The organism is Streptomyces sp. T028, from assembly GCF_048159505.1.
GTDB lineage: Bacteria > Actinomycetota > Actinomycetes > Streptomycetales > Streptomycetaceae > Streptomyces.
Genome location: NZ_JBLRVZ010000018.1, coordinates 1 through 56541, shown reverse-complemented (window position 1 = coordinate 56541; position 56541 = coordinate 1). Strand labels below are relative to the sequence as shown.

The 56541-nt window shown below is 70.8% G+C and carries 55 protein-coding genes, 2 pseudogenes and 1 riboswitch (1 of these 58 only partly in view); of the genes and pseudogenes, 46 read left to right on the top strand and 11 right to left on the bottom strand.

Annotated features, from left to right (window positions below; translation table 11 throughout):
* The 8 genes from recG to mutM form a co-directional block, all read left to right on the top strand.
* On the top strand, positions 1 to 206 hold the final stretch of the coding sequence (gene recG, locus ACLZN2_RS17865; protein ID WP_416979470.1) for an ATP-dependent DNA helicase RecG. Its footprint begins 2005 nt before the window's first position; only the last 206 of its 2211 coding nucleotides appear in the window; its start codon lies beyond the left edge, outside the window; its stop codon occupies positions 204 to 206.
* 97 nt (positions 207 to 303) lie between these two features.
* Positions 304 to 888: a 16S rRNA (guanine(966)-N(2))-methyltransferase RsmD gene (rsmD, locus tag ACLZN2_RS17860; protein ID WP_416979469.1), complete on the top strand. Its 585-nt coding sequence runs from the start codon at positions 304 to 306 to the stop codon at positions 886 to 888.
* 26 nt (positions 889 to 914) lie between these two features.
* Positions 915 to 1394 (top strand): pantetheine-phosphate adenylyltransferase, encoded by a 480-nt coding sequence (gene coaD / locus ACLZN2_RS17855; RefSeq protein ID WP_416979563.1) that lies wholly within the window; start codon positions 915 to 917, stop codon positions 1392 to 1394.
* Between the two features lie 58 nt (positions 1395 to 1452).
* Entirely contained in the window at positions 1453 to 2529 is a 1077-nt protein-coding gene (locus ACLZN2_RS17850; RefSeq protein WP_416979468.1) for an ATP synthase F0 subunit B, read from the top strand.
* Positions 2530 to 2660: 131 nt separating this feature from the next.
* The gene (locus ACLZN2_RS17845) at positions 2661 to 3311 is read left to right on the top strand and encodes a YceD family protein (RefSeq protein WP_416979467.1); all 651 of its coding nucleotides are present in this window, start codon (positions 2661 to 2663) and stop codon (positions 3309 to 3311) included.
* Between the two features lie 2 nt (positions 3312 to 3313).
* Complete coding sequence (rpmF, locus tag ACLZN2_RS17840; protein ID WP_003951102.1) at positions 3314 to 3487, top strand: 50S ribosomal protein L32; 174 nt, start codon at positions 3314 to 3316, stop codon at positions 3485 to 3487.
* Between the two features lie 19 nt (positions 3488 to 3506).
* Positions 3507 to 4337 carry a ribonuclease III gene (gene rnc / locus ACLZN2_RS17835; protein WP_416979466.1) on the top strand — a complete coding sequence of 277 codons (831 nt, stop codon included), beginning with the start codon at positions 3507 to 3509 and terminating at the stop codon, positions 4335 to 4337.
* Between the two features lie 70 nt (positions 4338 to 4407).
* On the top strand, positions 4408 to 5268 hold the full coding sequence (gene mutM, locus ACLZN2_RS17830) for a bifunctional DNA-formamidopyrimidine glycosylase/DNA-(apurinic or apyrimidinic site) lyase (protein WP_416979465.1): 861 nt from the start codon (positions 4408 to 4410) through the stop codon (positions 5266 to 5268).
* Here the strand turns inward: mutM and ACLZN2_RS17825 are convergent.
* Both ACLZN2_RS17825 and ACLZN2_RS17820 read right to left on the bottom strand, forming a co-directional pair.
* Positions 5241 to 5642, bottom strand: a complete 402-nt coding sequence (locus ACLZN2_RS17825) for a winged helix-turn-helix transcriptional regulator (RefSeq protein ID WP_416979464.1) — start codon at positions 5640 to 5642, stop codon at positions 5241 to 5243. The two genes, mutM and ACLZN2_RS17825, sit on opposite strands and share 28 nt — an antisense overlap.
* A gap of 142 nt (positions 5643 to 5784) precedes the next feature.
* On the bottom strand, positions 5785 to 7002 hold the full coding sequence (locus ACLZN2_RS17820; RefSeq protein ID WP_416979463.1) for a CAP domain-containing protein: 1218 nt from the start codon (positions 7000 to 7002) through the stop codon (positions 5785 to 5787).
* 178 nt (positions 7003 to 7180) lie between these two features.
* On the opposite strand from ACLZN2_RS17820, the gene ACLZN2_RS17815 reads away from it, so the two are divergent.
* The 3 genes from ACLZN2_RS17815 (at position 7181) to smc (ending at position 11907) form a co-directional block, all read left to right on the top strand.
* A complete protein-coding gene (locus ACLZN2_RS17815; RefSeq protein ID WP_416979462.1) occupies positions 7181 to 7462 on the top strand; it encodes an acylphosphatase in 282 nt (93 codons plus the stop codon).
* 378 nt (positions 7463 to 7840) lie between these two features.
* Positions 7841 to 8044, top strand: a complete 204-nt coding sequence (locus tag ACLZN2_RS17810) for a hypothetical protein (protein ID WP_030793895.1) — start codon at positions 7841 to 7843, stop codon at positions 8042 to 8044.
* A gap of 266 nt (positions 8045 to 8310) precedes the next feature.
* The gene (gene smc / locus ACLZN2_RS17805) at positions 8311 to 11907 is read left to right on the top strand and encodes a chromosome segregation protein SMC (protein WP_416979461.1); all 3597 of its coding nucleotides are present in this window, start codon (positions 8311 to 8313) and stop codon (positions 11905 to 11907) included.
* Positions 11908 to 11917: 10 nt separating this feature from the next.
* On the opposite strand, the gene ACLZN2_RS17800 is transcribed toward smc, so the two are convergent.
* Positions 11918 to 12889 carry an LLM class flavin-dependent oxidoreductase gene (locus ACLZN2_RS17800; protein ID WP_416979460.1) on the bottom strand — a complete coding sequence of 324 codons (972 nt, stop codon included), beginning with the start codon at positions 12887 to 12889 and terminating at the stop codon, positions 11918 to 11920.
* 232 nt (positions 12890 to 13121) lie between these two features.
* Here ACLZN2_RS17800 and ftsY point away from each other — a divergent pair, with 232 nt between their 5' ends.
* On the top strand, positions 13122 to 14333 hold the full coding sequence (ftsY, locus tag ACLZN2_RS17795) for a signal recognition particle-docking protein FtsY (protein ID WP_416979459.1): 1212 nt from the start codon (positions 13122 to 13124) through the stop codon (positions 14331 to 14333).
* 167 nt (positions 14334 to 14500) lie between these two features.
* On the opposite strand, the gene ACLZN2_RS17790 is transcribed toward ftsY, so the two are convergent.
* Positions 14501 to 15157, bottom strand: a complete 657-nt coding sequence (locus ACLZN2_RS17790; RefSeq protein ID WP_416979458.1) for a bifunctional DNA primase/polymerase — start codon at positions 15155 to 15157, stop codon at positions 14501 to 14503.
* Positions 15158 to 15602: 445 nt separating this feature from the next.
* Here ACLZN2_RS17790 and ACLZN2_RS17785 point away from each other — a divergent pair, with 445 nt between their 5' ends.
* From ACLZN2_RS17785 to ftsH, 6 genes are all read left to right on the top strand, one after another.
* On the top strand, positions 15603 to 17087 hold the full coding sequence (locus ACLZN2_RS17785; RefSeq protein ID WP_416979457.1) for a hypothetical protein: 1485 nt from the start codon (positions 15603 to 15605) through the stop codon (positions 17085 to 17087).
* A 333-nt stretch (positions 17088 to 17420) separates the two neighbouring features.
* Positions 17421 to 18752 carry an ammonium transporter gene (locus tag ACLZN2_RS17780; RefSeq protein WP_416979456.1) on the top strand — a complete coding sequence of 444 codons (1332 nt, stop codon included), beginning with the start codon at positions 17421 to 17423 and terminating at the stop codon, positions 18750 to 18752.
* The gene (locus ACLZN2_RS17775; protein WP_003997576.1) at positions 18749 to 19087 is read left to right on the top strand and encodes a P-II family nitrogen regulator; all 339 of its coding nucleotides are present in this window, start codon (positions 18749 to 18751) and stop codon (positions 19085 to 19087) included. The genes ACLZN2_RS17780 and ACLZN2_RS17775 overlap by 4 nt, the downstream gene beginning before the upstream one ends.
* Before the next feature lie 26 nt (positions 19088 to 19113).
* Positions 19114 to 21630 (top strand): [protein-PII] uridylyltransferase, encoded by a 2517-nt coding sequence (locus ACLZN2_RS17770; protein ID WP_416979455.1) that lies wholly within the window; start codon positions 19114 to 19116, stop codon positions 21628 to 21630.
* A 223-nt stretch (positions 21631 to 21853) separates the two neighbouring features.
* Positions 21854 to 23404, top strand: a complete 1551-nt coding sequence (ffh, locus tag ACLZN2_RS17765; RefSeq protein ID WP_416979454.1) for a signal recognition particle protein — start codon at positions 21854 to 21856, stop codon at positions 23402 to 23404.
* A gap of 101 nt (positions 23405 to 23505) precedes the next feature.
* Entirely contained in the window at positions 23506 to 25461 is a 1956-nt protein-coding gene (gene ftsH, locus ACLZN2_RS17760) for an ATP-dependent zinc metalloprotease FtsH (RefSeq protein WP_416979453.1), read from the top strand.
* 25 nt (positions 25462 to 25486) lie between these two features.
* On the opposite strand, the gene ACLZN2_RS17755 is transcribed toward ftsH, so the two are convergent.
* Positions 25487 to 26434 carry an SAM-dependent methyltransferase gene (locus tag ACLZN2_RS17755; protein ID WP_416979452.1) on the bottom strand — a complete coding sequence of 316 codons (948 nt, stop codon included), beginning with the start codon at positions 26432 to 26434 and terminating at the stop codon, positions 25487 to 25489.
* Positions 26435 to 26634: 200 nt separating this feature from the next.
* Here ACLZN2_RS17755 and ACLZN2_RS17750 point away from each other — a divergent pair.
* The 18 genes and pseudogenes from ACLZN2_RS17750 (at position 26635) to ACLZN2_RS17665 (ending at position 40671) form a co-directional block, all read left to right on the top strand.
* Positions 26635 to 27169: pseudogene (locus ACLZN2_RS17750) on the top strand (hypothetical protein).
* 260 nt (positions 27170 to 27429) lie between these two features.
* On the top strand, positions 27430 to 28029 hold the full coding sequence (locus tag ACLZN2_RS17745) for a hypothetical protein (RefSeq protein ID WP_189713787.1): 600 nt from the start codon (positions 27430 to 27432) through the stop codon (positions 28027 to 28029).
* 393 nt (positions 28030 to 28422) lie between these two features.
* Positions 28423 to 28842 (top strand): 30S ribosomal protein S16, encoded by a 420-nt coding sequence (rpsP, locus tag ACLZN2_RS17740; protein ID WP_416979451.1) that lies wholly within the window; start codon positions 28423 to 28425, stop codon positions 28840 to 28842.
* A gap of 2 nt (positions 28843 to 28844) precedes the next feature.
* Positions 28845 to 29084 carry an RNA-binding protein gene (locus ACLZN2_RS17735; protein WP_003973401.1) on the top strand — a complete coding sequence of 80 codons (240 nt, stop codon included), beginning with the start codon at positions 28845 to 28847 and terminating at the stop codon, positions 29082 to 29084.
* Positions 29085 to 29175: 91 nt separating this feature from the next.
* Complete coding sequence (gene rimM / locus ACLZN2_RS17730) at positions 29176 to 29754, top strand: ribosome maturation factor RimM (RefSeq protein WP_416979450.1); 579 nt, start codon at positions 29176 to 29178, stop codon at positions 29752 to 29754.
* Positions 29754 to 30587, top strand: coding sequence for a tRNA (guanosine(37)-N1)-methyltransferase TrmD (trmD, locus tag ACLZN2_RS17725; RefSeq protein ID WP_416979449.1), 834 nt, complete (start codon positions 29754 to 29756; stop codon positions 30585 to 30587). Before rimM ends, trmD begins: the two co-directional genes overlap by 1 nt.
* Positions 30588 to 30722: 135 nt before the next feature.
* Positions 30723 to 31073 (top strand): 50S ribosomal protein L19, encoded by a 351-nt coding sequence (gene rplS / locus ACLZN2_RS17720; protein WP_020128707.1) that lies wholly within the window; start codon positions 30723 to 30725, stop codon positions 31071 to 31073.
* A 79-nt stretch (positions 31074 to 31152) separates the two neighbouring features.
* Positions 31153 to 31884, top strand: a complete 732-nt coding sequence (gene lepB, locus ACLZN2_RS17715; protein WP_416979448.1) for a signal peptidase I — start codon at positions 31153 to 31155, stop codon at positions 31882 to 31884.
* Complete coding sequence (gene lepB, locus ACLZN2_RS17710) at positions 31877 to 32974, top strand: signal peptidase I (protein ID WP_416979447.1); 1098 nt, start codon at positions 31877 to 31879, stop codon at positions 32972 to 32974. Before lepB (ACLZN2_RS17715) ends, lepB (ACLZN2_RS17710) begins: the two co-directional genes overlap by 8 nt.
* A complete protein-coding gene (lepB, locus tag ACLZN2_RS17705) occupies positions 32862 to 33845 on the top strand; it encodes a signal peptidase I (RefSeq protein WP_416979446.1) in 984 nt (327 codons plus the stop codon). The genes lepB (ACLZN2_RS17710) and lepB (ACLZN2_RS17705) overlap by 113 nt, the downstream gene beginning before the upstream one ends.
* A gap of 122 nt (positions 33846 to 33967) precedes the next feature.
* Positions 33968 to 34750: a signal peptidase I gene (lepB, locus tag ACLZN2_RS17700; RefSeq protein WP_416979445.1), complete on the top strand. Its 783-nt coding sequence runs from the start codon at positions 33968 to 33970 to the stop codon at positions 34748 to 34750.
* Complete coding sequence (locus ACLZN2_RS17695) at positions 34740 to 35264, top strand: NUDIX hydrolase (protein WP_416979444.1); 525 nt, start codon at positions 34740 to 34742, stop codon at positions 35262 to 35264. Before lepB (ACLZN2_RS17700) ends, ACLZN2_RS17695 begins: the two co-directional genes overlap by 11 nt.
* Before the next feature lie 56 nt (positions 35265 to 35320).
* Positions 35321 to 35629, top strand: coding sequence for a DUF2469 domain-containing protein (locus tag ACLZN2_RS17690; protein WP_005311352.1), 309 nt, complete (start codon positions 35321 to 35323; stop codon positions 35627 to 35629).
* 78 nt (positions 35630 to 35707) lie between these two features.
* Complete coding sequence (locus ACLZN2_RS17685; RefSeq protein WP_416979443.1) at positions 35708 to 36100, top strand: YraN family protein; 393 nt, start codon at positions 35708 to 35710, stop codon at positions 36098 to 36100.
* 1 nt (position 36101) lies between these two features.
* Positions 36102 to 37727, top strand: coding sequence for a YifB family Mg chelatase-like AAA ATPase (locus ACLZN2_RS17680; protein ID WP_416979442.1), 1626 nt, complete (start codon positions 36102 to 36104; stop codon positions 37725 to 37727).
* Positions 37724 to 38884 (top strand): DNA-processing protein DprA, encoded by a 1161-nt coding sequence (dprA, locus tag ACLZN2_RS17675; RefSeq protein WP_416979441.1) that lies wholly within the window; start codon positions 37724 to 37726, stop codon positions 38882 to 38884. The genes ACLZN2_RS17680 and dprA overlap by 4 nt, the downstream gene beginning before the upstream one ends.
* A 284-nt stretch (positions 38885 to 39168) precedes the next feature.
* Positions 39169 to 40011, top strand: coding sequence for an RNA polymerase sigma factor WhiG (gene whiG, locus ACLZN2_RS17670; protein ID WP_416979440.1), 843 nt, complete (start codon positions 39169 to 39171; stop codon positions 40009 to 40011).
* 102 nt (positions 40012 to 40113) lie between these two features.
* Positions 40114 to 40671: a TetR/AcrR family transcriptional regulator gene (locus tag ACLZN2_RS17665; protein WP_416979562.1), complete on the top strand. Its 558-nt coding sequence runs from the start codon at positions 40114 to 40116 to the stop codon at positions 40669 to 40671.
* A 128-nt stretch (positions 40672 to 40799) separates the two neighbouring features.
* Here ACLZN2_RS17665 and ACLZN2_RS17660 read toward each other — a convergent pair whose 3' ends face one another.
* A complete protein-coding gene (locus ACLZN2_RS17660; RefSeq protein WP_416979439.1) occupies positions 40800 to 41339 on the bottom strand; it encodes a M23 family metallopeptidase in 540 nt (179 codons plus the stop codon).
* 271 nt (positions 41340 to 41610) lie between these two features.
* Between ACLZN2_RS17660 and rpsB the strand changes: the two genes are divergently transcribed.
* From rpsB to ACLZN2_RS17630, 6 genes are all read left to right on the top strand, one after another.
* Entirely contained in the window at positions 41611 to 42510 is a 900-nt protein-coding gene (rpsB, locus tag ACLZN2_RS17655) for a 30S ribosomal protein S2 (protein WP_416979438.1), read from the top strand.
* Positions 42511 to 42668: 158 nt separating this feature from the next.
* Positions 42669 to 43505, top strand: a complete 837-nt coding sequence (gene tsf, locus ACLZN2_RS17650; RefSeq protein ID WP_416979437.1) for a translation elongation factor Ts — start codon at positions 42669 to 42671, stop codon at positions 43503 to 43505.
* 188 nt (positions 43506 to 43693) lie between these two features.
* Positions 43694 to 44452 carry a UMP kinase gene (gene pyrH / locus ACLZN2_RS17645; protein WP_416979436.1) on the top strand — a complete coding sequence of 253 codons (759 nt, stop codon included), beginning with the start codon at positions 43694 to 43696 and terminating at the stop codon, positions 44450 to 44452.
* Positions 44453 to 44628: 176 nt separating this feature from the next.
* Positions 44629 to 45186, top strand: a complete 558-nt coding sequence (gene frr / locus ACLZN2_RS17640) for a ribosome recycling factor (protein WP_416979435.1) — start codon at positions 44629 to 44631, stop codon at positions 45184 to 45186.
* Positions 45186 to 46394 carry a phosphatidate cytidylyltransferase gene (locus tag ACLZN2_RS17635; protein ID WP_416979434.1) on the top strand — a complete coding sequence of 403 codons (1209 nt, stop codon included), beginning with the start codon at positions 45186 to 45188 and terminating at the stop codon, positions 46392 to 46394. The genes frr and ACLZN2_RS17635 overlap by 1 nt, the downstream gene beginning before the upstream one ends.
* A 158-nt stretch (positions 46395 to 46552) precedes the next feature.
* Positions 46553 to 47002, top strand: a complete 450-nt coding sequence (locus ACLZN2_RS17630) for an SRPBCC family protein (RefSeq protein WP_416979433.1) — start codon at positions 46553 to 46555, stop codon at positions 47000 to 47002.
* A gap of 15 nt (positions 47003 to 47017) precedes the next feature.
* Here the strand turns inward: ACLZN2_RS17630 and ACLZN2_RS17625 are convergent, their stop codons facing one another.
* Positions 47018 to 48076: a hypothetical protein gene (locus ACLZN2_RS17625; RefSeq protein WP_416979432.1), complete on the bottom strand. Its 1059-nt coding sequence runs from the start codon at positions 48074 to 48076 to the stop codon at positions 47018 to 47020.
* A 142-nt stretch (positions 48077 to 48218) separates the two neighbouring features.
* Between ACLZN2_RS17625 and rlmN the strand changes: the two genes are divergently transcribed.
* From rlmN to ACLZN2_RS17605, 4 genes are all read left to right on the top strand, one after another.
* Positions 48219 to 49325 (top strand): 23S rRNA (adenine(2503)-C(2))-methyltransferase RlmN, encoded by a 1107-nt coding sequence (rlmN, locus tag ACLZN2_RS17620; RefSeq protein ID WP_416979431.1) that lies wholly within the window; start codon positions 48219 to 48221, stop codon positions 49323 to 49325.
* 22 nt (positions 49326 to 49347) lie between these two features.
* Positions 49348 to 49455, top strand: a riboswitch (TPP riboswitch).
* Between the two features lie 70 nt (positions 49456 to 49525).
* Positions 49526 to 50608, top strand: coding sequence for a thiamine ABC transporter substrate-binding protein (locus tag ACLZN2_RS17615; RefSeq protein WP_416979430.1), 1083 nt, complete (start codon positions 49526 to 49528; stop codon positions 50606 to 50608).
* Complete coding sequence (locus ACLZN2_RS17610; protein ID WP_416979429.1) at positions 50584 to 52257, top strand: ABC transporter permease; 1674 nt, start codon at positions 50584 to 50586, stop codon at positions 52255 to 52257. Before ACLZN2_RS17615 ends, ACLZN2_RS17610 begins: the two co-directional genes overlap by 25 nt.
* On the top strand, positions 52257 to 53276 hold the full coding sequence (locus tag ACLZN2_RS17605; RefSeq protein WP_416979428.1) for an ABC transporter ATP-binding protein: 1020 nt from the start codon (positions 52257 to 52259) through the stop codon (positions 53274 to 53276). Before ACLZN2_RS17610 ends, ACLZN2_RS17605 begins: the two co-directional genes overlap by 1 nt.
* A 75-nt stretch (positions 53277 to 53351) precedes the next feature.
* Here ACLZN2_RS17605 and ACLZN2_RS17600 read toward each other — a convergent pair whose 3' ends face one another.
* From ACLZN2_RS17600 to ACLZN2_RS17585, 4 genes and pseudogenes are all read right to left on the bottom strand, one after another.
* A complete protein-coding gene (locus ACLZN2_RS17600; protein ID WP_416979427.1) occupies positions 53352 to 54062 on the bottom strand; it encodes an LAETG motif-containing sortase-dependent surface protein in 711 nt (236 codons plus the stop codon).
* 322 nt (positions 54063 to 54384) lie between these two features.
* Positions 54385 to 54804 (bottom strand): VOC family protein, encoded by a 420-nt coding sequence (locus ACLZN2_RS17595; protein ID WP_416979426.1) that lies wholly within the window; start codon positions 54802 to 54804, stop codon positions 54385 to 54387.
* Between the two features lie 108 nt (positions 54805 to 54912).
* The gene (locus ACLZN2_RS17590) at positions 54913 to 56235 is read right to left on the bottom strand and encodes a hypothetical protein (protein ID WP_416979425.1); all 1323 of its coding nucleotides are present in this window, start codon (positions 56233 to 56235) and stop codon (positions 54913 to 54915) included.
* A pseudogene (locus tag ACLZN2_RS17585) lies at positions 56217 to 56541 on the bottom strand (hypothetical protein); the annotation flags it as partial. The gene ACLZN2_RS17590 and the pseudogene ACLZN2_RS17585, both read right to left, overlap by 19 nt.

The following is a 56541-nucleotide window of genomic DNA, read 5'->3' as shown; positions in this document are numbered from 1 at the left end:
ACGTCCTCGGCCAGGCCCAGTCCGGCGCCCGCACGTCGCTCCGCGTCCTGGCGGTGATCGAGGACGAGGAGGTCATCGCGGAGGCGAGGGAGGAGGCGGTGAACGTGGTGGCGGCCGATCCCGAGCTGACGGGACTCCCCGGCCTGCGGACAGCCCTGGACGCCTTGTTGGACGAGGAGAGGGAGCAGTACTTGGAAAAGGGCTGAAGGGAAGTGCCCTGAGGGGCGCGGGGAACTGCGCGAGCAACCACGACGGACCTGCTGCCACACTGAATCCGTAGCCACCCCCTACCAAGGATCAAAGATGACCCGCGTGATCGCCGGCAAAGCCGGCGGACGCCGCCTAGCAGTCCCGCCAGGGACCGGCACCCGCCCCACATCGGACCGCGCCCGAGAAGGCCTGTTCTCCACCTGGCAGTCCCTCCTCGGCGGCCCCCTGGACGGTGAACGAGTCCTCGACCTCTACGCCGGTTCGGGCGCCGTCGGCCTGGAAGCCCTCTCCCGGGGCGCGAGCCACACCCTCCTCGTCGAGGCCGACGCCCGCGCGGCCAGAGTCATCCGCGAGAACGTCAGAAACCTCGCCCTCCCCGGCGCCGAGGTCCGCGCGGGCAAGGCCCACCAGGTGATCCAGGCGGAGCCCTCCGCGCCGTACGACCTCGTCTTCCTCGACCCCCCCTACGCCGTCACCGACGACGATCTTCGCGAGATTCTCCTCACACTCCGCTCCGGAGGCTGGCTCGCGCCCGACACGCTCGTCACCGTGGAGCGCAGCACCAGAGGCGGGGAGTTCAACTGGCCGGACGGCTTCGAAGCGCTCCGGGCCCGTCGCTACGGCGAGGGAACGTTTTGGTACGGTCGCGCCGCCTCTACGTGCGAAGACGCACGATGACCGGACCGGAGAGCGAGGGATCACAAGTGCGCCGCGCCGTCTGTCCCGGGTCGTTCGACCCGATCACCAACGGACACCTCGACATCATTTCCCGTGCCTCCCGTCTGTACGACGAGGTCTATGTCGCGGTCATGATCAACAAGTCCAAGAAGGGCCTGTTCGAGGTCGACGAGCGGATCGACCTGATCCGTCAGGTCACCGCCGAGTACGGCAACGTACGGGTCGAGGCCTTCCACGGCCTCCTCGTCGACTTCTGCAAGCAGCGCGACATCCCCGCGATCGTCAAGGGCCTGCGCGCCGTCAGCGACTTCGACTACGAGCTGCAGATGGCCCAGATGAACAACGGGCTGTCCGGGGTCGAGACGCTCTTCGTGCCGACCAACCCCACCTACAGCTTCCTGTCCTCCTCCCTGGTCAAGGAGGTGGCGACCTGGGGCGGAGACGTCTCCCACCTGGTCCCGCCGATCGTCCTGGAGGCCCTCAACACGCGCCTGCGCAAGGACTGATGGGGCTACAGTCGTCCCGTCCGTCTCCAAGACAGCTGTAGAGAGTGGCGAGCAACCGGTGGACGTACAGAAGAAGCTCGACGAGATCGTCACGACGGTCTCCAGTGCCCGGTCGATGCCCATGTCGGCCTCGTGCGTGGTCAACCGCGCCGAGCTGCTCGCCCTCCTGGAAGAGGTGCGCGCGGCTCTGCCCGACTCGCTCGCCCAGGCCCAGGAGCTGATCGGCGACCGCGACCAGATGGTCGAGCAGGCCCGCCAGGAGGCCGACCGGATCATCTCCACCGCGCACGCCGAGCGCGGTTCGCTGATCTCCGACACCGAGATCGCCCGCCGCTCACAGGCGGAGGCCGACCGCATCCTCGCCGAGGCCCGCCGGGAGGCCGAGGAGGTCCGCGCGGAGGCCGACGACTACGTCGACTCCAAGCTCGCCAACTTCGAGGTGGTCCTCACCAAGACCATCGGCTCGGTCGGCCGGGGCCGCGAGAAGCTCCTCGGCACCGGCCCCGGGCTCGACGAGCAGGGCTACGTAGACCCCGAACTGGACGACGCCCCCGAGCGCAGCCACGACCCCGAGACCCTGCGCCGCGACGCCGACGCCTACGTCGACACCAAGCTGGGCGCCTTCGAGGCCGTCCTCACCAAGACCCTGGAAGCCGTCGGCAAGGGCCGGCAGAAGCTGCACGGCCGGATCGCCACCGACGACCTCGGCGCCCTCGCCGACGACAACACGACCTTCCAGCACTCCTCCGACGCCGACTACCTCGCCGACCTCGCGGCCCTCGCCGAGCAGGACAGCACGGCCCCGGCCGCCGTCGGACAGGGGGTGCCACAGCAGCCGTCGTACGAGGAACAGCCGGTCGCCTACGGCTACCAGCAGCAGGACGGGTACGGCTACGACCAGACGTACGCCCAGCAGGACCAGTACGGCTACCAGCAGGCGGACCCCTACGCCGTGGCGTCCTACCAGGGCTACGACGCCCAGCAGACCGCCTACGACCCGCACCAGCAGGCCCACCAGCCCCAACAGGCCCAGCAGTCCCACCAGTCCTACGCCCTCGACGAGACCAGCCTCTTCGACACGGGCATGATCACCCCGGAGCAGTTGCGCGCCTACGAACAGGGCCGCGGGCTCTAGAGCCACCCGGATTGGGCTGTGAGCGAAAGCTCCAGTATCCTGGCTCTTCGGTCGCGAGTACGCCCGCGATCACCGCTGCCCGGAACACCGAAGGGCGGCGGCCCTCACAGTTCGGAAGATCGAAAGCAGGAATGGCCCCCAACGCACGCCTCGACCACCGCAACCCCCTCGTGTTCGACACGCACGAGCTGGGCCGGCGTCCCGGCGCGCTGCAGCGGCTGGCCCGCACGGTCGACGCTCCCAAGGACTTCGGTGTCCAGGGAGTCATCGGAGTGCCGGAAGGCGCCCCGGTGGAGCTCGAACTCCGCCTCGAGTCGGTCATGGAAGGGGTGCTCGTCACAGGCACCGCCCGTGCACGGGCCGAGGGGGAGTGCGTAAGGTGTCTGGAGCCGCTCGAGCTCGAACTCGAAGCGGACTTCCAGGAGATGTTCTCGTACCCCGACGCCGACGACCGTGGCCGCGTGAAGGCGGAACCGGCCGACGACGCTGAGGACGACGAGGACACGCTCTTCCTCGAGGACGGCATGTTCGACCTCGAACCCGTGCTGCGCGATGCGGTGGTGCTCGCACTGCCGATGCAGCCGGTGTGCCAGGACGACTGTCCCGGTCTGTGCTCCGAGTGCGGAGCCCGGCTGGCGGACGACCCGGACCACCACCACGACGCCGTCGACATCCGTTGGGCGGCACTGCAGGGACTCGCCGGTTCACTCGAAGACGGCGAGAAGGACGAGATGAGCGGCGCTGACGCGGAAGCGGGCGTCGACGAGAAGCAGGAGAAGTAGCCGTGGCTGTTCCGAAGCGGAAGATGTCGCGCAGCAACACGCGCCACCGCCGGTCGCAGTGGAAGGCTGCGGTCCCCACCCTGGTTGCGTGCGAGCGCTGCCACGAGCCCAAGCAGCAGCACATCGCGTGCCCGTCTTGCGGCACCTACAACAAGCGCCAGGTCCTCGAGGTCTGAGCGGCTGGTGAGAGGCTTTATGTCTGACGCCAAGAAGAATTCTCTCCGCGCGAGCGGAGGTGGCCCGGCGGACAACACGGCCTCGTCCCACACGCTTCTGGAAGGGCGGCTCGGCTACCGGCTCGAGTCCGCCCTTCTGGTGCGTGCGCTGACCCACCGCTCCTACGCGTACGAGAACGGCGGTCTGCCGACGAACGAGCGGCTGGAGTTCCTCGGGGACTCCGTGCTCGGCCTCGTCGTCACGGACACGCTGTACCGCACCCACCCCGACCTGCCCGAAGGCCAGCTGGCCAAGCTGCGGGCCGCGGTGGTCAACTCGCGTGCGCTGGCGGAGGTCGGTCGCGGCCTCGACCTGGGCTCCTTCATCCGGCTCGGCCGGGGTGAAGAGGGCACGGGCGGCCGGGACAAGGCGTCCATCCTCGCCGACACCCTCGAAGCGGTGATCGGCGCGGTCTATCTCGACCAGGGCCTCGACTCGGCCTCCGAACTGGTGCACCGCCTGTTCGACCCGCTGATCGAGAAGTCCTCGAACCTCGGTGCCGGCCTGGACTGGAAGACGTCCCTCCAGGAGCTCACCGCGACCGAAGGGCTCGGTGTCCCCGAGTACCTGGTCACGGAGACCGGCCCCGACCACGAGAAGACCTTCACTGCTGCTGCCCGCGTCGGAGGCGTCTCGTACGGCACCGGCACCGGCCGCAGCAAGAAGGAGGCGGAGCAGCAGGCCGCCGAGTCCGCCTGGCGGTCCATCCGGGCCGCCGCGGACGAGCGTGCCAAGGTGGCGAAGGCGGCCCAGGCCGCTGCAGCCGTCGAGGCCGACGCCGGCGCGGACCCCGAGTCCGCCTCCGCCTGATCGGAACACGACAGTACGGCGCCCGTCCCTCGACCACCGAGGGGCGGGCGCCGCACATCCGGGGGATCCCATGCCCGAGTTGCCCGAGGTCGAGGTCGTCCGGCGCGGCCTGGAGCGATGGGTCGCCCATCGCACGGTCGCCGACGCCGAGGTGCTGCACCCGCGTGCCGTACGCCGTCATCCCGCCGGCGCCGACGACTTCACGCACCGGCTCAAAGGGCATCGCATCGGCACCCCCAGCCGTCGCGGCAAGTACCTCTGGCTGCCGCTGGAGGACACCGGCCAGGCGATCCTCGCCCACCTCGGGATGAGCGGCCAGCTGCTGGTCCAGCCGCACGCGGCACCGGACGAGAAGCATCTGCGCATCCGGGTGCGCTTCGCCGACGAGGTGGACACCGAACTCCGTTTCGTCGACCAGCGCACCTTCGGCGGCCTGTCGCTGCACGACACGACCCCCGACGGCCTGCCCGACGTCATCGGGCACATCGCCCGCGACCCCCTCGACCCGCTGTTCGACGACGAGGCCTTCCACCAGGCCCTGCGCCGCAGACGAACCACCATCAAGCGGGCCCTGCTCGACCAGTCACTGATCAGCGGTGTCGGCAACATCTACGCGGACGAGGCCCTGTGGCGCTCCCGTCTGCACTACGAGCGCCCGACGAGCGGCTTCACCCGGCCCCGCACACTGGAACTCCTCGGACACGTCCGGGACGTGATGAACGCGGCCCTCGCCGTCGGCGGCACCAGCTTCGACAGCTTGTACGTCAACGTCAACGGCGAGTCGGGCTACTTCGACCGCTCCCTGGACGCGTACGGGCGTGAGGGGCTGCCCTGCAAGCGGTGCGGCACACCGATGCGCCGACGGCCGTGGATGAACCGGTCCAGCTATTTCTGCCCGAGGTGTCAGAGGGCGCCGCGCGTGGTGTCGTAGCGCTCCCGTGCCGCCAGTACGTCGTCCATACGGCCCTCCACGCAGTGGATGAGGGCCAGCAGCCGCTCGGCGACCTGATGGCCGAGCGGGGTCAGTTCGTAGTCCACGCGCGGCGGGTTGGTCGGCTGTGCGTCGCGGCGCACCAGGCCGTCGCGCTCCAGCGCGTGCAGCGTCTGGGACAGCATCTTCTCGCTCACGCCGTCGACCCGGCGGCGCAGTTCGTTGAAGCGCAGCGATCCCTCGTGCAGCGCCCCGAGCGTCAGGCCGCCCCAGCGGCCCGTGACGTGCTCCAGCGTGCCGCGCGAGGGGCAGGCCTTGGCGAACACGTTGTACGGGAGGTCCATGTCCTCCGCATGCTCCTGGGTGCTGGTCATGACAGAAGCGTATGCGAAGGCAGCGCTAACCGGCAGGTTGCACTAGCCAAAAGTTAGTGCTCGTTGGCTACGGCCAGGTCTTTGCCGGTCGGCCGGGCCCAGGCTGCATGATCGTTTCTGCTTAGTCCTGAGGGGCGCGGGTCTAGTACCCGAAGTCCTGGGTCCACCAGGGGCCGCCGGACCCGAAGTGGACACCGACGCCCAGCGTCTTGAAGTCGCAGTTCAGTATGTTCGCCTTGTGGCCGGGGCTGTTCATCCAGGCCTCCATGACGGCGGCCGCGTCGGCCTGGCCCCGGGCTATGTTCTCCCCGCCGAGGCTGGATATCCCGGCCTTCTCGGCCCGGTCCCACGGGCTCTTCCCGTCCGGGTCGGTGTGGTCGAAGAAGCCCCGCGCGGCCATGTCGTCGCTGAACTTCTCCGCCAGGTCCGACAGTGCGCTGTTCGCCGAGAGGGCGCTGCAGCCGACCTTGGCCCGCTCCTCGTTGACGAGCTTGAGCACCTCGGCTGCGGCCTGCGCCTCGGCCGAGACCGTCACCGCCGATTCGGACTTCTGGGGCGCCTTGGTGGCCGTCTTCGACTTCGAGGCGGAGGCCTCCGGCTCCTCCGAGGGCGTGACCTCGGGCTTCTTCTCCGCCGTCTTGCTCGGTGAGGCGGAGGCGGAGGACTTCGAGGCCGACGGGCTGGGCGAGGCCGAGGCGGAACGGCCCGCGTCACGGCTCGTCGACGTACCGGCGCGGCCGGTCTCGGCGGAGCCGGAAGTGCCCCCCTGCTCGGAGCTGGAGTTGCTCGGGGTGTCGGCGGCCTGCACGTTGTCGCCGGGACCGGTGCCGCCGCCGAGCCGGTAGCTCTCCAGGCCGGGCACCACGCCCGTGGCCACCGCGACCGTGCCGAGGGCGACCGCCGCCGAGACGCCGAGCAGACCCGCCTTGACCGGGGTCGCGGCCTTCTTCTTGCGACGACGACCCCCCGGGCCGCCTCGCCCGCCGCCGTCGGGCGTGAAGCCGTCGGCCCCGAAGGCGGCGGCGCCGTACCCGTCCTCCGCCGTCGAGTACAGGTACTCCTGGCTTCTCGCGACAGTGTCGGCGTACGCCTGAGGGTTCAGGTACGGCGCGATGCCGAGCGTGTCCGGGCCGTCCTGGTACGCGTTCCAGGAGTCCTGGCCGTTCTGGTACGAGCTCCAGGAGTCCTGGCCGTTCTGGTATGCGTTCCAGGAGTCCTGGCCGTCCTGGTACGAGGCCCAGGAATCGTGTCCGTCCGTGTCCGAGCCGTGCGTCTGTGTGACCCCCGTGGCGCGGCCCGTGGCGGCGCGGCCGGCGGCGGAGCGTCGGTGGCGTCCCATGTCCTTGCCTTCCTCGTCCATACGGCTTCCCACCGGTCGACCGGAGGCTTCTGGGACAGTTGGTCCCGGATGCTCCCCCTGGTCGACGCCACTCACTCGATTGAGTGAGTTTCATATGAGAATCATTGGGTCGGGACGGTACCGCATGGCGCCCGGGGAGGAAGTGCCCCGAGGGACATTGCCCGGTTAGGTTGCACCCATGAGCGAGGATGTACGGCTGGTCGCCTGGGTGCGCGGACATGTCCAGGGCGTGGGTTTCCGCTGGTTCACCCGTGCCAAGGCGCTGGAGATCGGCGGGCTGAGTGGTTTTGCTCTCAATTTGGCCGACGGCCGGGTCCAGGTGGTCGCGGAAGGGGCCAAAGAGGGCTGTGAGGGCCTGCTGCACTGGCTCATGGGTGACGACACGCCCGGGCGCGTGGACGGAGTCACAGAGATATGGGACACACCGCGCGGCGGCTACGACGGCTTCGCGATCCGCTGACCACCCCGTGCCGAACCACCGCCGTGAAGCGGAGGGAGATGCCACCGGCATGTGCCCAGGGCGGAAATGAGCAGGTGGTTGCCAAGAATCGCTTGCGATGGCATGCTCCGCACGCAAGGATGATCGCCACGCCTCAGGGGCCCCGCGTCCGTCGCAGCGCCGCCGTTTCGGCCGCGCTCCGGTGGGTTGCCCGCCAATACGGGGCGTGATCGTGTTGACCGTCAAACTTTTTGGTGAGACGCTGAAAGCACCCCGCGCACCTAGCTGTTTGGCATGGATGAACGGCAGCACGAACAAGATCTAGCCAAGACCGCGGGTGCGAATCCCTCACGACCCACACCGCTTCGGTCGGTCACTCAGTGTGGAGGACCATCCATCATGGCAAAGGCGCTTCTCGGTTACGTCGGCGGCTCCGACCCGCGACTCCTCGCCGAGATGCGACGGCTCCAGCAGCGCGTCCAGGACCTGGAATCCGAGCTCGGACGAATCCAGGCCGAGAACGACGCTCTCACGGCTGCCGCTTCTCACGACAGGTTCATGGAGAGCATCGACGCACACCAGGCGGAGCCTGCGCTCACCTGATCGCTGCACCGCTCCACGACAGCACCAGCAGTGGTTGGGCGACTCGTTTCAACCGCGTCGGACCGCTAAGTTGTCAGAAGTTGCAAGGGACGCCTCGGCGTCCCTTCTTTCTTTCCCCCGCGTATCTTGTGCCCGTCCCCGTCCGTCCAGCGCCCGTCCCCTCAGTCTTCTTAACGTGTGGTGTGCCCTGCGCGTTCATGGGTGAAACCGCGGGGTTGCCGGGCGTTCATGGAGTGAGACACCCCCGGAAGGTAGAGTCCAGCGCCGTGCACCTCAAGGCCCTGACCCTCCGAGGGTTCAAGTCGTTCGCCTCGGCGACCACGCTCCGGTTCGAACCGGGGATCACGTGTGTCGTCGGGCCCAACGGCTCGGGCAAGTCCAACGTCGTCGACGCCCTCAGCTGGGTGATGGGCGAACAGGGCGCCAAATCGCTGCGCGGCGGCAAGATGGAGGACGTCATCTTCGCCGGGACCACCGGCCGCCCGCCCCTGGGCCGCGCCGAGGTGTCCCTGACCATCGACAACTCCGACGGCGCCCTGCCCATCGAGTACGCCGAGGTCACCATCACGCGGATCATGTTCCGCAACGGCGGCAGCGAGTACCAGATCAACGGCGACACCTGCCGGCTCCTCGACATCCAGGACCTCCTCTCCGACTCCGGCATCGGCCGCGAGATGCACGTCATCGTCGGCCAGGGCCAGCTCGACTCCGTCCTGCACGCCGACCCGATGGGCCGCCGCGCCTTCATCGAGGAGGCGGCGGGCGTCCTCAAGCACCGCAAGCGCAAGGAGAAGGCACTCCGCAAGCTCGACGCGATGCAGGCCAACCTCGCGCGCGTGCAGGACCTGACGGACGAACTGCGCCGCCAGCTCAAGCCCCTGGGCCGCCAGGCGGCGGTGGCCCGCCGGGCCGCCGTCATCCAGGCGGACCTCCGTGACGCGCGCCTGCGCCTCCTCGCCGACGACCTCGTACGGATGCGGGAGGCGCTCCAGGCCGAGGTGGCCGACGAGGCCGCGCTCAAGGAACGCAAGGACACCGCCGAACAGGAACTGCGCAAGGCGCTCCAGCGCGAGGCGCTCCTCGAGGACGAGGTCCGCCGGCTCTCACCGCGCCTGCAGCGCGCCCAGCAGACCTGGTACGAGCTGTCCCAGCTGGCCGAACGAGTCCGCGGCACCATCTCCCTCGCCGACGCGCGCGTGAAGAGCGCCACCTCCGCGCCCCCCGAGGAGCGGCGCGGCCGTGACCCCGAGGACATGGAGCGCGAGGCCGCCCGCATCCGGGAACAGGAGGCCGAGCTGGAGGCCGCCCTCGAAGCGGCCCAGCACGCCCTCGACGACACCGTCGCCCACCGCGCCGACCTGGAGCGCGAACTCGCCGTGGAGGAACGGCGCCTGAAGGACGTCGCCCGCGCCATCGCCGACCGCCGCGAGGGCCTCGCCCGGTTGAACGGCCAGGTCAACGCCGCCCGCTCGCGCGCCGCCTCCGCCCAGGCCGAGATCGACCGCCTGGCCGCGGCGAGGGACGAGGCCCAGGAGCGGGCGGTCGCGGCGCAGGAGGAGTACGAGGCCCTGAAGGCCGAGGTCGACGGCCTCGACGCGGGCGACGCGGAACTCGCCGAGCAGCACGGCGCGGCGAAACACCGGCTCGCCGAGGCCGAGGCCACCCTCACCGCCGCCCGCGAGTCAGCCACCACGGCGGAACGCGAACGCGCGGCGACCAAGGCCCGCCACGAGGCCCTGGCCCTGGGCTTGCGCCGCAAGGACGGTACAGGCGCACTGCTCGACGCGAAGGACCGCCTCACCGGCCTGCTGGGCCCGGCGGCCGAGCTGTTGACGGTGACCCCGGGCTACGAGGTTCAGCTGGCGGCAGCCTTCGGAGCGGCGGCGGACGCGATCGCCGTAACGACCCCGGCCGCGGCGGCCGAGGCTCTTCGCCTGCTCCGCAAGCAGGACGCCGGCAGGGCCGCACTTCTGCTCGCCGGGTCGCCAGATGCGCCCGATAGGGGCGCGGGGAACTGCGCGACCAGCCACGACGAACCCGCAGACGCCGCATCACAAGGAGCCCCCCTTTCTGCCGCGGAATTGGTCCGCGCCCCCTCCGACCTGATGCCCGCCGTACGCCGCCTCCTCCACAACATCGTCGTCGTCGACACCCTCGAAGCCGCCGAGGACCTCGTCTACACCCACCCCCACCTCACCACGGTCACCGCCGAAGGCGACCTGCTGGGCGCCCACTTCGCCCACGGCGGTTCCGCCGGCGCACCGAGCCTCCTTGAAGTACAGGCCTCCGTGGACGAGGCGGCCGTACAGCTGGAAGAGCTGGCCGTACGGTGCGAGGAGCTGACCGAGGCACAGCACGCCGCAGGCGAACGGCGCAAGGAATGCGCCGCGCAGGTCGAGGAGCTGGGGGAGCGGCGCCGGGCCGCCGACCGGGAGAAGTCGGCCGTGGCGCAGCAGCTGGGCCGGCTGGCCGGGCAGGCGCGGGGCGCGGCGGGCGAGGCCGAGCGGTCCACCGCGGCGGCGGCACGCGCACAGGACGCGCTCGACCGAGCCCTGGAAGAGGTCGAGGAGCTCGCCGAACGGCTCGCCGTGGCCGAGGAGATGCCCGTCGAGGAGGAGCCCGACACCTCGGTGCGCGACCGGCTCGCCGCCGACGGGGCCAACGCGCGCCAGACCGAGATGGAGGCGCGGCTCCAGGTCCGTACGCACGAGGAGCGGGTGAAGGGACTCGCCGGCCGGGCCGACTCCCTCGACCGGGCCGCCCGCGCGGAACGCGAGGCACGCGCGCGTGCCGAGCAGCGCCGGGCCCGGCTGCGCCACGAGGCCGCCGTCGCCGAGGCCGTCGCCTCGGGCGCACGCCAGCTGCTTACCCACGTCGAGGTGTCCCTCGGCCGGGCAGACCAGGAGCGCACCGCCGCCGAGGCCGCGAAGGCGCGCCGTGAGCAGGAGCTCGCCGCCGCCCGCACCGCCGGGCGCGATCTCAAGGCCGAGCTGGACAAGCTGACGGACTCGGTCCACCGCGGTGAGGTGCTCGGTGCCGAGAAGCGCATGCGGATCGAGCAGTTGGAGACCAAGGCGCTGGAGGAGCTGGGCGTGGAGCCCGAGGGGCTCGTCTCCGAGTACGGGCCCCACCAGCTCGTACCGCCCTCCCCGCCCGCCGAGGGCGAGGTGCTGCCCGAGGACCCCGAGCATCCCCGCAACCAGCCCGTTCCCTTCCGCCGGGCCGAGCAGGAGAAGCGGCTCAAGGCCGCCGAGCGGGCCTACCAGCAGCTCGGCAAGGTCAATCCGCTGGCGCTGGAGGAGTTCGCCGCGCTGGAAGAGCGCCATAAGTTCCTCAGCGAGCAGCTGGAGGATCTGAAGAAGACCCGTGCCGACCTGCTTCAGGTGGTGAAGGAGGTCGACGAGCGCGTCGAGCAGGTCTTCACCGAGGCGTACCGGGACACGGCCCGGGAGTTCGAGGGTGTGTTCAGCCGGCTCTTCCCGGGCGGTGAAGGACGGCTGATCCTGACCGATCCGGACAACATGCTCACCACGGGCGTGGACGTGGAGGCCCGGCCGCCGGGCAAGAAGGTCAAGCGGCTCAGTCTGCTCTCCGGCGGTGAGCGGTCGCTGACGGCCGTCGCCATGCTGGTGTCGATCTTCAAGGCCCGGCCCAGCCCGTTCTACGTCATGGACGAGGTCGAGGCCGCCCTCGACGACACCAACCTGCAGCGGTTGATCCGCATCATGCAGGAGCTGCAGGAGTCCTCGCAGCTGATCGTGATCACCCACCAGAAGCGCACCATGGAGGTCGCCGACGCGCTGTACGGCGTGTCCATGCAGGGCGACGGGGTGTCGAAGGTGATCAGCCAACGACTGCGCTGAGCGCGTACGGTCAGCCCTCCAGCGCCGGAAGCACCTCCTCCGCGAACAGCCGCAGGCTCCGCCACCCCTCCTCCACCGGCATTCCACCCGCCAGCGGATGCAGTACGAGGTTGTCGAGGCCCTGGGCCACGCACTCGTCCGGGGTGAGGATCCGGTAGACGCCCTCCGCGCGCAGCTCCTCGACCGTCGCCGCGCCCGACCGCACCGCCGAGCGGATCCCGCCGGACTGCCAGGAGGCGTAGGTCCGGGCCTCGTGCAGGAAGTGCCCGCCGTACCGCGCCCACGCCCGTTCCGGATCCTCGGCGATGTGGAGCAGAGGCGTCTCGGCCCCCGGCATCATCGTCCAGCCCTGCGTCCCGTACTCCACGAGCCGCTCCTTGTAGTACGTCTCCAGCTCCGGCAGGTGCGCGCTCGGGAAGAACGGCAGGCCGAGCCGGGCGGCCCGGCGGGCAGCGGCCTTCGAGGAGCCGCCGACCAGCAGCAGGGGGTGCGGGTCGGACCCCGGGCGCGGGGTGACCCGTACCGTGCGGCCCCGGTACTCGAACTCCTCGCCGGTCCACGCCTTCAGTACGGTCTCCAGCAGCTCGTCCTGGAGTCGGCCGCGCCGTGTCCAGTCGACGCCGGCACGGGCGTACTCCTCGGGCCGGTAGCCGATCCCGGCGACCGTGAGCAGCCGGCCGCCGCTGAGCAGGTCCAGGACCGCGATGTCCTCGGCCAGCCGCAGCGGGTCGTGCAGCGGGCCGATCACCGCCGACACCGTGACCGCCAGCCGCCGGGTCGCCCCCAGCACCGCCCCCGCGAAGACGAACGGCGAGGGCATCCAGTTGTTCTCGACGCCGTGGTGCTCCTCCGTCTGCACGGTGGTCACCCCGTGCTCGTCGGCGTACGCGGCCATCTCCAGCGCGGCCCGGTAACGGACGCCCAGCTCGGCGGGGGAGGCGCCGGGCGCGACGAGGTTGAGACGGACGACGGTGACGGGCATGGGTGGTCCCCCTTCGGATGTGGAGGGGGGACGTTAGCTGACGGTGGGTCAGGTATCCAGGGGTGTCGTCCTACAGCTTGGGGAGGGCGGATACCGGACGCGTTGTGACTCCGCCCCTGAGGGGCTTCCGTCCGGTCAGGACCGGACGGCGGGCCAGCCCGGCCCGTGGGACCTGTGGCCCCGCGTGGGCAACGAACGGCCGAGCGGGAGGTCACGCATACTGGGCTCTGTTATGGAAACCGTCATCCTTGCTGTAGTCATCGCCGTGGTCGTGCTCGCGGTGCTCGGCGGGCTCGTCGTCGGCAGCCGGCGCAGGAAGCCGCTGCCCCCGCCACCCCCCGCAGCGCCCGACATCACCGCGCCTCCGCCCGAGCCGCACGTCGGCGACGAGGCCGAGACGCCGCGCGACGAACCGCGCCGCACGATCGAGGAGGTGGATCTTCCCGACGGCGCCCCGACCGGGGTCGCGGTCGAGGAACCGCCCGTTGTCGAGGCTCCCGAGATCGAGATCGAGATCCCGGAGCCCACCGCAGGGCGTCTCGTACGCCTGCGCGCCCGTCTGTCCCGCTCCCAGAACGCCCTCGGCAAGGGGCTGCTCACGCTGCTCTCGCGCGAGCACCTCGACGACGACACCTGGGAGGAGATCGAGGACACCCTGCTCACCGCCGACGTCGGCGTCCTGCCCACCCAGGAGCTGGTGGACCGGCTGCGCGAGCGGGTCAGGGTGCTCGGCACCCGGACCCCGGAGGAACTGCGCGGCCTGCTGCGCGAGGAGCTCCTCCAGCTGGTCGGCACCGACGTCGACCGCGTGGTGAAGACCGAGCCCGAGAACCGCAAGCCCGGCATCGTGATGGTCGTCGGCGTCAACGGCACCGGCAAGACCACCACCACCGGCAAGCTCGCGCGCGTGCTCGTCGCCGACGGCCGTACGGTCGTCCTCGGTGCCGCCGACACCTTCCGTGCCGCCGCCGCCGACCAGCTGCAGACCTGGGGCGAGCGGGTCGGCGCCCACACCGTGCGCGGGCCGGAGGCCGGCGACCCCGCCTCCGTCGCGTTCGACGCGGTGAAGGAGGGCAAGGAGATGGGGGTGGATGTCGTCCTCATCGACACCGCGGGCCGGCTGCACACCAAGACCGGGCTCATGGACGAGCTCGGCAAGGTCAAGCGCGTCGTCGAGAAGCACGCCCCGCTCGACGAGGTGCTGCTCGTCCTCGACGCCACCACCGGGCAGAACGGCCTGGTCCAGGCCCGGGTCTTCGCCGAGGTCGTCGACATCACCGGCATCGTCCTGACCAAGCTCGACGGCACCGCCAAGGGCGGCATCGTCGTCGCCGTCCAGCGCGAGCTGGGTGTCCCCGTCAAGCTCGTCGGCCTCGGCGAGGGCGCGGACGACCTGGCGCCGTTCGAGCCGGAGGCGTTCGTGGATGCTCTGATCGGCGAGTGAGGGCTGTTTCATACCGCCCATGGACCGCAACCATCAATTGAGCTACCACGACGGCGACCAGCCAGGTCCGCGAGAGCGGCGCCGGTTTAGGCGCAAAAAGGGCGAAGCGCCCGCCCCCAGGTCCAGTGGGAGCGGGCGCTTCGCTGTGTACGGCGGAGAGTGGAGCCCTACGCGCGTGAGCGATGCGCCACGTACGCCAGGGTGCCCAGCAGCAGGCGGGCCTCCGGGGGCCGGGTCGCCGAGTCCAGGGCCGGGGGGCGCAGCCAGTGGACCGGGCCGAGGCCGCCGCGGTCGGAGGGCGGGGCCGTGACGTACGTACCGGGGCCGAGGCCGCGCAGGTCGAGGGCGGCCGGGTCGTCCCAGCCCATGCGGTAGAGGAGGCCGGTCAGCTCGGCGGCGGCGCCGGGGGCGACGAAGAACTGGGTGCGGCCCTCGGGGGTGGCGGTGACCGGACCGAGGGGGAGGCCCATGCGCTCCAGTCTGACCAGGGCGCGGCGCCCCGCGGGCCCGGCCACCTCGATCACGTCGAACGCGCGCCCGACCGGCAGCATCACCGAGGCGCCCGGGAACTCCGCCCAGGCCCGCGTCACGTCGTCGAGGGTGGCGCCGGCGGGGACCCGCGCGGCGAAGTGCAGGGGGTGCGCGCCGGGCTCGCGGCAGTCGGCGCGGCCGCAGGAGCAGAGGCCGGCCGCGGCCCGGGCGCCCGGTACGACGTCCCAGCCCCACAGCCCCGTGAACTCGGCGACGGCGGTGCACTCGGACGAGCGACCGCGCCTGCGCGCCCCGGAGCGGATCTCGCGAATGCCGCCGATCGTGAAGCCCATGCCCCCTCCAACGGGTGTACCGCGCCACTGGTTACGTAACGGTCCTATGTCGTAACTCTGTGTGCTTGTTGCCCGTCGGCCGCCCGTTCCAGGCAGCGTCCGGAAGCGCGCCGGGTGGTGTGGTGGGCGACACGCGCCCCCGAGTGCTTCGTTCCGCTCACCCCCACCCGTCCTGTGTCAAGTGAATCGCTTACGGGCCATCGGTAGTTCATTCGAAGGGGTGGCGAATGGTGGCGTTTCCGGGATCCTCGTGGCTGGATCCGTGATCGTAGGATTACTTTGAGTGTGCGGGTCCTGGAGGCGCATGCGGTTGTGGGTATGCCGGAGGCAAGTCGACTTTCCGTTCGAGGGGTGACAATTACCGGACGAGGGGCCGTATTTACCGGCATTCTGATAAGGCTTGGCGCACTCAGTGACAAGTGGTCTCAGGGATGGGGGCGTTCCAGTGAGCGGCAACGACGGAAGCGGGAGTAACGCTTCGAGTGCGGACAAACGCCCGAACGAGCTGCTCACCTCCTGGTTCGTGCGCAGCGGCTGGTCGAAGGGTGAACTGGCCCGCCAAGTCAACCGTCGCGCACGCCAGTTGGGCGCCAACCACATCTCCACGGACACCTCACGTGTGCGCCGCTGGCTGGACGGCGAGAACCCCCGCGAGCCCATCCCCAGGATCCTCTCCGAGCTGTTCTCCGAGCGGTTCGGCTGTGTCGTCTCCGTCGAGGACCTCGGTCTGCGCGCCCCGCGCCAGGCGCCCTCCGCGACCGGAGTCGACCTTCCCTGGACGGGTCCGCAGGCGGTGGCCCTGCTCAGCGAGTTCTCGCGCAGCGACCTGATGCTGGCGCGGCGCGGCTTCCTCGGAACGTCGCTGGTGCTGTCCGCGGGCCCGTCCCTCATCGAGCCGATGCAGCGCTGGCTCGTCCCCACACCGCCCACCCCGCTCACGGAGCCGGAGTCCGTCCCCACCAGCCGGGCCCGCGGCCGGCTCTCCAAACCCGAGCTGGACCTGCTGGAGTCCACCACGGTGATGTTCCGGCAGTGGGACGCCCAGTGCGGCGGCGGACTGCGCCGCAAGGCCGTCGTCGGCCAACTGCACGAGGTGGCCGACCTCCTCCAGGAGCCCCAGCCCGAGACGACCTCCAGAAAGCTGTTCAAGGTCGCCGCCGAGCTGGCCGAGCTCGCCGGCTGGATGAGTTACGACGTCGGGCTCCAGCCGACCGCCCAGAAGTACTTCGTCCTCGCCCTGCACGCCGCCAAGGAGGCCGGCGACCGGCCGCTCGGCTCGTACGTCCTGTCCAGCATGAGCCGCCAGATGATCCACCTCGGACGGCCCGAGGACGCGCTGGAGCTGATTCACCTCGCGCAGTACGGCAGCCGGGACTGCGCGAGCCCGCGCACCCAGTCCATGCTGTATGCGATGGAGGCCCGCGCCTACGCCAACATGGGGCAGCCGGGGCGGTGCAAGCGGGCCGTGCGCATGGCCGAGGACACCTTCGCCGACGCCGACGAGTGGGACGAGCCGGACCCCGACTGGATCCGCTTCTTCTCCGAGGCCGAGCTGTACGGCGAGAACAGCCACTCCTTCCGCGACCTCGCCTATGTCGCCGGCCGCAGCCCCGCCTACGCCTCGCTCGCCGAGCCCCTGATGCAGAAGGCCGTCCGGCTGTTCGCGGACGACCCCGACCACAAGCGTTCGTACGTGCTGAACCTCATCGGCATGGCCACCGTCCATCTGCTGCGCAAGGAGCCCGAACACAGCGCCACCCTGGCCGCGCAGGCCATGCGGGAGGCCAAGAAGGTCCGCTCCGAGCGCGTCAACACTCGTATTCGAAAGACCGTCGACAGCGCCGTCCGTGACTTCGGAGACCTCTCCGAGGTCGTGGACCTCACCGAGCGGCTCGCCATGGAGCTGCCGGAGACGGCCGAGGCCGTCTGACACCGAGATCAACTCAGCAAAACCCTTGAACCCCGGCCGCGGCCGGCCCTCCCGAAGTGCCCGACTCGGCTCCCCCATGCCAGGTCATCGGAAGGCCGTCCGCGGCCGGTTTCCCTCCCCGAGGGAAGGTTGCGCCACGATAACGATCCACTCGGGGAACATCAGGCAGTTCACCGACGTGTAACGCACCAGGCGCCTTCGTCACGCCCGCGAAACAACGAGGGGCTTCCACCGAAACCGCGCTGCGCCAATCTCATGGCGCATAACCGGCCCACCCCTCTTTTCCGCTCTGGCTTCGCCCGCACGGGGCCGTACTACGACGAGGAGACGCCGATGGCACCAGCCATCACGCTTGCCGCAGACAAGCTGTCCGTGGCCAACACAGGCTTCATGCTCATCTGTTCCGCCCTGGTGCTGATCATGACCCCGGGTCTTGCCTTCTTCTACGGAGGCATGGTCCGGGTCAAGAGCACCCTCAACATGTTGATGATGAGCTTCATCAGCATGGGCATCGTCACGATCCTGTGGGTGCTGTACGGCTTCTCCATGGCGTTCGGCACGGACCACGGCTCGTTCATCGGCTGGGAGTCCGACTTCGTCGGATGGACCGGCATCGACAAGGCCGACATCTGGTCCGGGTACACGATCCCGGTCCTCGCCTTCGCGGTCTTCCAGATGATGTTCGCCATCATCACGCCCGCCCTGATAAGCGGTGCCATCGCCGACCGCGTGAAGTTCTCCGCCTGGGCGCTCTTCGTGGCGCTGTGGGCGACGGTCGTCTACTTCCCGGTCGCCCACTGGGTCTGGGGCACCGGCGGCTGGGCCTTCGAGCTCGGTGTGATCGACTTCGCCGGTGGTACGGCCGTCCACATCAACGCGGGTGCCGCGGCGCTCGGTGTGATCCTGGTCATCGGCAAGCGCGTCGGATTCAAGAAGGACCCGATGCGCCCGCACAGCCTCCCGCTGGTCATGCTCGGCGCCGGTCTGCTGTGGTTCGGCTGGTTCGGCTTCAACGCCGGCTCGTGGCTCGGCAACGACGACGGCGTCGGCTCCCTGATGTTCGTCAACACCCAGATCGCCACCGCCGCCGCCATGCTCGCCTGGCTCATCTACGAGAAGATCCGCCACGGCGCGTTCACCACGCTGGGCGCCGCCTCCGGCGCGGTCGCCGGTCTGGTCGCCATCACCCCGTCCGGTGGCGCGGTCACCCCGATCGGCGCGATCGCGGTCGGCGTCATCGCCGGTGTCCTGTGCGCCATGGCCGTGGGCCTGAAGTACAAGCTCGGCTACGACGACTCGCTGGACGTCGTCGGCGTCCACCTGGTCGGCGGTGTCGTCGGCTCCCTGCTGATCGGCTTCTTCGCCAGTGGCAAGGGTCAGTCCGACGTCGAGGGCCTCTTCTACGGCGGTAACGCCGACCAGCTGTGGAAGCAGTGCGCCGGTGTCTTCGCCGTCCTCGCCTACTCCCTGATCGCCTCCGCGGTGCTCGCCTTCCTCCTCGACAAGACCATCGGTATGCGGGTCGACGAGGACGAGGAGATCTCCGGTATCGACCAGGCCGAGCACGCCGAGACGGCCTACGACTTCAGCGGTGCCGGTGGCGGCGCCGCCCGGACCTCCGCGCCGGCCGCCGTCGGAGCCGAGAGCAAGAAGGTGGACGCATGAAGCTCATCACCGCCGTCGTGAAGCCCCACCGGCTCGACGAGATCAAGGAAGCCCTGCAGGCCTTCGGCGTGCACGGCCTCACGGTCACCGAGGCGAGCGGTTACGGTCGTCAGCGGGGACACACCGAGGTCTACCGCGGCGCCGAGTACACGGTCGACCTGGTCCCCAAGATCCGCATCGAGGTGCTGGCCGAGGACGACGACGCCGAGCAGCTGATCGACGTCATCGTCAAGGCGGCCCGCACCGGCAAGATCGGTGACGGCAAGGTCTGGTCCCTCCCGGTCGAGACGGCCGTACGGGTCCGCACCGGCGAGCGCGGCCCGGACGCGCTCTGACCGCAGAACAGAACAGGAGTCGCTGGGTGACGAGCACGGATGTGCGAAACGAAGCAGAGGGCTCGGGACCCAGCGGCTATGCGGCGGCCCGGCTGCGCCTCCTCACCGAGGAGGCGCGGTCCGGGCCGCCGCGCCGTGCCGCCCTCTCCGAACTCACGGACGAATGGCTGACCGGACTGTTCACCGCCGGAGCCGCCGGAGCCGCCGGAGCCGCCGGAGCCGCCGGAGCCGCCGGAGCTTCTGGAGCGTCCGGCGCCGAGGCGCTCAAGGGCGTCTCCCTGGTCGCCGTCGGCGGCTACGGCCGCGGTGAGCTCTCCCCGCGCAGCGACCTCGACCTGCTGCTCCTGCACGACGGCAGTGACAGCAAGGCGGTCGCCTCCCTCGCCGACCGCCTCTGGTACCCGGTGTGGGACCTGGGCCTCGCCCTCGACCACTCGGTCCGCACCCCCGCCGAGGCCCGCAAGACCGCCGGGGAGGATCTGAAAGTCCAGCTCGGCCTCCTCGACGCACGCCACCTCGCCGGCGACCTCGGTCTGACGTCCGGACTGAGGACGGCCGTCCTCGCCGACTGGCGCAACCAGGCCCCCAAACGCCTGCCCGAGCTCCAGGAACTCTGCGCCGAGCGCGGCGAACGCCAGGGCGAGCTGCAGTACCTGCTGGAACCCGACCTCAAGGAGGCCCGCGGCGGCCTCAGGGACGCCACCGCCCTGCGCGCCGTCGCCGCCTCCTGGCTCGCCGACGCGCCCCGCGAGGGCCTCGACGACGCCCGCCGCCGCCTCCTCGACGTCCGTGACGCCCTCCACCTGGCCACCGGCCGCGCCACCGACCGCCTCGCCCTCCAGGAACAGGACCAGGTCGCCGCCGAACTGGGCCTCCTCGACGCCGACACCCTCCTGCGGCAGGTCTACGAGGCCGCGCGCGTCATTTCCTACGCCAGCGACGTCACCTGGCGCGAAGTGGCGCGTGTGCTGCGCTCACGCGCCGTACGGCCCCGGCTGCGCGCCATGCTCGGCGGCGGAAAGCCCGTCCCCGAGCGCTCCCCGCTGGCCGAAGGCGTCGTGGAGCAGGACGGCGAGGTGGTGCTCGCCCGCGCCGCACGCCCCGAACGCGACCCCGTGCTGCCGCTGCGCGCCGCGGCCGCCGCCGCCCAGGCCGGCCTCCCGCTCTCCCTGCACGCCGTACGCCGCCTCGCCGCCACCGTGCGCCCGCTGCCCACGCCCTGGCCCGCCGAGGCCCGCGAACAGCTCGTCACCCTGCTCGGCTCCGGCCGGCCCACCGTCGACGTCTGGGAAGCCCTGGAGGCCGAGGGCCTGATCACCCGGCTCCTCCCCGACTGGGAGCGGGTCCGCTGCCGTCCGCAGCGCAACGCCGTGCACATCTGGACCGTCGACCGGCACCTCATCGAGACCGCCGTGCGCGCCTCCGAGTTCACCCGCCGCGTCAGCCGCCCCGACCTCCTCCTGGTCTCGGCGCTGCTGCACGACATCGGCAAGGGCTGGCCCGGGGACCACTCGGTCGCGGGCGAGATCATCGTCAAGGACGTCGCCGCGCGCATCGGCTTCGACCGCGCCGACGTGGCGGTGCTCTCCTCCCTCGTACGGCATCACCTGCTGCTCGTCGAGACGGCGACCCGGCGCGACCTGGAGGACCCCGCCACGGTCCGCTCGGTCGCCGAGGCCGTCGGCTCGCAGAGCACCCTGGAGCTGCTGCACGCGCTCACCGAGGCGGACGCGCTGGCCACCGGGCCCGCCGCCTGGTCCTCCTGGCGGGGTTCGCTCGTGGCGGACCTGGTCAAGCGGGTCGGGGCGGTCCTCGCCGGCGACGAGCCAGATGAACCGGACGCCGCCGCGCCCACCGCCGAGCAGGAACGGCTCGCCATCGAGGCGATCGCCACCGGCAGCCCGGTGCTGGCCCTGCGCGCCCAGACCGAACCGCCGGCCGACGCGGGGGAGCAGCCCACCGGCGACCCCGAGCCGCTCGGCGTGGAGCTCCTCATCGCCGTACCGGACCGGGCGGGCGTGCTGCCCGCGGTGGCGGGCGTGCTCGCCATGCACCGGCTGACCGTGCGCACCGCCGAACTGCGCGCCCTGGACCTGCCGGACGGCGTCGAGGGCTCCGTCCTGCTGCTGAACTGGCGGGTCGCCGCCGAGTACGGCTCCCTGCCCCAGGCCGCCCGGCTGCGCGCCGACCTCGTCCGCGCCCTCGACGGCTCCCTGGACATCGCCGGACGGCTCGCCGAGCGTGACGCGGCCTACCCCCGGCGCCGGGGCGTGGTCGCGCCTCCGCCGCGGGTGACGGTCGCCCCGGCGGCCTCCCGGCACGCCACCGTCATCGAGGTGCGCGCCCAGGACGCGCCGGGGCTGCTGTTCCGGATCGGCTCGGCCCTGGAGGACGCGGCGGTACGGGTGCGCAGCATGCACGTCAGCACGCTGGGCGCCAACGCGGTGGACGCCTTCTACGTGACGCAGGCGCAGGGCGCGCCCTTGGCGCAGGACGAGGCGGTTGCCGTGGCGCGGAAGCTGGAGGAGGGGCTGAGGGCGTGACCTTCCGGTCACCCTTGCGTTGACCGGGCGTGCTCCCCGCCGCCGCGGGGATGGCCCTGCCGTGGACGTGTGCTACGTCACCGGCGCTGACTGCTCCCCGCCGCCGCGGGGGTTTCGTCCGTCCCCGTCTGCTGAATGCAGCAGGCGGGGACGAATGTCTTGCGCGGCCGGATACCCTGGAAGACGCTCAGACCCGCCCCCGACCCCGAGGACCGACGCCGCCGTGTTCGATACTCTCTCCGATCGCCTCTCTGCGACCTTCAAGAACTTGCGCGGCAAGGGGCGCTTGAGCGAAGCGGACATCGACGCCACGGCGCGCGAGATCCGCATCGCCCTCCTCGAGGCCGACGTGGCCCTCCCGGTCGTCCGCACGTTCATCAAGAACGTCAAGGAGCGCGCCCTCGGTGCGGAGGTCTCCCGGGCGCTGAACCCCGCCCAGCAGGTCCTGAAGATCGTCAACGACGAGCTCGTCACGATCCTCGGTGGCGAGACCCGCCGGCTGCGCTTCGCCAAGCAGCCGCCCACCGTGATCATGCTGGCCGGTCTGCAGGGTGCCGGTAAGACCACCCTCGCGGGCAAGCTCGGCCACTGGCTGAAGGAGCAGGGCCACTCGCCGCTCCTGGTCGCAGCCGACCTCCAGCGCCCGAACGCCGTCAACCAGCTCAGCGTGGTCGCCGAGCGCGCGGGCGTGGCCGTCTTCGCGCCGGAGCCGGGCAACGGCGTCGGTGACCCGGTCAAGGTCGCCAAGGACTCCATCGAGCACGCCAAGTCCAAGGTCCACGACATCGTGATCGTGGACACCGCCGGCCGCCTCGGCATCGACCAGGAGATGATGCAGCAGGCCGCGGACATCCGGGACGCGGTCTCGCCGGACGAGATCCTGTTCGTCGTCGACGCGATGATCGGTCAGGACGCCGTCAACACCGCCGAGGCCTTCCGCGACGGCGTCGGCTTCGACGGCGTGGTGCTCTCCAAGCTCGACGGTGACGCCCGCGGTGGCGCGGCCCTGTCGATCCGGCAGATCACCGGCAAGCCGATCATGTTCGCGTCGAACGGCGAGAAGCTCGACGACTTCGACGCGTTCCACCCGGACCGGATGGCCTCCCGCATCCTCGACATGGGTGACCTGCTCACCCTGATCGAGCAGGCGGAGAAGACGTTCAGTCAGGAAGAGGCCGAGAAGATGGCCTCCAAGCTGGCGTCGAAGAAGGGCCAGGACTTCACCCTGGACGACTTCCTGTCCCAGATGGAACAGGTCAGGAAGATGGGCAGCATCAGCAAGCTGCTCGGGATGCTGCCGGGCATGGGGCAGATCAAGGACCAGATCAACAACCTCGACGAGCGGGACGTCGACCGCACCGCCGCGATCATCAAGTCGATGACCCCGGCCGAGCGCCAGGACCCCACGATCATCAACGGCTCGCGCCGCGCCCGTATCGCCAAGGGTTCCGGTGTCGAGGTCAGCGCGGTCAAGGGCCTGGTCGAGCGGTTCTTCGAGGCCCGCAAGATGATGTCCCGGATGGCCCAGGGCGGCGGCATGCCCGGCATGCCGGGGATCCCGGGCATGGGCGGCGGCCCCGGCCGGCAGAAGAAGCAGCCGAAGCAGGCCAAGGGCAAGCAGCGCTCCGGCAACCCGATGAAGCGCAAGCAGCAGGAGCTGGAGGCGGCCCAGCGCCGCGAGGCCCAGGCGCAGGGCGGCAACGCGTTCGGGCTGCCGCAGCAGGGCGGCCAGGACTTCGAGCTCCCGGACGAGTTCAAGAAGTTCATGGGCTGACCGACCTCTCTCGGGACACGTACGTCACTGAGGGCGCCCTTCCGCCGGGGAGGGCGCCCTCAGCGCATGCCGAGGCCCGGTGTCTGCCGTAACGTCCAGATATGAGCAACGCCGCTCCGCCGCGCAGGGCCCCCGACCAGCCATGGCGCTCCGAGGGCACCCCGGACGAGGACGGAACACGGCCCCCCGCCGGCTCCGGTGGCCCCGGCGGCAGACGACCGCGGGGCCGCTGGTGGGGCCTCGCCGTCACCGCGGTGATCGTCTTCGTGGTCGTCTACGTCGGACTGAACTACCTCGGCCAGGGCAACGAGCCGACGATCTCGTACACGGAGTTCAGCAAGCAGGTCGACGAGGGGAACGTCGAGAAGATCTACTCCAAGGGCGACGCGATCCAGGGCCAGCTCAAGCAGTCCCGGGAGGACCCCGACGACGGGGGCACCTACACGAGGTTCAAGACACAGCGCCCCGCCTTCGCCGACGACGACCTCTGGCGGAACCTGAGCAGCCACGACGTCACCGTCACGGCCCGGCCCGTCGTGCAGCAGCGCAGTCTGCTGTCCAACGTGCTGATCTCGCTGATCCCGATCGTGCTGCTGGTCGCGGTGTGGATCTTCATCAGCCGGCGGTTCGCCGGTGGCCTCGGCGGAGCCGGCGGGATGCTCGGCCGCAAGGCGCCGCCCAAACCGGTCGAACTGCGGCCCGGCACCCAGCGCACCACCTTCGCCGACGTGGCCGGCATCGACGAGGTCAAGGGTGAACTGGACGACGTCGTCGGCTTCCTGGAACACCCGGACGCCTACCGCAGGATGGGCGCGAAGATGCCCCGCGGGGTGCTGCTCGCGGGCTCGCCCGGCACCGGCAAGACCCTGCTGGCGCGCGCGGTGGCCGGTGAGGCGGGGGTGCCGTTCTTCTCGGCCTCCGCGTCCGAGTTCATCGAGATGATCGTCGGCGTCGGCGCCTCCCGGGTCCGGGAACTGTTCGGCGAGGCCCGCAAGGTGGCGCCGTCGATCATCTTCATCGACGAGATCGACACCATCGGCCGGGTCCGCGGCGGGGGCGCGTCGGTGAGCGGCCACGACGAGCGCGAGCAGACCCTGAACCAGATCCTCACCGAGATGGACGGCTTCTCCGGCTCCGAGGGCGTGATCGTGATCGCGGCGACGAACCGCGCCGACATCCTGGATCCGGCCCTCACCCGGCCCGGCCGCTTCGACCGGGTGGTCAACGTCTCCCCGCCGGACCGCGGCGGGCGCGAGGCGATCCTGCGCATCCACACCCGTGACATCCCGCTCGCCCCGGACGTCGACCTGACCCAGGTGGCCCGCACCACCCCCGGAATGACAGGAGCGGATCTGGCCAATCTCGCCAACGAGGCCGCGCTGCTCGCCGTCAAGCGCAAGCAGGCCCAGGTGACCGCCTCCGACCTCTCCGAGGCCCTGGAGAAGGTGCAGCTCGGCGCCGAACGCACCCTCGTGATGCCCGAGGAGGACCGCCGCCGCACCGCGTACCACGAGAGCGGCCACGCTCTCCTCGGCATGCTGCAGCCCGGCGCCGACCCCGTCCGCAAGGTCACCATCGTGCCGCGCGGCCGCGCCCTCGGGGTGACCATGTCGACCCCCGAGGTCGAGCGGTACGCGCACTCGGAGGAGTATCTGCGCGGCCGCATCATCGGCGCCCTCGGCGGGATGGCGGCCGAGGAGGTGATCTACGGGGTTGTCACGACCGGCGCCGAGAACGACCTGGAACAGGTCACCAACATCGCGCGCGGGATGGTCGCCCGCTGGGGCATGAGCGACCGGGTCGGACGGCTCTCCGCCCTGCCCAGTGACGCCCAGCAGGCGTACGGCCTCGCCGCCGCCCCGGCCACGCTCGACGTCATCGACGACGAGATGCGCCGTATCGTCGACGAGTGCTACGAGGAGGCGTTGCGCAAACTCCGCGACCACCGGGGCCAGTTGGACGCCCTCGCGGAGGCGCTGCTGGAGCACGAGACCCTGGAGGAGGCGGACGCCTACCGCATCGCCGGGATCACCCGGCTCCGCAAGGACGAGGACTGACACCCGGCCCGTACGTCAGGCGTGGTCAGGGTGTACGGGCGATCAGGTACCGGAACACGTTCGGCATCCAGACCGTGCCGTCCCGCCGGCGGTAGGGGTGCAGGGCCTCCGTCAGCTCCTTGCCGACCTGCTCCGGGTCGGTCGCCGCGACCGCCGCGTCGAACAGGCCCGTGGACAGCAGGCCCTTGACGGCGCTGTCCACCCCGGCGTACCCGAAGGGACAGGCCACCCGCCCGGACCCGTCCGGCCCGAGGCCGGCCCGCTCGGCGGCCTCCTCCAGGTCGTCCCGCAGAGCGGGCCGCAGCCGGCCCACGCCGCTCGGGAGACCGGCCCCGCCGGACGCGCGCCCGGGAGCGTTCCCGGCACCGGAGCGCGCAGGGGCCTCCGGTGCCGCCGTGCGGGCCATGGCGTCCGCCCCGGCCACGGCGCGCAGCACGTCCCAGGTGGCGCAGCGCTCCGGCGGGCCCCAGCCGGCGAGCACCACCGGCGCCCCCCGCTCGGCGAGCGGGACCGCCGCCGTGAGCAGCCCGACCAGCCCCTCCGCGTCGCCCCAGAGACAGCCGATCGGCTCGAACGCGGTCACCAGGGTGTACGCGGGCGTCTCCGCGTCGGCCGCGTCCTTCGGTGACCGGCCGGTCAGCCGGACGCCCGCACGCGCGTGTGCCTCCCCGGCCGGGGAGGCCGGGGGCAGCAGCCGCTCGCGCGCGAGGGCCAGCCGCTCGGGGGAGCCGGGCTCGACACCGGTGAGGGACGCGCCTCTGGAGGCCGCCATCAGCAGGGCGAGCCCGGAGCCGCAGCCGAGGCCGAGCAGCCGGGTGCCGGGGCCCACTTCCAGCCGCTCGTAGACGGCCTCGTAGAGCGGAACCAGCATCCGTTCCTGGATCTCGGACCAGTCACGCGCGCGTGCACCCAGGTCCGCGCGGGGCACCGGCCCCGCGTTGGGCAGGTGCTGTCGCACGAGCACAGGTGTCATGAACAAGCGCCCCATTCCGCCGAGAATTTGCCGCTGTAGCGATCAGGTGAACCCCCGTGCAGTGCGTTCGCACTTCCCCCGTATGCCAGGTAACTCCCCCTCTGCGGCCGCGTCCAGGGGTCTCGTGGCCCTGCTTGTGGACTCGCTGTGCGAGTGGCGAGAATTCACATTCCGGCAATGTGGGCCCGTACCTTCGCGCCATGGCCAAGGCACCCGTTCTCACCCCGCGGGCTGACGACTTCCCCCGCTGGTACCAGGATCTGATCAACAAGGCCGAACTGGCCGACAACGATCCAGTGCGCGGCACCATGGTCATCCGACCGTACGGGTACGGGCTGTGGGAGCGGATGCAGGCCGTGATTCTCGCGATCAAGGGCGACGAGGCGGTTCTGGCCAAGGTCCGCGAGCTGGGTGACCGGCTGAAGGCGGCCGGGATCCGCCGTCCGTGCCGGAGGAGGACCAGGCGCTGCTGCTGACGCAGTCCCTCCAGCGGCGCGAGGCGCGGACAGTGGAGGTGGCCACGCCCGGGGAGGCCGTCGAGGCGGCCACGTCCGGCCGCTGGGCCCGTATCCCCTGGGCGGTCCTGGGCGGTCCTGGGCGGTCCTGGGCGCGGAGGGCGAGGCTGCGCTCGCCGAGCACGCCGTGACCGTACGCTGTCTCGTCGCCGAGGACGGGTCGGTGCCGGACGCCGAGGACGCGCCCGGTAACGTCGCGGTCGTCGCGCGCGCTTACTGAGAGGGCACGCTCCGGCGGGCAGAGCGACCGAAACGCCTCTTGCGCCTCGCCGTACACCTGTTCCCCGGCGCGCGGACAAGGGGTACGCGCCGGGGCGTACGGGGAACTACGCACCACCTTGGGGTGAGCTGTGAGGCTTCTCCGCAGATCGGCGCACCCGCCCTCGTCTCCACGCATCAGCGGCAACTGACGGGTACGTGCAAATTATTTGGGATGCCCCGGAATAGGAACACAGCGGCACTCCCGCTCGTTGTCATTACGTGAGCACGACACAGACACCACCTGTTCTCGCCGCAGAGCTGGCACAGGCGTGGGCCGACATTCAGCGGTACCACCCCGAGCTGCCCGACCTTGCCGCGCCAGAGTCCCTGATCGGGGAGTCGTCGTCCGCCTGCGGTCACGAGCTCTCCTTCGAGCGACTGCTCCATGAGGCAGTCCATGGCATCGCCGCCTCCCGCGGCGTTCGCGACACATCCCGCGCCGGCCGCTACCACAACCGCAGATTCCTCGCCATCGCCGAGGAGCTGGGCCTGGACCACCCCGAGGAACCGCACCCGAGCAGCGGTTTCTCCCTGGTCACGCTCAACCCCGAGGCCAAGCGCCGCTACCGCCCGACGATCGAGCGCCTGCAGCGGGCCCTCAAGGCCCACACGGCGGCCACCTCCGCCGACAGCACCACCCGCACCTTCCGCGGCCCCGCCGCCCGCCACGGCTCCTCCGGCGGCGGCGTCCGCGTCAAGGCGGTCTGCGACTGCGGTCGCAACGTCCGGGTGGTCCCGTCGGTCCTGGCCCAGGCCCCGATCGTGTGCGGCGGCTGCGGCAAGCCGTTCCGCATCCCCGAGATCGCGGGCGCGGCGTAACGGCGAACGGCCCAGCACCGGCATCTCGTGGCTGTCGGTTCGGGTCGCGACGGGGTGTACGCAACTGCGGGCAATCGTGCCTCCCCCAGTGCCTTGAGGGCCTGGGGGGACCCCCAGGCGGCACGGGTGGGCGCAGCGGCACCCCGTCAGCGCCGGGCTGCGCACCCGACGTACGCCCACCGCGACGCCGGGTGCGTTCCAGGCATGCCCGCGCTCCGCAACCCCTCGCCCAAAGCGACCCGCAGGGTGTGGCAGAATGGTCAGCTGTACTCGACAGCCGCACAGGACCCCTCTCTCCTCCGGCTGACGCGTCCATCGGGCACTCGGGTACCGCAACCCCACGCGGCTCTCTCGCCGTGCCCAACCACGTCAAAACCAGGAGAACCCACTCCCGTGGCAGTCAAGATCAAGCTGAAGCGTCTGGGCAAGATCCGTTCGCCTCACTACCGCATCGTCGTCGCCGACTCCCGCACCCGTCGTGACGGCCGTGCGATCGAGGAGATCGGCAAGTACCACCCGACCTACAACCCGTCGGTCATCGAGGTGGACGCCGACCGCGTGGCGTACTGGCTCGGTGTCGGCGCGCAGCCGACCGAGCCCGTGCTCGCGATCCTGAAGAAGACCGGCGACTGGCAGAAGTTCAAGGGCGAGCCCGCCCCGGCTCCGCTGCTCGTGGCCGCGCCCAAGAAGGCGCGCCCCTCGTTCGAGGCCCTCGGTGGCGACGACGAGGGCAAGGGTGAGGCGATCACCCAGAAGAAGAAGGCCGAGAAGAAGGACGAGGCTGCCGCTGAGTCCGAGTCGACCGAGGCCTGAGCATGCTCGAGGAGGCTCTCGAGCACCTCGTGAAGGGCATCGTCGACAACCCTGACGATGTGCAGGTCGCTTCGCGCAACCTGCGCCGCGGGCGCGTTCTCGAGGTCCGGGTCCACCCGGACGACCTCGGCAAGGTGATCGGCCGCAACGGCCGCACCGCACGCGCTCTGCGCACCGTCGTGGGCGCCATCGGCGGCCGCGGAGTCCGTGTCGACCTCGTCGACGTGGACCACGTCCGCTGACGTATCGCAGCACCGGCTCGGGCCGGGGAGGGCCATGGGGCCGTCCCCGGCCCGTAGTCGTATCGGTCGTATCGACAGGAGAATTGGACACGTGCAGCTTGTAGTCGCACGGATCGGCCGCGCCCACGGCATCAAGGGCGAGGTCACCGTGGAGGTACGTACCGACGAACCGGAGCTCAGGCTCGGCCCCGGCGCCGTGCTCGCCACCGATCCCGCCGGCGTGGGACCGCTCACCATCGAGACGGGCCGCGTGCACAGCGGCCGTCTGCTCCTGCGCTTCGAGGGCGTCAAGGACCGCAACGGCGCCGAGGCCCTCCGCAACACCCTCCTGATCGCCGAGATCGACCCGGAGGAACTGCCCGAGGGCGAGGACGAGTACTACGACCACCAGCTCATCGACCTGGACGTGGTCACCGAGGACGGCACCGAGGTCGGCCGGATCACCGAGATCTCGCACCTGCCCTCCCAGGACCTCTTCATCGTCGAACGCCCGGACGGCACCGAGGTGATGATCCCGTTCGTCTCGGAGATCGTCGTCGAGATCGACCTGGAGGAGCAGCGGGCGGTCGTCGCCCCGCCGCCCGGTCTGATCGACGACCGCGCCGAGATCGACTCCTCGCAGGACGACGCCTCCTCGCAGGACGACGCCTCCTCACGGGACGAGTCGTAATGCGCCTCGACGTCGTCACGATCTTCCCCGAGTACCTGGACCCGCTGAACGTCTCCCTCGTCGGCAAGGCGCGCGCGCGTGGACAGCTCGACGTACGGGTGCACGACCTGCGGGAGTGGACCTACGACCGGCACAGCACCGTCGACGACACGCCGTACGGCGGCGGGCCCGGCATGGTCATGAAGACCGAGCCCTGGGGCGACGCCCTGGACACGATCCTCGCCGACGGCTACGAGACCGGATCCACGCTCCCCGCGATCGTCGTCCCCACCCCCAGCGGCCGCCCCTTCACCCAGGAACTCGCCGTCGAACTCTCCGAGCGGCCCTGGCTGATCTTCACCCCGGCCCGCTACGAGGGCATCGACCGGCGGGTCGTCGACGAGTACGCCACCCGCCTCCCCGTGTACGAGGTCTCCATCGGCGACTACGTCCTCGCCGGCGGTGAGGCGGCCGTCCTCGTCATCACCGAGGCCGTGGCCCGGCTGCTGCCCGGCGTGCTCGGCAACGCCGAGTCCCACCGCGACGACTCCTTCGCGCCAGGCGCCATGGCAAGCCTCCTGGAGGGCCCCGTCTACACCAAGCCGCCCGTCTGGCGCGCGAGGGAGATCCCGGACGTCCTGCTCAGCGGCCACCACGGCAAGATCGCCCGCTGGCGCCGCGACGAGGCCCTGCGCCGCACCACGGCCCACCGGCCCGACCTGATCGAGCGCTGCGAGCCCAGGGCCTTCGACAAGAAGGACCGCGAGATGCTCTCCATCCTGGGCTGGGCACCCGACCCCGAGGGCGAGCCGTACGGCCGATTTTGGCGCAGGACCGAGGGCGTGGAAGAATAGACCGCTGTTGTGCGCCGTCCGGCGTGCGCCCCTGCCACAGGGGGACACGACGCCCGCCCCGACGGGTACGGCAGCCTCTTGCTGAAACCTAGCTACCGCTGATGACCTGTGGCATCGGCGAAGAAAGCAGACGAAATGTCTCACCTGCTCGACTCCGTCGACGCCGCGTCGCTGCGCAGCGACGTCCCGGCCTTCCGCCCGGGTGACACCGTCAACGTCCACGTCCGCGTCATCGAGGGCAACCGCTCCCGTGTGCAGCAGTTCAAGGGCGTTGTGATCCGCCGCCAGGGCGCCGGTGTCCGCGAGACCTTCACGGTCCGCAAGGTCTCGTTCTCCGTCGGCGTCGAGCGCACCTTCCCGGTGCACACCCCGATCGTCGAGAAGATCGAGCTCGTCACCCGCGGTGACGTGCGTCGCGCCAAGCTGTACTACCTCCGTGAGCTGCGCGGCAAGGCCGCGAAGATCAAGGAGAAGCGCGACAACTGAGCCCGCACAGTGGATCCACTGGTGATCCACTGAGCACACTCGGGAGATCCACAGAGGGGCCGGATAGCATCTGACCCCGATGGACACCGAAGCTCAGCCGACGACGGAGCGCGACCGCTCCTCCCGCCCCGATCAGGGGTCCGTGGAGGGACGGTCGCGTTTCTCGTTGACGGCGTGGATCACCGAGCGGCTGCCGGGCGGCCGGATCAGCCTCACCTTGCTGATCTGCCTGGTGTTTTTGCTGTTCCTCAACGCTTTCGTGGTCCAACCGTTCCAGATTCCCAGCGGATCCATGGAAAACGGATTGAGGATCGGCGACCGCGTTCTCGTAAATAAGTTGGCGTACCGTTTCGGTGCCGAGCCGCGGCGCGGCGACGTCGTCGTGTTCGACGGCACCGATTACTTCGGGAACTCCGACTACGTCAAACGCGTCGTGGGGGTAGGCGGGGACCACGTGGTCTGCTGCGACAAGGAGGGGAGGATCCGGGTGAACGGCCGGTCGGTCGACGAGTCGACCTTCCTGTATCCAGGCGACAGCCCGTCCACGGTGGACTTCGACGTCACGGTTCCCGAGGGCACCCTGTTCGTCCTCGGCGACCACCGCGGTGCCTCCAGCGACTCCCGCGACCACCTGGGCTCACCGGGCGGCGGCATGATCCCCGTGGACCGGGTGATCGGCCGCGCCGACTGGATCGTATGGCCGTACGGACATCTGAGCCGGCTGTCCCGCCCGAGCGCCTACGCGCGCGTGCCCGCCGCGAGCGGCCAGGGGGCGAGCGGCTCACGGACGGCGGCGGGTGCCCATGGGTAACCGAGGCAAACCCCGCGGCGTTCCCTCCTCGGCCGCGGACCAGCTCCTGCCCACCGGCGCCCGGCGCGCCGCCAGCCCCGCCGGCGGCCGTACGCGTGCGGAACGGCGCAAACTCCAGCGCAAGGTCAAGCGCAAGCGCAGGCGGTCCGCCGTACGGGAGATACCGCTGCTGGTCGGCGTCGCCGTCCTGATAGCGCTGGTCCTGAAGACCTTCCTGGTGCAGGCCTTCGTCATCCCCTCGGGGTCGATGGAGCAGACGATCCGCATCGGCGACCGCGTCCTGGTGGACAAGTTCACCCCGTGGTTCGGCTCCAAGCCGCAGCGCGGGGACGTCGTCGTGTTCAAGGACCCCGGCGGCTGGCTCAACGACGAGACGACCACGACGAAGAAAGAGGACCCCGTCGTCGTCAAGCAGGTCAAGGAAGGGCTCACCTTCATCGGTCTGCTGCCGTCCGACAACGAGAAGGACCTCATCAAGCGGGTCGTCGGCGTGGGCGGTGACCGCGTGCAGTGCTGTGACACGGAAGGGCGAGTCACCGTCAACGGCGTTCCCCTGGAAGAGGGAAGTTATCTCTACCCCGGGAACAACCCGTCCGACGCCGCGTTCGACATCACCGTCCCCCAGGGGCGGCTGTGGGTGATGGGCGACCACCGCGCGAACTCCGCGGACTCCCGCTCCCACCAGAACACGGACTACGGCGGCACGGTCTCCGAGGACGAGGTGGTCGGCCGGGCCATGGTGATCGCCTGGCCGCTCGGACACTGGGTGCGCCTCAAGGAACCGCAAACTTTCTCTTCGGTGAGCGGCTCGACCGCCACGACGGCTTCCGCCGCCCAGGCGTCGCATAGGGTTGCCCAGGACGTTCCGAACGGAACGATCCGACAACTCCCGAGCCCTGCGGAACTCCCGCTCGTTATGGGAGTAGTGGGCCTGCGCCGGGCATGGGGCAGGCGGCGGCACGGAGTGAGGAGTTGGCGTGGGGGATGTGGCGGTTGGCGCACGGTCCGGGCACGAAGGCGAGGAACACCGCGGTCGTCCCGTGGACACCGCCGACCCGGCTGGGGACGGCGCCGTGACCTCCGGGAGTGACCCGGCGGCGGGCGGCGAGGGCCCGCCGGCGGACGAGCCCCCCGGGGGCGGCGGCGACGGTCCGGGCGACCGGACCCCGAAGGCGAAGAAGCCGCGCTCCTTCTGGAAGGAGCTGCCGATCCTGATCCTGATCGCGCTCGTCCTCGCGCTGATCATCAAGACCTTCCTGGTGCAGGCGTTCTCGATCCCGTCCGCGTCGATGGAGAACACCCTCAGGGTGGGCGACCGGGTTCTCGTCGACAAGCTGACCCCGTGGTTCGGCTCGGAGCCCGAGCGCGGCGAGGTCGTGGTCTTCCACGACCCGGACAACTGGCTGGCGGGCGAGGCGACGACCGAGCCGAACGCCGTGCAGACCTTCCTCAGCTGGATCGGCCTGATGCCGTCCGCGGAGGAGAAGGACCTGATCAAGCGGGTCATCGGCGTCGGCGGCGACACCGTCTCCTGCAAGGGCACGGGCCCGCTGAAGGTCAACGGCAAGGCGCTGGACGAGCCGTACGTCTACCCGGGGAACACCCCGTGCAGCCAGGACGACCAGGGCGGCCAGTTCACGGTGAAGGTCCCCGAGGGCTCCGTCTGGGTCATGGGCGACCACCGGCAGAACTCGCGGGACTCCCGCTACAACCAGTCGGACAAGAACCACGGCATGGTCCCCGTCGACCAGGTCGTCGGCCGCGCCATCGTCAAGGCCTGGCCGATCACCCGCTGGGGCACGCTGCCGGTCCCGGACACCTTCGACCAGTCCGGCCTGAACGACCAGTCCTCGGCCTCCGCGGCCCTGACGGTCGCCCCGGAGGGCCTCGCGCTCGCCGGCACGGTCCCGGTGGTCCTGTGGCGCCGCCGACGCGCGGCGGCGGACTCCGCGAACGGCTGACCTTCGCACCGCTTGCTCCGTAAACCCTTCGCCAAGGTTGTGACCATGGTCGGGGGACGAGCGGGGAAGAGCGGGGAAGAAGGGCTGACCCGGTTCGGTACCGCCGGGTAGGGTGCGGACCCATGGGCGGCGAGAGCACGACACGTACGGCCCCGCGCAGCGGCGGTGGCACCAGCAGTGGCCCGGTGGGCAGCCGGACCGGACAGCGTCTGTCCGGACTGGTCGTCGCGCTGGGCCTCGTGCTGTTCCTCGGCGGTTTCGGCTGGGCGGCGCTGGTCTACCGGCCGTACACCGTGCCCACCAGCTCCATGAGCCCGACGATCGAGGGCGGCTCGCGGGTGCTGGCCCAGAAGGTCGACGGCGACGAGGTGCGCCGCGGTGACGTCGTCGTGTTCAGCGACAAGCAGTGGGTCAGCAACGCGCTCGTGGTCAAGCGTGTGGTCGCGGTCGGCGGTGACACCGTCGCCTGCTGCACCGAGGGCAAGCTGACCGTCAACGGCAAGCAGATCGAGGAACCGTATCTGCCCGAGGGCAGCCTGGCGGAGATCCAGGACTTCCCGACCGTGAAGGTCCCCGAGGGCCGGCTCTTCCTGCTCGGCGACGAGCGGCAGGGGTCCCTGGACTCCACCGCCCACCTCACGGACGCGGCCCAGGGCACGGTGGCGCGCAGCGCGGTACGGGCCCGGGTGGACGCCGTCGTCTGGCCCTGGAAGGGCATGCTCAAAAGCCCCACGGGCTTCAAGTCCCTGGGCGCCCTGTCCCAGCCCGGCCCGCTGCGGGCGATGCTGTGGATGGTCGTCGGCGGAACCGTGCTGATCCTCGGCGGCGCCGCGTACGAACCGGTCGCCAAGCGGATCTCGGGCCGCCGCGCCCGCACCCGGCCGGAGCCGGCCGGTGCCCGCTGAGACCACGGACGTGGCCGCCGGCATGGACGGGGCCGGTCTGCGCAAGGTCGCCCGGGTCGTCCTCCTCGATCCCCGGGACCGCATCCTGCTGCTGCACGGCCATGAGCCGGACGATCCCGCCGACGACTGGTGGTTCACGCCCGGCGGCGGCGTGGAGGGCGACGAGACCCGTGAAGAGGCCGCGCTGCGGGAACTCGCCGAGGAGACCGGCATCACGGACGTCGAGCTCGGACCGGTGCTGTGGCGGCGGACGTGTTCCTTCCCGTTCGCCGGCCGCCGCTGGGACCAGGACGAGTGGTACTACCTGGCCCGTACGACGGTGACGGCGACCCGCGCCACCGCCCTGACCGAACTGGAGCGGCGCAGTGTCGCCGGAGCGCGCTGGTGGACGTGTCAGGAACTGGGCCGGACACATGAGACGGTGTATCCCACCAGACTCGCCGAGCTGTTGGGCAGGCTGCTGGACGAAGGTCCCCCGGCCGGACCCATGACCCTCGACACGGAAATCGTCTAGGGACTCACGGGACTGGCGCACAATGGGGGGATCGCACGGCTGAAGGGGAACATGCCATGAGCGCCGAGGACCTCGAGAAGTACGAGACCGAGATGGAGCTGAAGCTCTACCGGGAGTACCGCGATGTCGTCGGTCTGTTCAAATACGTGATCGAGACCGAGCGGCGGTTCTACCTGACCAACGACTACGAGATGCAGGTGCACTCGGTCCAGGGCGAAGTGTTCTTCGAGGTCTCGATGGCCGACGCCTGGGTGTGGGACATGTACCGGCCGGCGCGGTTCGTGAAGCAGGTGCGGGTGCTCACGTTCAAGGACGTGAACATCGAGGAGCTGAACAAGAGCGACCTGGAGCTGCCGGGCAGCTGATGTGTCCGGCTTGTGGGTGACGGAGTTATCCACAAGAGGTGACTCATCCACCAAGATCCACTTCGGTGGGGTGGGTGCGTGAGTGTGGGCGCCGGAGGTGGTGCCTGCATGAACGCACGAGGTGCGATGGGCAAGTACGGCGAGGACGTGGCCGCGCGACGGCTGTCCGAGGCCGGTATGACGATCGTGGAGCGCAACTGGCGCTGCGGCAGGACGGGCGAGATCGACATCGTCGCCCACGACGGGGACGTCCTCGTCGTGTGCGAGGTGAAGACCCGCAAGGGCGGCTCCTACGAGCACCCGATGGCCGCGGTGACCCCGCGGAAGGCGCGGCGGCTGAGGGACCTCGCGGAGCGCTGGATCCAGACCCATGGCGGCGCACCGCCCGGCGGCGTCCGCATCGATCTGGTCGGAGTCCTGCTCCCGGACCGCGGAGCCCCCGTCGTCGAGCATGTGCGGGGGGTGGCCTGAGATGGGGTTCGCGCGCACCTGCTCGGTGGCCCTGGTGGGCGTCGAGGGAGTCGTCGTCGAGGTCCAGGCGGACCTGGAGCCCGGGGTGGCGGCGTTCACGCTCGTGGGCCTGCCGGACAAGAGCCTGTCCGAGAGCAGGGACCGGGTGCGGGCGGCGGTGGTGAACTCGGGCGGCGAGTGGCCGCAGAAGAAACTCACCGTCGGACTCAGCCCGGCGTCGGTGCCGAAAGCCGGCAGCGGCTTCGACCTGGCCGTCGCCTGCGCGGTGCTGGGCGCGTCGGAACGGATCGACCCCCGGGTCCTCGCCGACATCGTGATGATCGGGGAGCTGGGGCTGGACGGACGGGTGCGCCCGGTCCGGGGCATCCTGCCCGCCGTGCTGGCCGCGGCCGGAGCGGGCTACGAACAGGTCGTCGTCCCCGAATGCGCGGCGGCCGAGGCCTCGCTGGTGCCGGGCGTCTCCGTGCTCGGGGTGCGCAGCCTGCGCCAGCTGATCGCGGTCCTCGCGGACGAACCCGTGCCCGAGGAGGACCCGGACGACGTCGGCCGCCCGGATCCGCTCCTCGCCGGCCTGCGCATGCCCGGCACGGGCGCGGCCACGGGGATGCGCGGCGTCGGCGCCGCACAGCAGGACCAGGGGCACGATCTCGCCGACGTCGTGGGGCAGCGCTCGGCGCGGACGGCTCTGGAGGTCGCCGCGGCCGGCGGTCACCACCTCTTCCTGGAGGGGCCGCCGGGTGCGGGCAAGACCATGCTCGCGGAACGGCTGCCGGCCGTCCTTCCCGCGCTGACCAAGGAGGAGTCCCTGGAGGTCACGGCGGTCCACTCGATCGCCGGGCTGCTGCCACCGGGCAAACCGCTGATCGACGTCGCCCCCTACTGCGCCCCGCACCACTCGGCCACCATGCAGTCGCTGGTCGGCGGCGGGCCGGGGATCGCCCGTCCCGGTGCCGTCTCACTGGCCCATCGGGGCGTGCTCTTCCTGGACGAGGCCCCGGAATTCAGCACCCGGACCCTCGATGCCCTGCGTCAGCCCCTGGAGGCGGGCCATGTCGTGGTCGCCCGCAGCGCGGGCGTGGTGCGCTTCCCGGCGCGCTTCCTGATGGTGCTCGCGGCCAACCCCTGCCCCTGCGGCCGTTTCTCGCAGCGGGACACCCTGTGCGAGTGCCCGCCGTCGGCGATCCGCCGCTACCAGGCCCGGCTCTCCGGACCGCTGCTCGACCGGGTCGACCTGCGGGTCGAGGTGGACGCCGTGGGCCGGGCCGAGCTCGCTCACCGCGGACCCGGAGGCGAGTCCACGGCGACCGTCGCCGACCGGGTCGCGGCCGCGCGGGAGCGTGCGGCGGCACGGCTCGCGGGCACCCCCTGGCGGACCAACGGCGAAGTGCCCGGGCGGGAACTGCGCAGCAGCTGGCACGCGAGGTCCGGCGCGATGGACGAGGCCGAGCGGAGCCTGGAGCGGGGCGTGCTCACCGCGCGCGGGCTCGACCGCGTCCTGCGGGTCGCCTGGACCGTCGCCGACCTCGTCGGCCACGACCGGCCCGACGCCACGGACGTCGCCCTGGCCCTGCAGCTGCGCACCGGGGTGCCGCGCGGCGTGCCGATGGCGCTCGGGGCCCTGACGTGAACAGCGTCGGCGAGCCGGACCCCGGCCGGCTCGCCCGGGTCCTCCTCACCCGGGTGCTCGAGCCCGGGGACGAGGCCGGTGGGCGGTGGGTGCGGGAGCTGGGGAGTCGGGAGGTGGTGCGGCGGTTGCGGGGCGACGGGGAGCCGTTGCCCGGGGTGAGTCCGCGGCGGTGGGAAGGACTCAGGGCGCGGGCCATGGCGGCCGGGCCGGAGCGGGATCTGGAGGTGGCCGAGGCCGCCGGGGTGCGGTTTCTGTGCCCGGGCGACGTGGAGTGGCCCGGCACCCTGGACGACCTCGGGGACGCGCGGCCGCTCGGGCTGTGGGTGCGCGGCCGGCCCAGCCTGCGGATGTGGGGGCTCCGGTCCGTCGCCGTCGTGGGCGCCCGCGCCTGCACCGAGTACGGCGCCCACATGGCCACCACCATCGCCGCCGGCCTCGCCGAGCGCGGCTGGGTGGTCGTCTCCGGCGGGGCCTACGGCGTGGACGGCGCCGCACACCGGGGCGCCCTCGGCGCCGGCGGCGCCACCGTCGCCGTGCTGGCCTGCGGGGTCGACCGGCCCTACCCGCGCGGACACACCGAGCTGATCAACCGGATCGCCGAGCAGGGTCTGGTCGTGGGGGAGCTGCCGCCCGGGGACCATCCGACGCCGAGCCGATTCGTCCTGCGCAACAGGGTGATCGCCGCGCTCACCCGGGGCACGGTGGTCGTGGAGGCCGCCCACCGCAGCGGCTCCCTGGTCACCGCGCGGGCGGCCCAGCGGCTCGGCCGGCACACCATGGGCGTCCCCGGCCCGGCCACCAGCGGACTGTCCGCCGGGGTGCACGCGCTGCTGCGCGGCGAGGCCGAACTGGTCACCGACGCCGCGGAAGTCGTCGAACTCGTAGGCGACATGGGCGAGCTCGCCCCGGACCGGCGCGGCCCGGTGCTGCCCCGTGACCTGCTCGAACCGGGCGCCCGCCGCGTCCTGGACGCCCTCCCGGCCCGCCGCCCCGCCCGCGCCGAGGAGGTCGCCCGCGGCGCCGGGACCACGCCCGACGACGCGATCGCGAGGCTGTACGAACTCAGAGCACTTGGTTACGTCGAACGACACGGCGACGGCTGGAAGTTGACACGCCAGGCGATCGTGTCCGTTCGAGGGGGTCCGCAGCCGTGCTGACCGAGCGTGTTCGGCCGTCCGAGGGAACGCCGAAGACCTTGGGATTTCCCGTAGTTGACGCCCCGCCGCGGTCACCCGGAGCGACCACCGCGACCCGGTGGGGCGGTCAGCGGAACGTATCTGCGTACAAGTACGGACACGCCCTTCGCGCACCGCGACACCTCAGTCACGCTACGCTCACGAGGATTCCGGTACAGAACGGCAGCAGAGCGACTTCAGACCAGCAGGACACCCAGGTACTCCCGACTCCACGTACTTCACGGCAGAACGGCACAAGGCGACGAATGCCCCAGCACACCTCCGGGTCCGACCGGGCGGCGGTCCCCCCAGCCGCTCGCGACGGTGGCAGCGTGCGGCCGCCCGCTCCCTCGACGCTCGACGAGCTGTGGCGGTCGTACAAGGCGACGGGGGACGAGCGGCTGCGGGAGCAGCTGATCCTGCACTACTCGCCGCTGGTCAAGTACGTGGCCGGCCGGGTGAGCGTCGGTCTGCCGCCCAACGTGGAACAGGCCGACTTCGTCTCCTCGGGGATCTTCGGGCTGATCGACGCGATCGAGAAGTTCGACCTCGACCGGGAGATCAAGTTCGAGACGTACGCGATCACCCGTATCCGGGGCGCCATGATCGACGAGCTGCGGGCACTGGACTGGATCCCGCGGTCCGTACGGCAGAAGGCACGCAACGTGGAGCGGGCGTACGCGACGCTGGAGGCGCGGCTGCGGCGGACCCCCTCGGAGTGCGAGGTGGCCGCCGAGATGGGCATCGGCGTCGAAGAGCTCCACGCGGTGTTCAGCCAGCTGTCCCTGGCCAACGTGGTCGCCCTGGAGGAACTGCTGCACGTCGGCGACGAGGGCGGCGACGGGCTCAGCTTCATGGACACCCTGGAGGACACCGCCGCGGACAACCCCGTGGAGGTGGCCGAGGACCGGGAACTGCGGCGGTTTCTGGCCAGGGCGATCAACACCCTGCCCGACCGGGAGAAGACCGTCGTCACGCTCTACTACTACGAGGGGCTGACCCTCGCCGAGATCGGGAACGTCCTGGGTGTGACCGAGAGCCGGGTCAGCCAGATCCACACCAAGTCGGTGCTGCAGCTGCGCGCGAAGCTCGCGAGCTTCGGTCGCTGACCGGGTCTGACGGGTTTTGCGGGGTGGAGCGGGCGCAGTCACTCCCGTCCGGGGTGCCGCGTCCGTAAAGTGGTCGACGTGCCAAGGATTCGAGCGGCCTCCGTGGCCGAGCACCGGTCGATGCAGCGTGCCGCCCTGCTGGACGCGGCACGCTCCCTGCTGTCCGAGGGCGGGACGGAGGCGCTGACCTTCCCCGCGCTCGCCGAGCGGACGGGGCTCGCGCGCTCGTCCGTCTACGAGTACTTCCGGTCGAGGGCGGCCGTGGTCGAGGAGCTGTGCGAGGTCGACTTCCCCGTGTGGGCGGCGGAGGTCGAGGCGGCGATGGCCGCGGTGGAGGGGCCCCGGGCCAAGGTCGAGGCGTATGTGCGGCGGCAGCTGGCGCTGGTGGGGGACCGGCGGCATCGGGCCGTGGTGGCGATCTCGGCGAGCGAGCTGGAGGCGGGGGCCCGGGAGAAGATCCGGGCCGCGCACGGGGGGCTGGTCGCGATGATCGTGGAGGCGCTGGGGGAGATGGGGCATGCGGAGCCTCGACTGGCGGCGATGCTGGTGCAGGGGGTGGTGGACTCGGCTGTGCGGAGGATCGAGTTGGGGGCGGCGGAGGATCCTGCGGTGATTACGGATGCCGCCGTTGGGATGGTGCTGCGGGGGGTTCAAGGCTGAGGTCGGCCTGGGCTGGGCGGGGGTGGGTTTCCGCTTGCCCGCGCTTGCGGGGTGCGGCCTGCGCCCACCCGTGCCGCCCCAGCGGCACGATTGCCCGCAGGCTGGGGAGCTGCGCGATTGCCCGCAGGCTAGGGGGTCAGGGGGAGCAGTCTTGATGGGCCTCGCCGTAGGAGCCAGGTGGGCAGCAGGTCCAACGGGTTCAGGTACGTCCTGCCTCTCCTCAGGCCCCAGTGCAGGCACGTTGTCGGGCAGTGGGACGTCGTGGGTTCCAGTTCGGCGATCACCTCGCCCGGGGTTACTTCGGTGCCCTTCTTCACCAGGGGGCGTACCGGTTCGTAGGTCGTTCTGAGGTCCGTGCCGGTCAGTTCCACGGACAGCACACCCCTCCCCGCCACCCTCCCCGCGTACGACACCCGGCCCGCCGCCACCGCTCGTACCGGTGTGCCGGGGGCGGCCGCCAGGTCGACTCCGCGATGGCCGCGGGTGTACACCGTCGGCGGGGGTTCCCAGCCGCGGAGCACCGGTGGGCGGGTGCCCACCGGCCAGGTCCGGGCGATCGCCGGGACCGGTGGAGGAAGAGGTGGGGGCGGGGGATCCGCCCAGGCCACCGTCGCCGTCGGGGTGAGCAGCGGCAGGAGCAGCAGGCAGGTGCGGCGCAGCGCGTTCATGCGAGAACGGTCCCGCGAGCGCGCCGATCACGGCCCGCGCCTGTGGACAACCCGCCGGTTGTGGAGAGCGGCGTCACCCGGGACCTCGTCGGTCCCGTACACTTCTTCTGGCGATCCGGGTCACCGGGTCGACTTCGCACGCCCCGACACCAGACCCTCGCGGGTCGGAGTCAGCGCCCCTCGGTCCTTCGCGGCTCGGCGCATCGCGGGCGTCAGGCGCGGGAGCCGTCCGGCCCCTGCGGCACAACCGAGAAACCCAAGGAGAACGGCCATGGCCGTCGTCACGATGCGGGAGCTGCTGGAGAGCGGCGTCCACTTCGGTCACCAGACCCGTCGCTGGAACCCGAAGATGAAGCGCTTCATCTTCACCGAGCGCAACGGCATCTACATCATCGACCTGCTCCAGTCGCTGTCGTACATCGACCGCGCCTACGAGTTCGTCAAGGAGACCGTCGCCCACGGCGGCACGGTCATGTTCGTCGGCACGAAGAAGCAGGCGCAGGAGGCCATCGCCGAGCAGGCCACCCGCGTCGGCATGCCCTACGTCAACCAGCGCTGGCTGGGCGGCATGCTCACCAACTTCTCGACCGTCTACAAGCGTCTGCAGCGCCTCAAGGAGCTCGAGCAGATCGACTTCGAGGACGTCGCCGCGTCCGGTCTGACCAAGAAGGAGCTTCTCGTGCTCTCGCGCGAGAAGGCCAAGCTGGAGAAGACCCTCGGTGGTATCCGTGAGATGTCCAAGGTTCCCAGCGCCGTCTGGATCGTGGACACCAAGAAGGAGCACATCGCGGTCGGCGAGGCCCGGAAGCTGAACATCCCGGTCGTCGCCATCCTCGACACGAACTGCGACCCCGACGAGGTCGACTACAAGATCCCGGGCAACGACGACGCGATCCGCTCCGTCACCCTGCTCACCCGCGTGATCGCCGACGCCGTCGCCGAGGGCCTCATCGCCCGCTCCGGCGTCGCCACCGGCGACAAGGGCGAGAAGGCCGCGGGCGAGCCGCTCGCCGAGTGGGAGCGCGACCTGCTCGAGGGCGAGAAGAAGGCCGACGAGGCTCCGGCCGCTGAGGCCCCGGCTGCCGAGGCGCCCGCCGCTGAGGCCCCCGCCGCTGAGGCCGCGGAGGCCCCCGCCGCCGAGGCCCCGGCCGCGGACGCCGAGCAGGCCTGACCGTCCAGCGTCACGGTTGACGGCGGGGGCGCCGACATGAAGTCCGCCCCCGCCGTTCACCCGTAGGTCGGCACAGAGTCGGAGAGCTACCGCCAACTGGAGCTCCCAGACCGTGCAGATCTTCGATCTTCCAGACTTCGAGAAAGATTCACAGACTCATGGCGAACTACACCGCCGCCGACGTCAAGAAGCTCCGCGAGCTCACCGGCGCCGGCATGATGGACTGCAAGAAGGCCCTGGACGAGGCCGAGGGCAACGTCGAGAAGGCCGTCGAGGCGCTCCGTATCAAGGGCCAGAAGGGCGTCGCCAAGCGCGAGGGCCGCTCCGCGGAGAACGGCGCCGTGGTCTCCCTCATCGCCGACGACAACTCCTCCGGCGTCATCGTCGAGCTGAAGTGCGAGACGGACTTCGTCGCCAAGGGCGAGAAGTTCCAGGCCGTCGCCAACCAGATCGCCGCGCACGTCGCCGCGACCTCCCCGGCCGACCTCGACGCCCTGCTCGCCTCCGAGATCGAGGCCGGCAAGACCGTCCAGGCGTTCGTGGACGAGGCCAACGCCAACCTCGGCGAGAAGATCGTCCTGGACCGCTTCGCGCAGTTCTCCGACGGCTTCGTGCTCGCGTACATGCACCGCACCATGCCCGACCTGCCCCCGCAGATCGGTGTCCTCGTCGAACTGGACAAGCCGAACGCCGAGGTTGCCAAGGGCGTCGCCCAGCACATCGCCGCCTTCGCGCCGAAGTACCTCGCCAAGGAGGACGTGCCGGCCGACGTCGTCGAGTCCGAGCGCCGTATCGCCGAGGAGACCACCCGCGCCGAGGGCAAGCCCGAGGCCGCGATCGCCAAGATCGTCGAGGGGCGCCTGGGCGGCTTCTTCAAGGACGCGACGCTGCTCGGTCAGCCGTACGCGCTCGACAACAAGAAGTCCGTCCAGAAGGTCCTGGACGAGGCCGGTGTCACCCTGAAGCGCTTCTCGCGCATCAAGGTCGGCATCTGAGTCCGTACCGCGACGGACGCCCGGCCCCTATAGGGTCGTAAGCAGTCGTCCCGATACGCCGTCACGCGTGCGTGACGGACGACAGCAGATCTGACGAGGAGGCCATTGCCGAGCATGGGTTGCGAACGACACCCCACCGGCAATGGCCTTCTTCGTATGTGCACCACGTGAAAGAGGCGGGATCCCCGATGACCACCAAGCCCCAGAAGAGCGACGACGGCAAAGTACACGGCCGGTTCATGCTGAAGCTGTCCGGCGAGGCATTCTCCGGTGGCGGGGGCCTGGGCGTGGACCCCGACGTGGTGCACAAGATCGCCCGGGAGATCGCGGCCGTCGTACGGGACGGCGCGCAGATCGCGGTCGTCATCGGCGGCGGCAACTTCTTCCGCGGCGCCGAACTCCAGGTGCGCGGCATGGACCGGGCCCGCTCCGACTACATGGGCATGCTCGGCACCGTCATGAACTGCCTCGCCCTCCAGGACTTCCTGGAGAAGGAGGGCATCGACAGCCGGGTGCAGACCGCCATCACCATGGGGCAGGTCGCCGAGCCGTACATCCCGCTGCGCGCCGTGCGCCACCTGGAGAAGGGCCGCGTGGTGATCTTCGGCGCCGGTATGGGAATGCCGTACTTCTCCACCGACACCACCGCCGCCCAGCGCGCCCTGGAGATCGACGCCGAGGCGCTGCTCATGGGCAAGAACGGGGTGGACGGCGTCTACGACTCCGACCCCAAGACCAACCCCGAGGCCGTCAAGTTCGACGCCCTCGGCTACGGCGAGGTCATCACCCGCGACCTCAAGGTCGCCGACGCCACCGCCATCACGCTGTGCCGCGACAACAAGCTCCCGATCCTCGTCTTCGAGCTTCTGGCGGAGGGCAATATCGCCCGCGCCGTCAAGGGTGAGAAGATCGGCACACTTGTGGGTGAGCAGAGCGGCCGGGGCTGACCGGGACATCCCTCCGGTTCGTACGACAACAGCTGACCGGGGGACGGACCCTGGTCCGAGGATGGACAATGTCCTGCCGGTCGGGAACCGTGCAGGAAGAAGACGCGACGCAGCCGGCCGCCGCCACCGACAGTGAACCGCAGCCGGGCCTTACTCAAGACACGCAGGAGCAAGTGGTGATCGAAGAGACCCTCCTCGAGGCCGAGGAGAAGATGGAGAAGGCCGTCGTGGTCGCCAAGGAGGACTTCGCCGCGATCCGCACCGGCCGTGCGCACCCGGCGATGTTCAACAAGATCGTGGCCGACTACTACGGCGCGCCGACGCCGATCAACCAGCTGGCTTCGTTCTCCGTGCCGGAGCCGCGCATGGCGGTCGTGACCCCGTTCGACAAGACGGCGCTGCGCAACATCGAGCAGGCCATCCGTGACTCCGACCTCGGCGTCAACCCCAGCAACGACGGCAACATCATCCGCGTGGTGTTCCCCGAGCTCACCGAGGAGCGCCGCCGGGAGTACATCAAGGTCGCCAAGGGCAAGGCCGAGGACTCCAAGGTGTCCATCCGTTCCGTGCGCCGCAAGGCCAAGGACGCGATCGACAAGCTCGTCAAGGACGGCGAGGTCGGCGAGGACGAGGGCCGCCGTGCGGAGAAGGAGCTCGACGACACCACCGCGAAGTACGTCGCCCAGGTGGACGAGCTCCTCAAGCACAAGGAAGCGGAGCTGCTCGAGGTCTGATGAACGACTCTTCCTGGGGCTCTCCGCCACCAGCCGGTACACAGGCCGGGTACTGGGGGCCCACCGACCAGGGGGCCTACCCGGGGCCTGTCCAGGGGGCAGCCCCGGCGGGTCCCGCGTACGATGCGCCTCAGGCGCAGCAGACTCGCCCCATGCCCATCGTCCCCGACGTACCCGCGCACGGCGGAAACCAGGATGACGACCCGGGGGCCGCTCGGCTGGGCGGCCCCTCGTCCCGCGACGAGGCGTACCGTCCCATGGCGCCCGACCAGGCGCCCTTCGGTGCGGAGACGTTCCGCCACGAGACCCCGTCGGCACAGCCCCATGCGGCGGTGCCGCAGAATCCGGAGCCCATGCCCGCCGCCCCGCCGCCCGCGCCCGCACCGCAGAAGAAGAGCGCGGGCCGAGACCTGGGCGCGGCCATAGGGGTCGCCGTCGGCCTCGGCACGGTGATCGTCGCGTCGCTGTTCATCGTCAAGGCCGTGTTCGTCGGCGTGATAGCCGTCGCCGTCGTCGTGGGTCTGTGGGAGCTGACCAGCAGGCTGCAGGAGCGCAAGCAGATCAAGGCGCCGCTCGTACCGCTCGCGCTCGGCGGCGCCGCGATGGTCGTCGCCGGGTACGTCCGGGGTCCCGAGGGCGCCTGGGTTGCCATGGCCCTGACCGCACTCGCGGTTCTGGTCTGGCGGATGACGGAACCGCCCGAGGGCTACCTCAAGGACGTCACGGCCGGCGTCTTCGCGGCCTTCTACGTCCCCTTCCTGGCCACCTTCGTCGCCCTGATGCTCACCGCGGAGGACGGGGCGCAGCGCGTCCTGATGTTCTTTCTCCTCACCGTCGTCAGCGACACCGGTGCGTACGCCGTCGGCTGGCGCTTCGGCAGGCACAAGCTCGCCCCGCGCATCAGCCCCGGCAAGACCCGGGAGGGGCTGCTGGGCGCGGTGTCGTTCGCGATGGTCGTGGGCGCGCTGTGCATGCAGTTCCTGATCGACGGCGGCAGCTGGTGGCAGGGGCTGCTGCTGGGCCTCGCGGTCGCTGCCAGCGCCACGCTCGGTGACCTCGGCGAGTCCATGATCAAGCGGGACCTGGGCATCAAGGACATGGGCACGCTGCTGCCGGGCCACGGCGGCATCATGGACCGTCTGGACTCGCTGCTGCCGACGGCTCCCGTCGTCTGGCTGCTGCTCGTGCTGTTCGTGGGCTCCGGCTGATCAGCGGTTACTTCCGCGCTGCTCGCGGGCCCTCGTCCTGACCGACCAGGACGGGGGCCCGCCGCCTTTACCCGAAGGCCGGCCGAGTGGGACGATTTCCCCTGGAAGTCCCTAAAGATTCCTCCTGCCCGGAGTTGTCACGAAAGGGGATGGGTGTCATGTCCGGCTTCCGCGAATCGATCGACGTCGACCGTACCCCCGAGGATGTGTGGGCGTACCTCATCGACCCGTCCCACCTGCCCGAGTGGCAGGCGAGCGCGGTATCGGCCGAGCCGCTCGACCCCGGTCCTGTGCACGTCGGCTCCCGGCTGCGCATCACCCGGCACGTGGGCCGTCGGGAGATCCCGATGACCATGGAGTACACCGAGTACGACCCCCCGCACGCCTGGGGTCTGCAGGGCGTCGACGGCCCCGTCCGCGGCCATGTCCACGGCGAGATCGACCCTCTCGACGACGGCCGCCGCTCCCGCGTCACCATGGAACTCGACTTCGAGGGCAAGGGCATCGGCAAGGTCCTCCTCCCCTTGATCGTCCGCCCCCAGGTCCGCAAGGAGCTGCCGCTCAACGAACGACTGCTGAAGGACCGACTGGAGCACGGGGCGGCGTAGGGCCGTCCCTGGCGGCTAACGAACGAGAAGAGTGACGACGACAGGCACGGTGCCGGTCAGGACGGCCAGCAACATGGAGGCCAGCGTCTGGCTGTTCACCATGCCGACGGGGCCGCTGCTGACGTCCTTGAAGAGCGCGTGCACCCGTTGAACGTCGTCGTCGAGTTCTTGTGCGCGAACGGGAGGGCGCTGCGGCATGGCGTGGTTGAGTCGGCGGAGTGTCGCCATGCGCCGCTCCGTGACCGCCAGTGAAAGGCGCCAGTGGGAATACAGGACGAGGAGGACCAGCGCGGACATCAGGGTCACCGCAAAGGTCCACTTGACCACCCACAGCAATTCGTTGTCGGGTGCGTGGTGGGAAAGGTATATGACCGGTGCGAACGACACGGTCAGCCCGATTGCGGACCAGGCGGTCACCAGCCGGTACCAGCGGGCCAGATTCTCCATTCCGGGTGTGCTGGCCGGGGCGACCCACCACAGTGACAAACAGCCGGTGGCCGTGATGACCCGGGAGAGTTTCGCCGCCCGCAGAATCCAGTAGAGACAGTTCGCCCCCGCGGCTCCGGTCATGGCCACGGCTGCGAAGGCCGCGGCCATGAGGAGCTTCTGGTCGGTGAGCAGTTGCACCTTGGACAGCGCGTACACGGCCGTCACGGACACCGCCGCGCCCCCCGCCATGTACCGTAATTGACGTGGGGACGCTGTTCCGCGGTCAATCCATTCATGGAACCGGCGTCGCCCTCGTGCCGTCAGCATTTCGTCCACGCTGTGAATGCTGTAGTGCAGTACGCGGCAGCCTGACCACTGGCAGAGGACGACGACGAGATTCACCGTCGAGTAGTAGATGAGCCAGGGGAAGAAGTCGCCCTGGAAAAGGACAGCGGGATTCCGTAGCTGTGACCCGGCGACGACGGCGGGCGGTGCGTAGCTGACGGAGATGAACAGGACCCCCGCTTTTCGGTTCCAGACACTGCGTGAGCCGGCGGCGCGGATGCCGAACAGCCGGAGAACCATGATCCGGGAGATGTCCGTGGCAAGCCGTTCGCGCAGCTGTGGGGTCGCCGTGGTCGACATGATCGGTAACCTCCGTGCGGGCGGGCCACGCAGCGATTGCAGCGCATCCCGTCCACTCGCGTAAAGACCACCGCGGCCCTGCGGTAGCGGCCCGGCCCGCGGCCCGGGGGCACCCGGTTCGATCTGCGACACTGGTGAGGCCATGCCTAAGCCCGGAGAACTTACTTTTGTCGCGCCGCGCGGAGCCAAGAAGCCGCCGCGGCATCTTGCCGATCTTTCGCCTGCGGAGCGGAAGGACGCGGTCGCGGAGATCGGTGAGAAGCCGTTCCGTGCCAAGCAGCTCTCGCAGCACTACTTCGCGCGGTACGCGCACGACCCGGCGGAGTGGACCGACATCCCCGCCGGGGCGCGGGAGAAGCTGCGGGAGGCGCTGCTTCCCGAGCTGATGACCGTCGTACGGCATCTGTCGACCGACGAGGGCACCACCCGCAAGACGCTGTGGCGGCTGTTCGACGGGACGCTCGTCGAGTCGGTGCTGATGCGGTACCCGGACCGGGTGACGATGTGCATCAGCTCGCAGGCGGGGTGCGGGATGAACTGCCCGTTCTGCGCGACGGGGCAGGCGGGGCTCGACCGGAATCTGTCCACCGCCGAGATCGTGCACCAGATCGTGGACGGGATGCGGGCGCTCAGGGACGGAGAGGTTCCCGGAGGGCCGGCGCGGCTGTCCAACATCGTCTTCATGGGGATGGGGGAGCCGCTCGCCAACTACAAGCGGGTGGTCACCGCTGTTCGGGCGCTCACGGATCCCGCTCCGGACGGGCTGGGGCTCTCGCAGCGTGGGATCACCGTCTCGACCGTCGGGCTCGTCCCCGCCATCCACCGGTTCGCCGACGAGGGCTTCAAGTGCCGGCTCGCGATCTCCCTGCACGCGCCGGACGACGAACTGCGCGACACACTCGTCCCCGTGAACACGCGGTGGAAGGTGCGGGAGGTGCTCGACGCCGGGTTCGAGTACGTCGAGAAGAGCGGACGGCGGCTGTCGATCGAGTACGCGCTGATTCGTGACATCAACGACCAGGCCTGGCGTGGGGACCGGCTCGGGCGGCTGCTGCGGGGCAAGCCCGTGCACGTCAACCTCATCCCGCTGAACCCGACCCCCGGCTCGAAGTGGACCGCCTCCCGGCCCGAGGACGAGAAGGCGTTCGTCGAGGCCATCGCGGCGCACGGGGTGCCCGTCACCATCCGGGACACCCGTGGCCAGGAGATCGACGGAGCGTGTGGTCAGCTCGCGGCCACCGAGCGGTAAAATCTGGCCACGTCACATCTTCATATTCCGACAGGGGAGCGCCACAGCGCTGAGAGTGCGGCAATCGGGCCGCAGACCCTCTGAACCTCGCCCAGGTCATTCTGGGTAGGAAGTTCGGTCATCGCTCAAGCTGTTGTGCCCTGCCCGGGCGTCCCCGGGCGGGGCCGCGTTCTTCCTGGCCAACCCCAGGAGGACATCCAGTGCACATCAAGACCCTCGTGGCGGCGACGGTCGGCCTCGGCCTCGTCACGCTGTCCGCATGCGGTGCGGAGTCGTCCGGCGACTCGGCGTCCGACGGCGGCTCCAAGACCGTCACCCTCGTCAGCCACGACTCGTGGGCCGCCTCCAAGAGCGTGCTCGCCGACTTCGAGAAGCAGTCCGGGTACAAGGTCAAGGTCCTCACGACCGGCGACGCGGGCCAGGCCGTCAACAAGGCCGTCCTGACCAAGGACAACCCACAGGGCGACGTCTTCTTCGGCGTCGACAACACCCTGCTGTCGCGTGCGCTCGACAACGGCCTGTTCCAGTCGTACGAGGCCAAGGGCCTCGACCAGGTCGGCAGCGCGTACCAACTGGACTCCGGCAAGCACCGGGTCACGCCCATCGACTACGGCGACATCTGCGTCAACTACGACAAGGAGTACTTCGCCGACCACAAGCTGGCCCCGCCGACGTCGTACGACGATCTGGTCAAGCCCGCCTACAAGAACCTCCTCGTCACCGAGAACGCCTCCACCTCCTCGCCCGGGCTGGGCTTCCTGCTCGGCACTGCCGCCCAGTACGGCGATGACGGTTGGGAGGGTTACTGGAAGGAGCTCAAGGCCAACGGCGTGAAGGTCGTCGACGGCTGGGAGCAGGCCTACAACGAGGAGTTCTCCGGCTCCGCCGGCGGCAAGAAGGCCGGAGCGGACCGGCCGCTGGTCGTGTCGTACGCCTCCTCCCCGCCCGCCGAGGTGATCTACGGCGATCCCAAGCCCAGCACCGCCCCGACCGGGGTCGCGACCGGGACCTGCTTCCGGCAGATCGAGTTCGCCGGGCTGCTGAGCAACGCCAGGAACAGCGCGGGCGGCAAGGCGCTCATCGACTTCCTGATCTCGAAGGAGTTCCAGGAGGACATGCCGCTCAACATGTTCGTCTACCCGGTGGTCGAGGGCGCGAGCGTGCCCGCGGAGTTCACGGAGTACGGGCCCGCCGCCAAGGACCCCCACACCATGGACCCGGCGAAGATCGCCGAGAACCGCGACCAGTGGGTCAAGTCGTGGACCTCGCTCGTACTGAAGTGACCAAGGCGGCCGGAAGGCCTTCCGGGAGCGCGGCGCGGCTCGGGCTGATGGCCCTGCCCGTCGCGTTCTTCGGCCTCTTCTTCGCCTACCCCGTCGCCGCGATCGTCGCCCGTGGGCTGAAGGTCGACGGGGTGTGGCGGTTCGGGCGGCTGGCCGACGTACTGGGCCAGTCCGACATCCGGCATGTCCTGTGGTTCACCACCTGGCAGGCGTTCGCCTCCACCGCGCTCACCCTGCTGGTGGCGCTGCCGGGCGCGTACGTCTTCGCGCGGCTGGACTTCCCGGGCAGGCAGGTGCTGCGGGCCGTGGTGACGGTGCCGTTCGTGCTGCCGACGGTGGTCGTCGGCAGCGCGTTCCTCGCGCTCGTCGGGCGCGGCGGTCTGCTGGACGAGCTGTGGGGCGTACGGCTGGACACGACCGTGTGGGCGATCCTGCTCGCGCACGTCTTCTTCAACTACGCCGTCGTCGTACGGACCGTCGGCGGGCTGTGGGCGCAACTCGACCCCCGGCAGGAGGAGGCGGCGCGGATGCTGGGCGCGTCCCGGCTGAGGGCCTGGCGCACGGTGACCCTGCCCGCGCTCGGGCCGTCCGTGGCCGCCGCCGCGCTGATGGTCTTCCTCTTCACCTTCACCTCCTTCGGTGTGGTGCAGATCCTCGGCGGGCCCACCTTCTCCACCCTCGAGGTGGAGATCTACCGGCAGACCTCGGAGATCTTCGACCTGTCCACGGCCGCCGTCCTGACGATCGTGCAGTTCGTGGCGGTGGGCGCGATCCTCGCCGTACACGCCTGGACGGTACGGCGGCGGGAGACCGCGCTGCGGCTGGTGGACGCGGACCTCACCGCCCGGCGGCCGCGCGGGGCCGGGCAGTGGGCGCTGCTGGGCGGGGTGCTCGCGAGCATCGCGCTGCTGCTGGTGCTGCCGCTGGCCGTACTGGTGCAGCGGTCCTTCGACGCCCCGGACTTCGCCTACTACCGGGCGCTGACCAGTGAGGACGGCAATGTCTTCCTGGTGCCGCCGATCGAGGCGATCGGCAACTCGCTGGAGTACGCCGTCGCCGCGACCGCCATCGCGGTGGTGATCGGCGGGCTGGCCGCCGCGGCGCTCACCCGTCGCGACGCCGGCCGGCTGGTGCGGGGCTTCGACGCGCTGCTGATGCTGCCGCTGGGCGTGTCGGCGGTGACGGTCGGCTTCGGGTTCCTGATCACGCTGGACGAGCCTCCGCTGGATCTGCGCGCCAGCTGGATCCTCGTTCCGCTCGCCCAGGCGCTGGTCGGGGTGCCCTTCGTCGTACGGACCATGCTGCCCGTGCTGCGGGCGGTGGACCAGCGGCTGCGGGAGGCGGCGGCGGTGCTGGGGGCGTCGCCCTGGCGGGTGTGGCGGGAGGTGGACCTGCCGATGGTGCGGCGGGCGCTGCTGGTCGCGTCCGGGTTCGCCTTCGCGGTGTCACTGGGGGAGTTCGGGGCGACCGTGTTCATCGCGCGGCCCGACAATCCGACGCTGCCGGTGGCGGTGGCGCGGCTGCTGGGGCGGGCCGGTGAGCTCAACTACGGGCAGGCGATGGCCCTGTCGACGATTCTGATGCTGGTGTGCGCGGTGGCCCTGCTGGTGCTGGAGCGGCTGCGCACCGACCGGACGGGGGAGTTCTGATGCTGCTGGGCCTTGAGGGCGCCACCGTGCGGTTCGGCGGGCGGGCGGTGCTCGACGCCGTGGACCTGGAGGTCCGCGAGCAGGAGATCGTGTGTGTGCTCGGGCCGAGCGGCAGCGGCAAGTCGACACTGCTGCGGGTGGTCGCAGGGCTCCAGCCGCTCGACTCCGGGCGGGTGCTGCTCGACGGGCGCGACCAGGCTGGGGTGCCCGCGCACCGGCGGGAGTTGGGGCTGATGTTCCAGGACCATCAGCTGTTCCCGCAGCGGGACGTCGGCGGGAACGTGGCCTTCGGGCTGCGCATGCACGGCGCGTCCAGGAAGGAACAGGCGGAGCGGGTACGGGAGTTGCTCGACCTCGTCGGTCTCCCGGGCGCCGCCCGCCGGGCCGTCGCCGCGCTCTCCGGTGGCGAGCAGCAGCGCGTCGCGCTCGCCCGGGCCCTTGCTCCCCGCCCCCGACTGCTGATGCTCGACGAGCCGCTCGGTCAGCTGGACCGCTCGCTGCGAGAGCGGCTGGTGGTCGAACTGCGGGAGCTGTTCGGGCGGTTGGGGACGACTGTCCTCGCGGTCACCCACGACCAGGGCGAGGCGTTCGCGCTCGCCGACCGGGTCGTGGTGATGCGGGACGGGCGGATCGCCCAGTCCGGTACGCCTCTTGAGGTGTGGCAGCGACCGGGGGACGCGTTCGTCGCGCGGTTCCTCGGCTTCGAGAACGTGGTGGAGGCGAACGTCACCGGGGAGGTCGCGGTCACGCCCTGGGGCAAGGTGCCGGTGCCCGCCGGCTCCCCGCAGGGGCCGCGCACGCTGCTCGTCCGCCCCGCCGGTGTCCGTCTCGTCCCCGTCGACGAGGGCCTGCGCTGCACGGTCGCCGCCCGCACCTTCAAGGGCACCCATGTCGCCGTACACCTCCAGCCGGAGGGCGCACCGCGGCTCGAGGCGGCGTGCGCGCTGCGGGACGCGCCGGAGGCCGGGGACACGGTCGGGGTGACCTTCGACGCGGCGGAAACCGCGGTGCTGGACTGAGGGGCCGCGCCCGGGGTGAGGCGCGCGCCCGCGGCGAGGAGTGCGGTCCCATGGGTGGAGGGACCGCACCGGGTGTCAGCGGTTGCCGGAGCCGCGACGGCGCATGCCGAAGAAGACCGCGCCGCCGCCGATGACGACGAGTACGGCGGCGATACCGGCGATGAGGCCGGTGTTGGAGGCGCCGGTCTCGGCGAGGTTGGACTCCTGGGCCGCGGGCGAGGGGGCGTTGCTCGCGGAGGGCACCGTGCTGTCGTCCGACGAGTCCGAGGGGCTCGGGGAGATCGTGTCGGGCGGCGTCGTGGAGGGGGTGCCCGACGGCGTCCCGGACTCCGACTCGGAGGCGCTGGGGGACGGGGACGTGGTGTCGTCACCGGACGTGCAGGCCTCGGCCGGGGTGGTCAGGTTGCCCGCGATGTCCGCGTCGACGAGCACCTTCTTGTTCTTGACGGCCTTGATGTGGATCCGGTACTCCGCGCCCGGCTCCCAGGTCTCGGCGAAGGTGATGGTGGTGCCCTTCTTGGAGCCCTCCACCGTCTGTTCGCCGACCTGGCGCAGGTCGGCGCCGTTGTTCTCGAGGAAGACGGTGACGACGGCGGGCACACCCGTGGCGTCCTTGTCGGTGACCGTGATGACGCCCTTCGCGCCGTCACATCCGGCAGCGGCGGAGAAGTCACCTATCTCGCACGCCAGTGCGCTGCCGGCGGCGCTGAGCGCGAGGGCGGCGGAGGCGGCGGTGACACCGAGGAAACGCACCGAACGGGCGGCGGTACGGCGGGAAAGGGACACGTTTGTCCTTAAGGGGTAGCGCAACTGCGGGGGGTGGAGGGGGAGATGGCGCCCCCGGTGATGCCGAGTGCGTCACCATCCCCAGCAGACTCACAGGTCTATAAGCGTCCCATAAGAAGTGTCAATGCGGGGACCGCTCCCAGCGGTTGGCTTTGCCCGCTTATTAAGTAGCGGGACGTTTCAGCGCGTCCGAAGCGTGCTCGATCCGGTCAACGAGGGCGATACGGGGCCCCATCGACCGCAAACCGTCGAACGGGTGGCGGGTGGGCGGGTATCTGCGGATGCACCCGCCCGTGCCAGGCACTGCCGTGATGACGGGGGTTCAGCTTTCGATGGCCGACGGGTCCATCCACACGACCTCCCAGGTGTGGCCGTCGAGGTCGTCGAACGCACGGCCGTACATGAAGCCCATGTCCTGTGTCTGGCCGCTGGGCGTGCCGCCGAGGGCGAGCGCGCGGTCGACCAGCTCGTCCACCTTCTCGCGGCTCTCGGCGCTCAGCGCGACCAGGACCTCGCTGGTCTTCGTGGCGTCCGCGATCTCCTTCTTGGTGAAGGTCGCGTAGAACGGCTTGGTGAGCAGCATCGCGACGATCGTGTCGCTGATGACCACGGAGGCCGCGTTGTCGTCGCTGAACTGGGGGTTGATCGAGTAGCCCAGCTCGGTGAAGAACTTCTTGGAGGCGTCGAGGTCGTTCACGGGCAGGTTGACGAAGATCATCTGCTGGTAGGCGGGGGCGGTCATCGGTCTCTCCCATCGGGTGCGGTGTGTGCGTCTCGTGCTGTTCGGTGGGGTAGACCGGGGGGCCGCGCGGAACTCATCGGCGGGCGCGATCTTTTTCGTACGAGTTTTTCAGCGGGCCAGGGGGAGGGAGGCGAGCTCCGCCACCAGGAGGGTCAGCGGGACGAAGAGGGTCAGGAGCGCGCCGGTGCGCATCGCGGCGGCGGTGCGCAGCGTCTTCGTGGGGGCGCCGAGGCGGAGCAGGGCGGCGGTGGTGTCGGCGCGGGCCTGCCTCGCCTCGACGGCGGCCGTGAGGAGCGTGGCGAGCGTGGAGCAGGCCACGACCGCGGCGCCGAGGGTGGTGAGGGGGCCGGAGGAGGGGTCGGCGGGGTCGTACAGGGCGGCGACCGTGTACGCGCCCGAGGCCACCGCGCAGACCACGCCCAGGGGGCGGCCGATGCGGGACGCCTCCTGCATGAGGCCGCGGCCCGCGAGGAGGCGGAGGGCGCCGGGGCGGGCGGTCTGCAGGAGGCGTCCGCAGAGGTGGGTGAGGCCGGGGCCGGCCAGGGCGAGGCCGATCGCGGTGAGGGTCCAGCCGAGGAGGACCGCGGTGGGGGCGGTGGGGAGGCCGGTGGGGAGGGGGAGGTCGGTGGCGGTGGAGGTGCGGCTGGCGTAGCCCTCGACGGCGAGGCCGGTGGCGAGGAGGGCGGCGCCCCAGGGGAGGGCGGTGGGGTTGGGCAGGTGGTCCGGGGTGTGTTCGGGGCCGTCGGTTTCGGCTGGGGGGTGGGGTGCGCTGCCCGGCACCGGCGGGGTGCCTCCCCCAGAGGGGGGACCCCCAGCGCCCACCCTCCCCCGCTCTCGGCTTCGCTCGAGCGGGGGGACCCCCATCGCCCCAGCGGCACGATTGCCCGCAGGCTGACGGTGTGGCCGGGATGCCAGGAGGGTGTCTCTTGGGCAGAGCGTCAGGGCTACCGCGGCGGAGGCTGTGACGGGGGCCAGGGAGAGGAGGGTGAGGGCTGCCGGGAGGGGGAGGGGGTGGTCCGCCGCCAGGAAGCCGGCCGCCGCTCCGTCGAAGGGCATGCCGGTGAGGTCGCCGCGGAGGTGGAGGAAGAGGAGGAGGGCCAGCATCGAGCCGAGCAGGGTCGACAGGGCCGTGGTCGTGGCCGACACGGCCATCAGACGGGCCGGGCCGAGGCCGATGGCGGCGAGGCCGGGGCGGGGGCGGGTGCCGGGGTCGGTGCGGGCGACCGCGAGGGCGAGGTGGACCGTCGCGGCGAGGGGAACCGTGCACCAGGCCAGGCGGAGCAGGGAGCCCGAAGAGGCCTCGGGGTGGGCCAGGGCGTGGCCGAGGGTGGAGAGGAGCAGGAAGCCGGTCGCCGCCGAGGCCGCCGCCACCAGCAGGCGGCGCAGCTGTACGGCGGGATGCGCGCTGCGCGTCAGACGGAGAGCGAGCACGCGGCCCCCCGCCCTTCCGCCTCACCCCGACCACCCGACGCCGTCCGCCCGCCCGCTTTCACCGGGCTTTCCGACGCACCCGGGTCGTCCTGCGCGGTCACCCCTCGGCCGTCCGACTCCTTCCGGAGCCCTGGTTCACGCGGGGCGCCCGCTTCGCCTCGCGCCACGGGCTCGCCGTGGCAGTCCGGGGTGTTGTGGGCGTTCGGCGTGGGCTGGCGGTCCGGGGTGTTGTGGGCGTTCGGCGTGGGCTGGCTGTCCGGGGTGCTGTGGCCGTTCGGCTTGCGCTGGCCGTTCGGCGTGCTGTGG

Bases quoted from the DNA above. Each gene is read 5' to 3' on its own strand.
- rsmD (WP_416979469.1), top strand. From the start codon at position 304: ATGACCCGCGTGATCGCCGGCAAAGCCGGCGGACGCCGCCTAGCAGTC.
- ACLZN2_RS17845 (WP_416979467.1), top strand. From the start codon at position 2,661: ATGGCCCCCAACGCACGCCTCGACCACCGCAACCCCCTCGTGTTCGAC.
- rnc (WP_416979466.1), top strand. From the start codon at position 3,507: ATGTCTGACGCCAAGAAGAATTCTCTCCGCGCGAGCGGAGGTGGCCCG.
- mutM (WP_416979465.1), top strand. From the start codon at position 4,408: ATGCCCGAGTTGCCCGAGGTCGAGGTCGTCCGGCGCGGCCTGGAGCGA.
- ACLZN2_RS17825 (WP_416979464.1), bottom strand. From the start codon at position 5,642: ATGACCAGCACCCAGGAGCATGCGGAGGACATGGACCTCCCGTACAAC.
- ACLZN2_RS17820 (WP_416979463.1), bottom strand. From the start codon at position 7,002: ATGGACGAGGAAGGCAAGGACATGGGACGCCACCGACGCTCCGCCGCC.
- ACLZN2_RS17815 (WP_416979462.1), top strand. From the start codon at position 7,181: ATGAGCGAGGATGTACGGCTGGTCGCCTGGGTGCGCGGACATGTCCAG.
- ACLZN2_RS17810 (WP_030793895.1), top strand. From the start codon at position 7,841: ATGGCAAAGGCGCTTCTCGGTTACGTCGGCGGCTCCGACCCGCGACTC.
- ACLZN2_RS17800 (WP_416979460.1), bottom strand. From the start codon at position 12,889: ATGCCCGTCACCGTCGTCCGTCTCAACCTCGTCGCGCCCGGCGCCTCC.
- ftsY (WP_416979459.1), top strand. From the start codon at position 13,122: ATGGAAACCGTCATCCTTGCTGTAGTCATCGCCGTGGTCGTGCTCGCG.
- ACLZN2_RS17790 (WP_416979458.1), bottom strand. From the start codon at position 15,157: ATGGGCTTCACGATCGGCGGCATTCGCGAGATCCGCTCCGGGGCGCGC.
- ACLZN2_RS17780 (WP_416979456.1), top strand. From the start codon at position 17,421: ATGGCACCAGCCATCACGCTTGCCGCAGACAAGCTGTCCGTGGCCAAC.
- ACLZN2_RS17775 (WP_003997576.1), top strand. From the start codon at position 18,749: ATGAAGCTCATCACCGCCGTCGTGAAGCCCCACCGGCTCGACGAGATC.
- ftsH (WP_416979453.1), top strand. From the start codon at position 23,506: ATGAGCAACGCCGCTCCGCCGCGCAGGGCCCCCGACCAGCCATGGCGC.
- ACLZN2_RS17755 (WP_416979452.1), bottom strand. From the start codon at position 26,434: ATGACACCTGTGCTCGTGCGACAGCACCTGCCCAACGCGGGGCCGGTG.
- ACLZN2_RS17735 (WP_003973401.1), top strand. From the start codon at position 28,845: ATGCTCGAGGAGGCTCTCGAGCACCTCGTGAAGGGCATCGTCGACAAC.
- trmD (WP_416979449.1), top strand. From the start codon at position 29,754: ATGCGCCTCGACGTCGTCACGATCTTCCCCGAGTACCTGGACCCGCTG.
- rplS (WP_020128707.1), top strand. From the start codon at position 30,723: ATGTCTCACCTGCTCGACTCCGTCGACGCCGCGTCGCTGCGCAGCGAC.
- lepB (WP_416979448.1), top strand. From the start codon at position 31,153: ATGGACACCGAAGCTCAGCCGACGACGGAGCGCGACCGCTCCTCCCGC.
- lepB (WP_416979447.1), top strand. From the start codon at position 31,877: ATGGGTAACCGAGGCAAACCCCGCGGCGTTCCCTCCTCGGCCGCGGAC.
- lepB (WP_416979445.1), top strand. From the start codon at position 33,968: ATGGGCGGCGAGAGCACGACACGTACGGCCCCGCGCAGCGGCGGTGGC.
- ACLZN2_RS17690 (WP_005311352.1), top strand. From the start codon at position 35,321: ATGAGCGCCGAGGACCTCGAGAAGTACGAGACCGAGATGGAGCTGAAG.
- ACLZN2_RS17680 (WP_416979442.1), top strand. From the start codon at position 36,102: ATGGGGTTCGCGCGCACCTGCTCGGTGGCCCTGGTGGGCGTCGAGGGA.
- whiG (WP_416979440.1), top strand. From the start codon at position 39,169: ATGCCCCAGCACACCTCCGGGTCCGACCGGGCGGCGGTCCCCCCAGCC.
- ACLZN2_RS17660 (WP_416979439.1), bottom strand. From the start codon at position 41,339: ATGAACGCGCTGCGCCGCACCTGCCTGCTGCTCCTGCCGCTGCTCACC.
- rpsB (WP_416979438.1), top strand. From the start codon at position 41,611: ATGGCCGTCGTCACGATGCGGGAGCTGCTGGAGAGCGGCGTCCACTTC.
- tsf (WP_416979437.1), top strand. From the start codon at position 42,669: ATGGCGAACTACACCGCCGCCGACGTCAAGAAGCTCCGCGAGCTCACC.
- pyrH (WP_416979436.1), top strand. From the start codon at position 43,694: ATGACCACCAAGCCCCAGAAGAGCGACGACGGCAAAGTACACGGCCGG.
- ACLZN2_RS17635 (WP_416979434.1), top strand. From the start codon at position 45,186: ATGAACGACTCTTCCTGGGGCTCTCCGCCACCAGCCGGTACACAGGCC.
- ACLZN2_RS17630 (WP_416979433.1), top strand. From the start codon at position 46,553: ATGTCCGGCTTCCGCGAATCGATCGACGTCGACCGTACCCCCGAGGAT.
- ACLZN2_RS17625 (WP_416979432.1), bottom strand. From the start codon at position 48,076: ATGTCGACCACGGCGACCCCACAGCTGCGCGAACGGCTTGCCACGGAC.
- rlmN (WP_416979431.1), top strand. From the start codon at position 48,219: ATGCCTAAGCCCGGAGAACTTACTTTTGTCGCGCCGCGCGGAGCCAAG.
- ACLZN2_RS17605 (WP_416979428.1), top strand. From the start codon at position 52,257: ATGCTGCTGGGCCTTGAGGGCGCCACCGTGCGGTTCGGCGGGCGGGCG.
- ACLZN2_RS17595 (WP_416979426.1), bottom strand. From the start codon at position 54,804: ATGACCGCCCCCGCCTACCAGCAGATGATCTTCGTCAACCTGCCCGTG.